Here is a 56,399-nt window from a genome sequence, read left to right as displayed (position 1 = left end):
CTGAAAGAAGATAGTTGGAGCGAATGGCCGTGGTGTTACGGCCGATATTTCCGGATCCGAGCCAGCCCTTTTCAACGACCGCGATATTGCGCATGCCGTGTTCCTTGGCCAGATAGTAGGCGGTAGCAAGCCCATGCCCGCCGCCGATGATCACCACGTCATAGGCTGGTTTCGGATCGGGCTTGCGCCAGGCGGGTTTCCAGTCCTTGTTACCGTTGAGAGCATTTTTCAAAAGGCTGAAAGCTGAATAGCGCATAGGTGTTCCTGGATTCGTTATATCGCGATCATGCTTGGATTCATCGGCTTAGCCAAGACGTTCCTTTGCAACGACCATGTGCGTAGTTCGACGGGGCTCATGAGAGATAGGTTTGATTGCAGGGAGCTAAGTTCTGCAATGTTGACGATTATCAATGCAGCCCACAAATCTCCCTCATGGTGAGCCCCGTCGAACCACGCACTATCGCAATGCGACAATTACAGGCCGCAGCCGGGATATTGCCGCATTGCGATCCGCACCCGCTTTCGCTATTGCGTCAGTGAACGCCGTTATGGCGGTATTGTTGGCGCGTAAAATCAACAGAATGGCGCTCAAAACCGTGAAGTTCCAGGAGCAGCACATGGCAGTGACGATCAATGGCAAGGAAATTGCCGAGGACGTGGTTTCGAAGGTCAAAGCTTCTGCCGCCGATCTGATCGAAACCAGCGGGATCACACCCGGCATCGCCGTTGTCATCGTTGGCGAGGACCCGGCCAGTCAGGTCTATGTTGCGTCAAAGGGCAGGAAGGCGCGTGAATGCGGCTTTCACTCCGTTCAATATACTTTGTCGGAGGATACTCCAGAGGACGAGCTCGTCGCGCTGGTTGAAAAACTCAATGCCGATCAGCTGATCCATGGCATCCTCGTCCAGCTTCCTTTGCCGAAACACATCGATTCCGGCCGTATCATCCAGACGATCTCGCCGGACAAGGATGTTGACGGCTTCCATTTCGTCAATGTCGGCAAGCTGGGCACCGGCGAAATCGAGACGGCTTTCGTACCCTGCACCCCAGCCGGGTCGATGCTGTTGATCGAGCGTATCCTGGGACGTGATCTTTCCGGCCTCAATGCGGTGGTCATCGGCCGTTCCAACATCGTCGGCAAGCCGATGTTCAACCTTTTGCTCGCCCACAATGCCACAGTTACCATTGCGCATAGCAAGACCAAGGATCTCGCCGCCCTTTGCCGGACAGCCGATATTCTGGTTGCTGCCGTCGGCAGGCCGCAAATGGTCAAGGCCGATTGGGTCAAGCCCGGCGCAACGGTTATCGATGTCGGTATCAACCGCATTCCAGCTCCCGAAAAGGGCGAGGGAAAGACCCGCCTCGTTGGTGACGTGGACTTCGCTGACGTGTCGACGGTCGCTGGTGCTGTTACGCCGGTTCCGGGTGGCGTTGGGCCCATGACCATCGCCATGTTGATGGCCAACACGCTTGTCGCCGCCTATCGCTCGGTCGGCGAAGTGCCACCGCGCTTCTGATCCATTTGCTCTTACAGGGAATCCGGTTAGAACAACGCATGCCAGAAGCCCTCAAAGTCACCAGAACCTTTGCCTTTCTGCTCGTCGACAGATTCCCGATGTTCAGCCTCGCGGCGGCTATCGATACCATGCGCACGGCCAACCGCATGTCGGAGGAGGCGTTCTATTCCTGGACTACCGTTTCCGCCAATGGCGCAGCGGTGACCGCTTCAAACGGGCTCGAAATCAACGTTCAATATGCGCTGGCGGATTTGCCCAGCGCCGACATCACCTTCATTTGCGCCGGGTTGACGACTGAATTTGACGACAAGGCCAAGGTCATCGCCACCCTGCGCACCCTGGGACGTCGCGGCGCCGTGCTCGGCGGACTGAATGTAGGCAGTTACATTCTGGCGGAGGCGGGGCAGTTGGAAGGTCATCGCTGCACCATACACTGGGAAAATCGCGCCGGCTTTCAGGAGCGGTTTCCGCAGATCGAGTGCACCGGCAATGTCTTCGAAATCGATCGAAAGCGCTATACCTGCGCCGGAGGTACGACTTCGATCGATTTGATGCTGGATATCATCAAGCAGGACTTCAGCCCGGCGCTTGCCAATGAAGTGGCGAACCAGTTCCATCATGAACGCATTCGCTCGCAGACCGACCGCCAGCGTGTCGGTCCCGAACGTGATCTCACCGGCAAGTCGGAAAAGCTGCGCAAGATCGTCGAGCTTATGGCGGACAATCTCGAACAACCGAAATCAGCTGTGCGTCTTGCCAAGGCCGTTGGCCTGTCGGTCCGGCAGGTGGAGCGGTTGTTCCTGCGCCATCTCAACATGACGCCGGGCCGTTATTACATGAGCCTCCGCCTGGAGCGGGCGCGTGAACTGTTGCGCCAGACCCATTCGCCCATTCTGGACGTGGCGCTCGCGACAGGCTTCACGTCGCATTCCTATTTTGCCCAGAGTTACCGTGCGCAATTCGGGCGCTCACCCTCGGACGAGCGCCGTACGACTTACTGATCAACCGAAAACTGAAGCGCCGTTTTCCGCCTTCCCAACAACATTGCGGAAGGCTGCGAAGAGTTCGCGCCCCATGCCGTAGCTGTTGTGGCTGATATCAACGTCCGGCGTCGGGCGCGCTGCGAGGACCTCAGGATCTTCAAGCACGTCGAGCGTGCCGATTTCGGCATCGAGTCGAACCACATCGCCATCCCGGATCTTGCCGATGATGCCGCCATCGAGCGCTTCCGGCGTCACATGAATAGCCGCCGGAACCTTGCCGGACGCGCCGGACATGCGCCCGTCCGTGACCAGGGCAACCATATGGCCGCGATCCTGCAGCACGCCTAGGGCAGGGGTGAGCTTGTGCAGTTCAGGCATGCCATTGGCGCGAGGCCCCTGGAACCGCACGATCGCGACGAAATCGCGGTCGAGCTTTCCGGCCTTGAACGCGTCCTGCAGCGCTGCCTGGCTGTCGAACACGATCGCGGGCGCCTCGATGATGTGCCGGTCGGCTTTCACGGCTGATGTCTTGATCACCGCCGTGCCGAGGTTGCCCTTGAGCATCTTGAGACCACCCGTAACCTGGAACGGCTGCTTGCAGGTAGACAGCACTTTTTTGTCGGCGCTTTCCGCAGCGACCGGTTCGCGCAACACCGTGCCGTTTTCACCGAGCTTCGGCTCGATCGTATAGGCGCGCAAACCCTCTGTTCCGCCCCAGACCGTCTTGACGTCTTCGTGCAAGAGGCCGCCGTCGAGCAACTCGCGTATAATATAACCCATGCCACCGGCGGCATGAAAATGGTTCACGTCGGCAAGACCATTGGGGTAAACGCGCGCCAGCAACGGCACGACGTCGGAGAGATCGGAAATGTCCTGCCAGGTCAGCTTGATGCCGGCGGCCGCCGCCATGGCGACGAGGTGCATCGTATGATTGGTCGAGCCACCCGTGGCGTGCAGGCCGACAACGCCATTGACGATACTGCGCTCATCGATCATTTCACCGACCGGCGTGTACTCATTGCCAAGCGCCGTAATCGCAAGCGCCCGCTTCGCCGCTTCACGCGTCAGCGCGTCGCGCAAGGGCGTGCCCGGATTGATGAACGACGAACCCGGCATGTGCAGACCCATGATCTCCATCAGCATCTGGTTGGAATTCGCCGTGCCATAGAAGGTGCAGGTGCCAGGCCCATGATAGGACTTGGATTCGGATTCGAGCAGTTCTTCGCGCCCGACCTTGCCTTCCGCATAGAGCTGGCGCGTCTTGGCCTTCTCGTCATTGGGAAGGCCGGTGGTCATTGGGCCTGCGGGAATGAACACTGCAGGGAGATGGCCGAAGGTAAGCGCGCCGATCACGAGGCCCGGTACGATCTTGTCGCAGACGCCGAGATAGACCGCCGCGTCAAACATGTCGTGCGACAGGCCGATGGCGGTCGCCATGGCAATAACGTCGCGCGAAAACAGCGAGAGCTCCATGCCGGGCTGGCCTTGCGTCACGCCATCACACATGGCGGGCACGCCGCCCGCGACCTGGGCCACACCGCCGGCCTCTTTGGCTGCTGCCTTGATCAGCTGCGGATAGGTCTCAAACGGCTGGTGTGCCGAGAGCATGTCATTGTAGGAGGTGATGATGCCGAGGTTCGGCACGACATCGCCAGCGAGCGCCGCCTTGTCGGAAGGGCTGCAGGCTGCAAACCCATGGGCGAGATTGGCGCAGGCGAGCGCCGAACGCTTTGGCTTGCGCGATGCCGCTTCGCGAAGATGATCGAGATAGACATCGCGTGTCGGCTTCGACTGTTCGCAGATGCGATGGGTAATGCTTTTCACCCGTTGCAGGACGGTCATTTCATGTCTCCTTATGGCGTTTGCCCGGAAGCTTGGGAGCCTTCCCGGCAATCACACGCTCCGAGCCTCAGGGAGCCCAGAAAATCTCGAGCTCAATCGGCTCGTATCGCAATATCGCGCGTATCGGCATGTCGGTTGTCGCGCCACGTCCAAGAGCCGCCTCAAGGGTCGTACGCTTGCCCGCGCCTTCAATATGCAGCGCCACGAAACGTGCATTGACGATTGCTGGCAGTGTCAGCGTCAGCCTTGGCTCGCCTGCGCCTTCTGCATGCATCGGCAGCACCAGCTCTGGCTGATCTGGCGATATCGCATCGCTCAATCGGTCTCCGCCGGGAAAGAACGACGCGGTATGACCATCGCCGCCCATGCCGAGAATGACGACATCGAATGGCTGTCCAATCCCCGCAATGGCTTGCCCTGCCATTTTAGCACCCTCTTCGACGTTCGGCGCGTGATTGTAGAGTCCTACAAACTTGGCCTTGATCGCGTGATTCTGCAGAAGCATTTCTGTCACGAGCTTCTGGTTTGAACGGTCGCTGGTCGGCGGTACGAAGCGCTCGTCCACCAGCGTGATCGTGATCTTGTCCCACGGCAAATCCTTGAGTGACAGCACCTTGAAAAACCGGGCAGGGGTTGTGCCGCCCGATACGGCCAGCACAGCCTTGCCGCGTGCCTCCACTGCGTCCGCCAGACGCGCCGCGACTGTCGAAGCGAGGGCTTCGGCAAGCGCATTGCCATCGGCAAAACTGTTCAGTCGCGGATCTGCTGTCATGGGATCAAATTTCACTCAGGTTCATGCCATGTGCGGTTGTCGCGTTCGATAAGCGCGATGGCCGCCGATGGACCCCACGTGCCGGCGGTATAGCCTGCCGGTGGCTGTTCGGTTTCGGCCCATGCCTTCAGGATCGGGTCCACCCATTGCCACGCTGCGACCACTTCATCGCGCCGCATGAACAGTGTCTGGTTGCCGCGTACTACATCCATGATCAACCGTTCATAGGCGTCGGGGCTACGCGCGGTGAAGGATTCGGCAAAGGTCATGTCCAGAGGAACGTGACGCAGGCGCATGCCGCCCGGACCCGGGTCCTTGATCATCATCCACTGCTTGACGCCCTCGTCCGGCTGCAGGCGGATGACGAGCTGGTTGGCGACAACGCGGCCGGCACTCTCACCGAAGATCGAATGCGGGATAGGCTTGAACGACACGACGATTTCGGAAGCACGTGATGCCAGGCGCTTGCCGGTACGCAGATAAAACGGCACCCCGGCCCAGCGCCAGTTGGCGATTTCGGCCTTGATGGCGACGAATGTTTCGGTGTTGCTGGGGTGTTCCAGCTCTTGTATGTAGCCCTTCACTGCGCCGCCTGAAGAAGCGCCAGCACGATATTGGCCGCGGACGGTAAGCTCGTCGGCGTTCTTCGACGTTATCGGGCTGAGCGAACGCAGCACCTTCAACTTTTCGTCGCGCACTGCATCCGCATCCATCGATGCCGGCGGCTCCATAGCCACGAGGCAGAGCAGCTGCATGATGTGATTTTGCACCATGTCGCGAAGTGCACCCGCCGTATCGTAATAGCCAGCACGATTTTCCAGCCCCACAGATTCAGCAACGGTAATCTGCACGTGGTCGATATGGGCCGAATTCCAAAGAGGTTCATACAGCGCATTGGCAAAGCGCAGCGCCATCAGGTTCTGCACAGTCTCCTTGCCAAGATAGTGATCGATGCGGAAAATCTGCTGCTCGTGAAAAACGTGGCCGATCGTATCATTGAGTGCGATGGCTGACTGAAGGTCGCGGCCAATCGGCTTCTCGACGATAATACGCGTATGGTCATGGACGAGCTTGTAGCTCTTCAGGCGGCTTGAGATATCGGCGAAGAGCGATGGGCTGACAGCAAGATAAAAGGCGCGGACGCGTTTGGTATCATTACCGATCTCGGTTTTCAGCTCCTCCCAGCCATTGTCGGAGGTGGCATCGACCGCGACATAGGACACACGCGCCAGAAACTGATCGACCTGCTTCTGGTCGAATTCGCTTGGCTTCACGAATTCCTTGATCGCGCTTTCCGCGAACTTGCGGTAATCGTCGTTTGAGATGGGCGAACGGGAGGCGCCGATAATGCGGGTCGGTTCTGAAAGCTGGCCATCGCGCTGGCGTTGATAAAGCGCCGGGATCAGCTTGCGCTCGGCAAGGTCGCCGGTACCTCCGAACACGATACAATCAAAGGGATCAACCGGGATAATCTGACTTGTCATGGGAGAGTCTCGCTATGCCTGACTTTGCGGGTTGTATAATCTAATCGATTTAAAATGACCAGTCCTGAAGCACAAACTGCGTCAAAATGCATTTCCAATTCGTATCCTTTCCAATAGGCTTGCAACGAATGGGATGTGATCATGGTACATAATCTATCCAGAGTTGTCGCACAGGATAAGCATTTCCTGAATATCATGAATGGCAGACCTGTTGCCGCATTAAGCCAGGAAACGATCACTGTTTTGTGTCCGTCCGATGGCTTGGCCTTTGCGACCATTCCGGCGTGCGATGCCGATGATGTGGATCGTGCCATACGCGCCGCGCGCGGGTCCTTCGATCATGGCTCTTGGTCAAGGATGCCAGCCTTCGAACGCGGTAGGCTGTTGACGCGGCTCGGGCACTTGATCGAACAGCATGGTGATGAACTTGCAGCGCTCGAATCGCGCGATACCGGTAAACCAATTCGCCAGGGCAAAGCCGACGTTGCTGCCGCCATGCGTTATTATGAATTCTACGGCGGTGCCGCCGACAAGATCCATGGCGATACGATCCCGTTTCTCGACGGCTATACGGCGCTGACCCTGCGCGAACCGCATGGCGTCGTTGCCGGGATCATTCCGTGGAATTACCCGATGCAGATTATGGCGCGCGTGGTTGGCGCGGCGCTTGCCATGGGCAACACGCTGGTCATCAAGCCAGCCGAAGATGCATCGCTCTCGACAATCCGTATCGGCGAACTTGCCATCGAGGCAGGTTTTCCGGAGGGCGTGCTCAATGTCATCACCGGCTATGGCCGCGAAGCAGGTGCAGCCCTTTCAGCGCATCCCGGCGTTGACTATGTGACATTCACTGGTTCTCCTGCAACCGGCACAGCCATCCAGCAGGCCGCCGCCGCGAATAATCGCGGCGTTACGATGGAACTTGGCGGCAAGTCACCGCAGATTATCTTTGCCGACGCGGATATTGAAAAGGCGCTCCCGGTTCTCGTCAATGCAATCATCCAGAACGGTGGGCAGACCTGCTCGGCCGGTAGCCGCATTCTCATCGAGCGCCGGATCTACGATGAGGTCGCAGCAGCGCTGGGCGAGCGTTTCGGCAAGCTCGTTGCCGGCCCACACGATGCCGATCTCGACCTTGGGGCGATGATCAATCCGACACAGAAACGCAAGGTTGAAAATTACGTCACGTCGGCTGCCGAAGCAGGCATTAATGTTATTGCGCAGGGTTCCATCGACGTCCACGCCCCGGCCACCGGCTACTATGTAGCACCAGTGCTGTTTGGCGCCGTCGATCCGACGGCCATTATCGCCCAGGAGGAGGTTTTCGGCCCTGTGCTCACGCTGTTCGCGTTTGACGACGAGCAGGAGGCAATAGGGCTCGCCAACCACACGGAATATGGCCTTGTAGCGGGTATCTGGACCAAAGACGGTGCGCGCCAGCATCGCGTTGCCAAGCGCGTGCGTGCGGGTCAGGTCTTCGTCAATGCCTACGGCGCGGGCGGTGGCGTCGAACTGCCATTTGGCGGCTTCAAGAAATCCGGTCATGGTCGCGAAAAGGGTTTCGAGGCCCTCTACGACATGTCCGCGACCAAGACGATCATCTTCCGTCACGAATGATCAAATCCACCTATGACAACCAGCATGTATGAGGAGAAGACATGAAGCGTTTGGCAGGCAAGACAGCAATCATCACCGGAGGCGCGTCGGGTTTTGGCGAGGCAATGGCCAAGCGCTTTGCGGGGGAAGGCGCCAATGTCGTTGTTGCTGATCTGAACCTTGTGGGCGCCGAGAAGGTCGCCGCGGATATTGGCAAGACCTCCGTTGCCGTTCATGCCGACGTTACGCGCAAGGAGGAAGTGGACGTTATGGTAAAGGCGGCAATGGACGCGTTTGGCCGGATCGACATCATGGTGAACAATGCCGGCTTCACCCACCGCAATGGCTCGATGCTCGGCGTTGACGAGGCGACGTTCGATCTCATCACCGGCGTCAACATGAAAGCGATTTACTATTCCGCGCTTGCCGTGGTGCCTATCATGGAAAGGCAGGGCGGTGGCTCGATCATTACGACCGCCTCGACGGCGGGCCTGCGCCCGCGGCCTGGTCTCACTTGGTACAATGCGTCGAAAGGTTGGGCGATCAGCGCCACCAAATCCATGGCGATCGAACTCGCACCTAAAAACATCCGGGTCAATTGCCTGTGCCCGGTCGCGGGCGAAACCCCGATGCTTGGCCTGTTCATGGGTGAAGACACGCCGGAAAAGCGTGCGCAGTTCAAGGCGACGGTTCCGCTTGGCCGCCTGTCCACACCACTCGACGTCGCCAATGCAGCATTGTGGCTCGCCTCGAGCGAGGCCGACTTTATTACCGGCGTTGCACTGGAAGTTGATGGCGGGCGCTGCATCTGATCGAACGATAAACCTTGAAACATGGGCTAGGTGGGCTACATTACCAGTGTAGCCAAATTTCCCCCTGTGCTGCCCTGGCCCCTTCGGACCCCCGTGGCGCTCCCATCTTTCAAGGACATAAACATGACATCGAAACCTGTCTGGTTCATCACTGGCTGTTCAACCGGCTTTGGCCGCGAACTTGCGCGCCATACGCTTGAGCTTGGTTGTCCGACCGTTGTCACCGCTCGCAACGTTTCACAGATCGAAGACATTGCCAAAGGCCATGAGGACAATGCGCTTTTGCTGAAGCTCGACGTGACCAAGCCTGAGGATATTGAAAACGCCGTAAAGGCGACATTGGAGCGTTTTGGCCGCATCGACGTGCTCGTCAACAATGCCGGCATCGGCTATTTCGCCTCCTTCGAGGAGAGCGAGATGGAAGAGGTGCGGCAGATGTTTGAAATCAACGTCTGGGGTCTCGCAAATATGACGCGTGCAGTCCTGCCAACCCTCCGGAAACAGCGCTCGGGCACCGTCGTGAATATCTCTTCACAGGGTGGTTTGGTGGCCAACCCTGCCGTCAGTTTCTACACCGCGACCAAATTCGCCGTTGAAGCGCTATCGGAAGCTCTTTCAAAGGAAATCGCGCCCCTCGGGCTCAAGGTGCTTATCGTCGAGCCAGGTCCATTCCGCACCGATTGGGCGGGCCGCTCCGCCAATGAAGCCAAGCACACGATTGAAGATTATCGCGCCACGTCCGGCCAGCGTGCTGAGATGATCCGTAATATCAGTGGCAATCAGCCGGGTGATCCGGTCCGTGCGGCCAAGGCGATCGTCCAGGCGGTCGAAGCCAAGGATCCGCCGTTGCGCCTGCTGCTCGGCAAACAGGCTTTCCAGAACGCCCATGCCAAGATTGCCGACCTTCAGAAGGATTTCGGCGCTTGGGAAAAGGTGACGTTGGGTGCGGATTACCCGGACGCCTAAGTCACGATCGGGTAGGCAGAAAAAGGCCGGCAAAGCCGGCCAATTTGTTCTAATGCCTGCTTCTAGATTAGATGCCGCAAGATCAGGAACAGCGTGAACGACAGTGCGATCGAGACCGGCAAGGTCAAGATCCACGCCATCGCGAGGTTTCGCACGGTTGACATCTGCAACCCTGAACCATTGGCGACCATCGTACCGGCAACGCCCGACGACAGGATGTGTGTTGTACTCACCGGCAAGCCCAGGCTATCGGCGGTAAAGATCGTCCCCATCGCCACAAGTTCTGCCGATGCGCCTTGCCCATAGGTCAGGTGGGTCTTGCCGATCTTTTCGCCGACGGTGACGACAATGCGCTTCCAGCCGACCATGGTGCCAAGACCGAGAGCTAGCGCCACGGCGACCTTCACCCAAGTCGGGATGAACTTCGTCGCGTTGTCGATGGCCTTGTGGTAGGACTTCACGGCTGTCATTTCTGCATCCTGCAGCGGCAGGGGCTTCTGTTTCTCGACCAGTTTCAGCGCCTCGCCGATCAGGTACATATCATTGCGCGTGTTGCTGACCATGCCGTTTGGCACGTTGGCGGCCGAACCGTAGGGCGAGATCGACGCGCTCGTATCATCGATGAAGCGCGGCAATGCGGCGGACATCTCGTCGCTCCATGTCTTGGTGCGAACCGCATTGTTGACCACCTCGCGGGCATCGGTGACTGCAACTTCCGGCTTGGCATACTTGTGCAACGCCGTGCTCGCCGCGGTCGAAGCGGCCTTGTAGGCCTCAAGATAATTGACGTCCGGCGTGCGGTTCAGGGCAAAAGCGGTCGGAACGACGCCGATCAGGATCAGCATGATCAGGCCCATGCCCTTCTGGCCGTCGTTCGAGCCATGGGCAAAGGAAACGCCTGTGCAGGTGAAGATGAGCAGAGCCCGGATCCACAAGGGCGGCGGGGTATTGCCCTTCGGCGCCTCATAAAGCGCCTTGCTCTTGACGAGGACCTTCATCACCAGCAGAAGCAGCGCGGCGACGCCAAAGCCAACGAGCGGCGAGATTAAAAGGGACATGCCGACTTCGGTCGCTTTGGACCAGTCGACGCCGCTCGTCACGGTGCCAGCCGGAGCCAGAAACTGGTTGGCAAGGCCCACACCGACGATCGATCCGACCAGCGTGTGCGAACTTGAAGAAGGAATGCCCAGATACCAGGTGCCGAGGTTCCACAGGATCGCAGCGATCAAAAGTGAGAACACCATCGCAAGACCGGCACTGGAGCCAACCTGCATGATCAGTTCCACCGGCAGCAGCGAAATGATACCGAAGGCAACAGCGCCGCTCGCCGTCATCACGCCGAGGAAATTGAAGAAACCGGACCAGATCACGGCAAGTTCGGCCGGCAGCGAATTGGTATAAATCACCGTCGCCACGGCGTTTGCCGTATCGTGGAAGCCGTTGACGAATTCGAAGCCGAGCGCGATGAGCAGCGCCAGGCCGAGAAGTATCCACGGCACCGCGACTGAGCTGGTCAACTCATTGGTGAGGGAATAACCGACATAAACAAACCCGGCGAGGAGGATGGCTACTACAGCATAATTCGGCCATTGACCGAGACTGCTTGGTTTGTCGAGTGGATGCTCAGCGCGCAGACTGGCATCAGTTGCGTTACTTACCGTCATGACCAGATCCCCAAATGGTTAATGCGGAAAGGCTATGACCCTCACGTGAACCCTTGATGACAAGACGAGGCTCAATTCGGACTACCTTAGGCTTAGAACACCTGCTTCTCCGTTATGACGAACCCCCACCTCTCCGTCATCCTCGGGCTTGACCCGAGGACCCACGGCAAAGGAGAACTACAGGTCCCCTGACGCGCTTGTTGCGCCGTGCCAATGGAAATCAGGGCACCTTAGTCATGGGTCCTCGGGTCAAGCCCGAGGATGACGGAGAGGGTAGTTCCTTATGAAGGAGTGAGTGACGCTCTACGATGGGAACCTCGTTGAAAATGCGGCCTCCGTCTTCAAACCAGACAGCACAACTTGCGCGAAACGCCCGGAAACACTATCGCTTTTCAAACACAAGATTTTGGAAGCGCCATGCATAAAGTCGTCATCAGCGGTACGGGCGTTTTCACGCCGGAACAGTCCATCAGCAATGCCGAACTGGTGGAGGCGTTCAACACCTATGCCACACGGCAGAACGAGCTCTACGCCGATGAAATCGCCGCCGGCACACGCGCGCCGATGACCATGTCGGCGGAGGATTTCATCGTCCGCGCGTCCGGTATTGAAAACCGCTATGTCCTCAACAAATCCGGCATCCTCGATCCGGAGATCATGCATCCGGTCCTGCCCGAGCGCGCAGACGAGGATTTGTCCGTCATGGCGCAGATGGCCGTGCATGCCGCCAGTCTTGCCCTCGCCAAAGCCGGGCGGGATGTGTCGGATGTCGATGCCGTGATTTGCGCCGCTTCCAATCACGAGCGCCCTTATCCGGCCATTGCCATCGAGGTGCAGCAGGCACTGGGCATCGAAGGCTTCGGCTTCGACATGAATGTCGCCTGCTCGTCGGCCACCTTCGGTATCCAGGCCGCTGCTGACATGATCCGCTCCGGCTCGGCCCGCGCGATCCTCATGGTCAATCCGGAGATTTGCTCGGCGCATCTCGAATGGCGCGATCGCGACTGTCATTTCATCTTCGGCGATGTCTGCACCGCCGTACTGCTCGAGCGCGATGATCTGGCCACGGCAAAAGACCGCTTCGAGATCGTCTCGACTCGCTGCCTGACACAGTTTTCCAACAATATCCGCAACAATAATGGCTTCCTGCGCCGCACGCGCGAAGGCCACATGGCTGACCGCCGCGACATGCTGTTCAAGCAGGAAGGCCGCAAGGTGTTCAAGCAAGTGGTGCCGATCGTCTCCGACCTGATCCTCACCCACCTCGCCGACGAGAACATCGCGCCCGCGCACCTGTCGCGGCTCTGGCTGCACCAGGCCAACAAGGGCATGAACGACCTGATCGGCGTCAAGGTGCTCGGCCGCGAGCCGGAACCCGGCGAACAACCGAACATCCTGCAGGACTATGCCAATACGTCATCCGCCGGCTCGATCATCGCCTTCTCGAAATATTCCGACGATCTGGCTCCCGGCAGCCTCGGTGTCATCTGCTCCTTCGGGGCAGGGTATTCGGTTGGAAGCGTGATTGTGCGGAAGGTTTAGGATAATTTGAGAAGAACTGACCAACCAGTGCCTTCGGGTCAGGGAATTGCCCGGAGGAGGGGATAGCGCATCGCCATAGTTCGAGAAAAACGGCAATGCTCTCGAGCGGTCGGAGCGCTTATATGAGCGGCGGTCGAAGCCGCCGCTCATATCCGCAAAAAATTGCAATTTTCAACACGTCATGCGTCGAACACCAACAGTCTGCTCAGCTGTTGTCCACTGACGGATGAATTAACAGTTAGATAGACAGTGCCGCCATGGTAATCTATCCGGAACGGTCCTCCCCCTGTTCCGCCGCCGCTGATATTGTCCATCGTAAAATCGTCAATTCGGGTCAGGTCGACTTTGTCGCCCTCGGCAAGGGAAAACCCATTGATTGTGTCTCCACTAATATCCGCCAGTTGTTCATAGAAGAACCTGTCTGTACCCGCGCCGCCATTCATTTCGTTGACTTGCGCGTTCCCCCAAATTGTATCGTTGAATTGGCTGCCGACGACGTTCTCGATAAATTGGTATGTATCGCCAACTGCCGCACCGCCTCCTTCTCCAGTTTTCAGATTAACTGTCGTGTCGCGGGCCGAGGCCGAATAGTCTACCGTATCTTTCCCCGCTCCTCCGTCCATCGCGTTGTTGCCCGAGCTGAAATAGAATGTATCGTTGCCGTCGTCCCCGAAAAGCTTGTCGTGGCCGGCCTCGCCATAAATCTGATCGTTGCCCTCACCACCGCGAATGTCGTCGACACCGTCACCGCCATACAGCACGTCATGCCGCCGCCGCCGAATATGTCGTCATCACCGCCCATACCCAAAATTTTGTTGGCGCCGGCATTGCCGGTCAGCACATCGTTGAACTCCGAGCCGACGAGATTTTCGAAGCCGCTGACCGCCGTATCGCCTTGAGCGTGGCCACCGGACGCCCTTTGAATTCCACCAAGCGGATTCAGAGTGACGCTTACGCCGAAGTTATTGGTCCCCACGGGGGAGTTGAGGTAGCCGAGCGTGTCATTCACGCCGAGACCGACATCGAGAAGTACGTCGGCTTCAGCGCCACCCTCAATATAGTCGTCGGCGAGCTGGCCGGTGATAATGTCATTGCCTCCCAGCCCCTCGTAATAATGATCGCTAGTAGGTGTACCTGGAAGTGGAAGTAGAAATGTTTCGGTGTTAGAACCGTTCGTTCTGGTCGTCCCCGTCACGCCGCCTACGCCAAGAATAACCTTATATGTTTCGGATAATGTTGCCATAATGAAAAACCCTCCCCGTGGTGAGAGGGCAAGCGCTGCCCTCTCGGGCTGCGGGGCGGTCAACCGTCATGGGGCCCTGAACCCCACAGTCGCAGTATAGCAGTATATACCTATATTTAGTTACATCCAAGTATAATCCGTAATATCTATCGCATAGTTCAGAATAACTACCGAAAACATATACTTAGACGCAAGAATTTGCGATTTTTTATTTATGGAAGTTTAGATTCTGTCCACCAGCGCATACCAGCTGAGCGCAAGGAATAACAGCGGCGCGCGGAACGTACGTCCGCCCGGAAATGCGGGCACTTTCAGCTCCTCCAGCAGTTTCAGCCGGTCACGGTTACCGGCGACGGTTTCTGCATAGAGCTTGCCGACGAAATTCGACAGCATCACCCCATGGCCGGAATAGCCCCCGGCCGAGATCACGTTCGGCATGACCTCGCGCACAAAGGGCTGGCGGGGCAGGGTGATGCCCACCGAACCGCCCCAGGCCTGGGTGATTTCGACATTGGCGAGCGCCGGGTAAATCTCGGCGATCTGGCGGCGAATATGGGTGCTGATGTCGAGCGGGTTGTCCGCCGTATAGGCCTCGCGCCCGCCAAACAGCAGCCGGCCATCCCTGGAGCGGCGGAAATAGCGTACGACAAAACGGGAATCGTCCACGCTCTCGCCGCCCGGCAGCACGGGACTATCGGTCCCGAGCGGCACTGTCGCCCCGATGAACGAGCGGATTGGCATCACATGCGAAGCGCTGATTGGTTCGAGATTTCCACCATAGGCATTGACCGCAATCAGGCACTTCGCCGCCGTCACATTGCCGAAAGGCGTCGTAACGGTCACGCGGCCGTTTTCGGATTTGATCCCCGTGACCTTGCTGTTCTCGTAGAGATGCGCGCCGGCCTGCGCCGCCGCCTTTGCTGTACCGACCACCAGCTTCATCGGCTGGATATGGCCGGTGCCCTTGTCATATGTTCCGCCGAGATAGCGCGTCGAACCAAGGCGTTCCGCGGTCTCCGCGGCGTCCATATAATGGATATGCGGATAGCCGAAACGTGTCGCCATCAGTTCCGCGTGCGCCCGATAGTCCTTCAGGTAGCGCTTCTTGTGCACGACGGACATTTGTCCCGGCACATATTCGATGTCGATCTTGTGCGTCTCGGCAAATTGCAAGAGATGGCTCTTGGCTTCCTCGGCGAGGTCGAACAACGCCTTGGCCCGCGTGAAACCATATTGCGCCTCGAGTTCTTCCGCCCAGGCGCGCTGACCGGTGCCAAGCTGGCCGCCATTGCGCCCCGATGCGCCGTCACCGAAGCGCCAGGCCTCGAGCAAGACCACGTCGACACCTGCCGACGCCAGGTGAACGGCAGCGGAGAGGCCGGTAAAGCCGCCGCCAATAATGACGACATCGGCGTTACGCGATCCATCCAGCGCCGGATATTCGGTACGGTCACTGATGGCTGACTCGTACCAGGAGATGCCAGGGGAAATGGGTGATTGATAGGGCATATTTGCAAACTTCTACATTGATCTGCTGCGCAACTGCTGTGCGTGGTTCGACAAGCTCACCATGAGGGAGGTGGTGCACTGCAAGCTCACCATGAGGGAGGTGGTGGACTGCAAGCAATCACCAACCTTCAGAACTTGGCCGCTTGCAATCAACTATCTCCCTCATGGTGAGCTTGTCGAACCACGCACAGCAGTTATGCCGCAAAAAGTATCCTCTTCCGGATCACACATTCAGCAGCAAAAACTCACGCTCCCACGGGCTGATGACCTCCATGAAGGTCTCGAACTCGGCGCGTTTGATTGCGGCGTAGGTGATTGCGAAGGATTCGCCGAGCATGGCCACCAGTTCCCTGTCCTGCTCGAACAGGATCGTCGCCTCGATCAACCCGCGCGGCAATTCGATCAGATTGTCGTTGACGGTCGTGGAGGCAGGCTCGTCCGGCTCGATCTTGTTGTTCATGCCGATCAGGCCGCAGGCGAGCGATGCCGCCAGTGCCAGATACGGGTTGGCATCGGAGGAGGGGATACGGTTTTCCACACGCCGCGCCGCAGGGTCCGAGCGCGGTACGCGAAATGCCGTGGTACGGTTGTCATAGCCCCATTTGACATTGACCGGTGCAGAGGCCGCCGGTGTCAGCCGCCGATACGAGTTCACATAGGGCGCAAACATCACCAGCGAGGCCGGGACATGCTTCTGCATGCCGCCGATAAAATGCCGGAACGCCGGGCTTTCCGTTCCATCCGGGTTGGAGAAAACATTGCGCCCGGTTTTCTTGTCGATGATCGACTGGTGGATATGCATCGCGGAACCCGGCTGGCCCTGTATAGGCTTCGCCATGAACGTCGCATACATGTCGTGCTTCAGCGCGGCTTCACGGATGGTGCGTTTGAACAAGAACACCTGATCGGCAAGCTCGATCGGATCGCCGTGCCGCAAATTGATTTCCAGCTGCGCGGCGCCTTCCTCATGGATCAGCGTGTCGATCTCGAGGCCCTGACTTTCGGAGAAATGATAGATGTCGTCGATGAGTTCGTCGAACTCGTTGACGCCGGCAATGGAATAACCTTGTCCGCCGCCGATCGCCCGGCCAGAGCGTCCGACAGGCGGGGTCAGGGGATAATCCGGATCGGGGTTTTTCTTGACGAGGTAGAATTCGATTTCCGGCGCGACGACCGCCTTCAGGCCCTTCCTCGCATAAGCGGCCATGACGCGCTTCAAGACATTGCGCGGGGTAAATTCCACGGCTTCCCCGTCTTTGTTGACGAGATCACAAATGACCTGCGCTGTCGGATCGCTTTCCCACGGCACTTCCGAAAGCGTGGAGAGATCCGGCATCAGTTTCAGATCGCCGTCGTCTTCGGGATAGGAGAAGCCATGCCCATCTTCCGGATAGGAACCGGAGATCGTCGCCATGAATACGGCGGAAGGCAGCGCCAGCGAGGTATTGGATGTGAATTTCTTCGACGGCATCATCTTGCCGCGCGCTACGCCCGCCTGATCCGGGGTTATGCATTCGATGTCCTCGATATCCCGCCAGGCCAGCCACTCGGAAGCTTCGCGCCAGTTCTTCACGCCGCGGGTTGCCTTGACATAGGCGGGCGTGCGCCGCCGGGTCCGTGCGGGTTTTTTCTCAGGAGTTTGGGAAGGCATCAATCACCAGAATAAGTTGCGATGGCAAAATGATAGAACAAAATATGACGGGATGGGAGGAGGGGGCGAGCAAATTGTCACGCCACTCGTTTCTATCAGGCATGAAAGGCTCTATCGGGCGAGATTTATCCCGAGAAGCCGCTTGTATTCGTTCTCGGCTACGCCGTAGAAACCATTGGCCTCGACCATGAGCCCGATACGATCGACAATGGTAATTTGTCCTCGCTTTGCCCGGATCAACCGTTTGTCTTCGAGGACATGCAAGGTTTCCGTCGCCCATGGCCGCCGCACTCCAAGCATGACCGACAGGAATTCGTGCGTCAGCATAATTTCTGGACCGTGGGTGCGGTCATGCACCATCAGGAGCCAGCGAGCCATTCTGGATGAGACGTCCGCCTGACTATTCGCCAATACGGTCGAGGCTGTCTGGATGATCATGGTTTGGACATAGAGGAGCAGGTAGTTGCGCAGTGGAGTGCTTGTTTCCATAGCGCGTTGAAGATGCACGGTAGCGATACTGTAACCGACACCAGCTACTTGGATGTAACTGTCGTGCGGCGATTGCATCCCGCCAAGAACGACTGAGAAACCCGTCATCCCGTCATTGCCGGACACGCCCACTTCGATGTCGCGGCCACTGGGCATTTTTGAGACGATCGAGGCAAGGCCCGTTTCAAGAAAGTACACCTCGGTGACGGGCGTTTGCGATTTCTCGATCACGTGCCTCAGCGGCAACTCCCTTGCTTCGAGATGAGGTGCCAGCAATTCAAAATCGCTCGCGTGCATATGCCTGAGAAGCTTGTTCTCAAACGCAAATTGTGAAGCTGACATTCTGTTCCCTTCCCGCGGGAACAGAGAATCCTGCGTGATGAAATGCTATAAGTATCTAAATAAAAAAATGACACAATACATTGTCCGCCAATGGACAATTGCAGAACTGCCCGTCATTATTTAACCGAATAGCCGGTTATATTTTCTCTGGATCGTATTGTGACACGGATCGCTAAATATAAAAAGGATTGCTTTATATTAGAGGATTCGAATCAATGCTTTGAATCAATTCTTTTGGCACAAGTGCGAGTTTTGATCGAAGACGAAGTTGTCGCATGTAATACATGTCCTGGTAAACGATTATTTGAGTTTTACGTGCGCAACGTTTCATCAATCTGATATATCACAAAAGTAAAGTTTTATTTCAAAAAACGTTTGTCCATTGACAGACAAAATTTGTAGTATTACATTGTTCCACAATCTGAAATAGCTATTGTATTGCCAAATTTGTTTAGTTCTTTCTGGAGGGGAAGACTTAAATGAATCATGTATACTATTTTTCGGGGGATAACATTCTACCCCTTTGCCAGAAGCGCTATGTCGGGCAATTAGGTTCGGATGTTGAGGAGCACAATCCAAAGTTTTGGTTTCTGTACTGACCAAAAAGACCCTTGTCGGAAAGTATGCTTTGCGTAAGGCTAAAAGACGTGAGCGCATGCATTTGAGGTTTCTGAGGTGCCACTAGACACTTGGGTGTCCGTCGCATTTCCCGAGAGCTCATGCACGGCATAAGGAGGAGACCATGCGTATCCACAAACCTATGCGTCCGACCGACTATCCAAGCCGGGGCTTCGATTGTCAGCTGGCCCTGGAAGCAGAGTTCCGGTGTGCGATCGAGATGCTTGCGAGCGAGGCAGGAGAAGCAGGATGGTTGGTGAATGAAACCACTCGAGCCATTGTCGGTCTTGCCCTTGCCTATGCGGCGGACCAGCATATGGATCGAACGCCTGCGGCGACCAAGAATATAAGACGTCTCTTCTTTAACTGAGCAGATGATTGGATGGTTTGAAGCGAATTTCCTTCGTTCGCTGCGGGGTCAGACAGCTCCAGTCATCGGTGCGTGGTTCGATGGCAAATCGAACCACGCACATTTGCGTCTTGACCCAAAAACCGCCCGCAATTGCTTGGGAGCGGTTCTGCGAGCCGTGGTGGCCCCAGACCGAAGCCAGAGAAGGCCACGGGCGAAATTACTGCCTTGTTACAACAACCGGGATAAGAAGATCGCCCCAGTTGCCGTCGCCGCCATGGTGACGGGCGGAACGGACCAGTTCCACGGACACGCCGGCGTCAACCGCCTTCATAACGGATTGGTTGAGGCGATGCAGGTCATTGGCGACCATGCGAATGACAGCCTGCTGGTCTGGATTCATGGCCGATGATTGCTCCTCGGCCCGTTCCTTGACGCGTGTCTGCGGTGCCATGATTTTTCTCCTTGGCGTTTTGTTATTTTACTCTGCAGCCGGGCGGAACTGTGCCGTCTCGGTGGATTCCTTCATCGCCGTCGTCGATGACTTGCCGCCGGTGATTGCCAGTGAAACCGCATCGAAATAGCCGGTGCCGACTTCGCGCTGGTGCTTGGTCGCCGTATAGCCATTGGTCTCGGCGGCAAACTCAGCTTCCTGCAGTTCCGAATACGCCGACATCTGCCGGTCCTTGTAACCGCGGGCGAGTTCGAACATGCCGAAGTTGAGCTGATGGAAGCCGGCCAGCGTAATGAACTGGAATTTGTAGCCCATCGCCCCGAGCTCGCGCTGGAACTTGGCGATCGTTGCCTCGTCCAGATGCTTCTTCCAATTGAAGGAAGGCGAGCAATTATAGGCGAGCAGCTTGTTCGGATGCTCCTTGCGCACACCTTCAGCGAAGCGCTTGGCCTGCTCAAGGTCCGGCTTCGAGGTCTCGCACCAGATCATGTCGCAGTGCGGCGCATAGGCGATGGCCCGGGCGATGCAAGGCTCCAGTCCGTTCTTGACCTGATAGAAGCCTTCGGTCGTCCGTCCGGCATCGTAATCGACAAACGGCTGATCGCGTTCATCGATGTCCGACGTCAAGAGCTTGGCAGCCTCCGCGTCGGTGCGGGCGATGACGAGTGTCGGCGTTCCCATGACGTCGGCGGCGAGCCGCGCGGCGTTGAGATTGCGAATGTGCGCAGCCGTGGGGATCAGAACCTTGCCGCCAAGATGGCCGCACTTCTTTTCCGAAGCGAGCTGGTCTTCGTAATGAACACCGGCAGCGCCAGCTTCGATAAAAGCTTTCATGATCTCGAAGGCATTCAGCGGTCCGCCAAATCCTGCTTCCGCATCGGCAACGATGGGTGCAAACCAGGTCTCGACCGAAAGGCCCTTGCCCTCCGCAGTCTCGATCTGGTCAGCGCGCTGCAGCGTCTTGTTTATGCGCTTGGCCAGTTCCGGCGCGGCATTTGCCGGGTAGAGCGATTGGTCAGGATACATGGCTGAAGCTGTGTTTGCATCTGCAGCCACCTGCCATCCGGAAAGATAGATTGCCTTGAGGCCTGCGCGAACCATCTGCATAGCCTGGTTGCCCGAGAGAGCGCCCAGCGCATTGACGAAACCTTCTTCGTGGATGAGCTTCCAGAGCCGGTTGGCACCGTTTTCAGCGAGAGTATGCTTGATCTGAACCGAGCCTCTGAGGCGCTGGACATCGTCAGGTGTATAGGGGCGTTCGATACCGTCATAGCGGCCCTCCGGTGCGTTTAGTACGAGGTTGTAAAAATCAGTCATTACTATCTCCACAAAGAATTTTATCCCGCCGTGGTCTGTCTGATAGGGAGGTTTGACGACCGCGTTGATATGACTAAATTTACATTGCATCGCGATATGATCCAGAAATATCGCGTATTTCGATGATTCTATCGAGTTATGCTGTTGCGTGTTTGACAAATCCGCTTTGTAAATTTGTAAAATTTGTAATATTCTGCGACGCTGACAAATTGTGTAAATCTTGTCATAACCGGCCTGCATTACTGCTGTGCGTGGTTCGACAAGCTCACCATGAGGGATGTGGATTGATGGCGAGGCCAATCGGAAACCTTGCAGAATGTGGCTTCTTGCAATCAGCCCAAGTCCCTCATGGTGAGCTCGTCGAACCACGCACAGCAGCGATGCAGGCAATAGTGAGGCTCCATGGCTGAAGGCAAGATATTCGCTGGACCGCGCATCAGGCGCATTCGCAACGAGCGCGGCCTGACACAAACCTCGATGGCCGAGGCGCTCGGTATTTCGCCGTCCTATCTCAATCTCATCGAGCGCAACCAGCGACCGCTCACGGTTCAGCTCCTGCTCAAGCTCTCCTCAACCTACAAGATTGAGCTCGACACGCTGCAAATGGAGACTGGCTCCTCCATGGCGGTGCTCAAGGAAGTGTTTTCCGATCCGCTGCTTAATGGCGAATTGCCGGGCGATCAGGAGCTGATCGAAATCAGCGATGCGGCGCCCAATGCAGCCACCGGCATCATCAAGCTTTATCGCGCGTACCGGGAATCCCTCGAGCGTCTTTCTGATCTATCGCAACTTCTGGCGAAAGACGGCCGGGCGCCATCTCTTGTCGCCACGCGCATGCCGCTGAATGAGGTGCGCGAGGCGTTGGAGCGCCGCGCCAATCATTTCCCCCGCATTGAGGGGGAGGTCGATAGCTTTACCAGCCTGCTGAAACCCGGCGATGATCTGCTTGGCGCGCTTAAGGCCTGGCTTAAGGCTGAACACGGCATGACGGTACGCATCTTGCCCGTAGCAACTATGCCGAACTGGCGCCGGCGTTATGATCGTCATTCGCAGCGGCTGTTCATATCCGAGCGGCTGTCACCCTTCGACCAGTTGCGCGAAGTGGCGATGGAAGCTGCGCTCATGCGCATGCAGGTGGTCATCGCCGCCGAAATACAGGATCTGAAACTCTCCTCGGACGAGGCGCGGCGCATTGCCCGTTTCGAGTTCGGGCGCTATGCCGCCCATGCGCTGATGATGCCCCATCAAGCTTTTCAGAGTGCCGCTGTTCGCGCTCGCTATGACATTGACGTCCTCCGTTCGCGCTTCCATGTCTCCTTCGAACAGGCCGCCAACCGCCTGACGACGCTTACCGGCAGACAAGACATTCCGTTCTTCATGCTGGAGGTCGACCACGCCGGCAACCGCTTTCGCCGCGCCGGGGCGCAAGGGTTTCCGCAATCGCGTTTCGGCGGCGAGTGCCCGAAGCTGCCTGTCTATGCCGCTTTTGCCCAACCCGGCCAGATCCTCGTCGAGGCGGTTGAAATGCCGGATGGTGCCGAGTTCATGACGATCGCGCGCACGCTGGAAGGGCCGCAAGGCGCCTTCAACGAACGCCCGCGCCGCACTGCGATCCTGCTTGGCTGCGACATCGAATTTGCTGACCAGATCGTCTATGGCAGCGCCATCGGCAACCACAGCATCAGCGCCCCGCCACTTGGCAAATTCGTCGGCTCAACGCCCGTCGGCCCGGCCTGCCGCCTGTGCGAACGCTCGGCGTGCCTCTCCCGGGCCGAACCACCCGTGACGCGGCCAGTGGGACTGGACGAGATGGTGACGGGGCTTAGCGCGTTCGACTTTCAGTAGGGCGAGTTTCGCCATCCAAGAAACGGGAACCGACTCTGAATAAGTTGCGTAGGGTGTGTGGAGATTTGCGTCAGGACGCGACGAAAATGGTGGTTTTCGAGCAACGGAGCGCAGCGTACTTTAGGGTACGTGAGCACCGGAGCGCAGAAAGACGCCATTTGCAGGCCGTCATGGCGTGAAGATCAACGCACTCTAGCCTGGAGGGCCGGTATACCCGACCGCGTTCGGCCCGCCGTTCATCTCTCGAAGCTTGACGATGTATTGTTGCGGACGCAGCAAGTGGCCGGGTGCTTTATATCCCATGGACCGCGCGATCTCGCCCACGAAGGCATTGCAGTTGAACGTCGTTGCTTGCCAAAAGCGCGATCTGGCTTGCAGTTTGCGTATATAGGCAACTACTTTATTGTACTCGGCTTCGTTCAAGGTGACGCGCCAGGTTGCCGACCTGTACTTGTCGTCCGTATCTCCGTCGCTCTCGCCGGTCTCGGCTGGAACGGGTATGTAATGGCCAAGAATATAGGGAACCACGCTGTTCGTAGCCGGGTGGAGGCCGGCGACTTCGCGATCGACTATGTTACCAGCCTTGTCCAGGCGCCCGAACATCACATAGGTATGGCCGTAAGTAAGGGCATAGCGCGAGCGAAACTCGATATAATAGCGTCCGTTTTTTTGCGCGGGCTGGGCTGCTGTCGCCGAGGTCACCTGAACGGCCGCAGCGCCATCACTGGCACCGGACACAGAACCCAGCTTGCTCTCGTCGCTCGTTTGGCATCCCGCCACTGCGAGCCCAAGCGCGATCACAGATAACAGACGAACACTCATGAGCGTCATCCCATCCCAGAATTCATCAAAACGCAATCCTCAAGCCCGGCCATACCCGCTATAAATCATCGGGGGCCGCACAGCCGCCTGTAGAGCCGGCATTTTTTGCGAATCACATGATGCTGGAAGGGTCGGGCGACCCTTCCATTTTTTTGACGAAACTACTTATTTATAAACTGGTGCTGCTGCGGGCTCTTCAGCGACTGGCGGCGGGGCTTTCCCCTTACCCATCGTCCCACACGCGCTTAGGCTGGCAACGGTTAAAGTGCAAACTACAGCGAATAGAATCCTGCTCATCAGATTTCCTTTCCCTCAAAGGCGAGTAGGTGACCGACGGTAGAGTACTACCAATGGTAGAGTAGCACAAATAGTAGTGATGACTAGAGCTTGGTAAGGTAAACGCACAACAAGTGTGTCCCGTTTGCAACAGGGCAGCCCAGCCGGATATTCAGATGATCAACACCGGCGTTCCCAAGGGCGTGGTGTCGTAGAGATAAAGGATGTCCTCATTCGTCAAGCGGATGCACCCGTTCGACACAGCTTGTCCTATCAGCCACGGCTCGTTTGTACCGTGCAGCCGGAACAAGGTGTCGCGGCCGCCGCGGTAGAGATAAAGCGCCCGCGCACCAAGCGGGTTATTTGGTCCGCCGGGCACCCCGCCTGCGTATTGGGCAAGTCGCGGCTTGCGCTTGATCATGCTTGCAGTGGGCATCCACGATGGCCATTCCTCTTTGCGCTCGATCGTCGCTCTGCCCTTGAGCGTCAGCCCCTCCTCACCGACGGCGATACCATAGCGCGTGGCCGACCCGCCATCCTGGACTGCATAGAGGAAACGCTCATAGGTATTGACGACGAGCGTTCCGGGCGCCTCGCTCCCTTGATACGCCACCTCCTGCCGCCGCAAACGGGGATCCATGCCGCGTGGTACGGCAAAAGCAGATGAAATGGGCGACAACGCCTCGCGCACCCCGGAACCGCATCCAGAGGTCATCATTGCCAGACCGCCAAGCATCAGCCCCCGGCGCGTAACTTTTCCATTGATCATTTGTTGCCCCAACCAGTCGACACATTCGCGGCCACCCTAACATCGCAGCAGTTGATGGCCAAGTCTTGCGCGTCGCGGCGATCGACTATGAACAATTACCTGGAATTCCCCGCGGCTCAGGTGTTGTTGAAAAAGCCGACGCTGAAAAGGCACTATTAGAGCTGAACACCTGTGCCGGTGCCGTTAAACCGACAATCAACAGTCGTTTTCCAGACTTAACCTTTGCCGCAAGCTTGGCATTGTCGCGTGCATGAGTATCTCCGCCGTGCCCCTGCCGCCCGTCGCCGGGCCTGACCCTGTCAAGACCACCTCGGAGGCCGCGATAGGCTGTTTGCTGGTGGCGGGTGCCGCGATCGCGTGGAGCACCGGCGGCGCGCTCACGCGCTTCGTCGAAGCCAATGACAACTGGACGATCGTCTTCTGGCGCTCGGTCTTCGCTGCGCTGTTTCTCCTGTGCTTCATGCTGGTGCGCGATGGGCCGCGCGGCACATGGCGGCTGTTTCAGCATATGGGGCTGGCGGGCCTCGGCGTCGCCATTTGCTTCGCCATCGCCTCATCCTGCTTCATTATCGCGTTGTCCTACACGACGGTCGCCAATGTGCTCCTGCTGCAGGCGGGCGTTCCGCTCTTTGCTGCTTTGATCTCGTGGATATTGTTCCGCGAGCGCATCAGTTCCGCCACATGGATTGCCATTGCCGTGGTTATCGCCGGCGTTGCCATCATGGTGTCGGATTCACTTGACGGGGAGGTTTCGCCTATCGGCGATATGCTGGCGCTGTTGATCGCCATCTCGTTCGCCATCGCCACCGTCATCACCCGCCGCAAGGCGCATCTGCGTATGACGCCGGCGGTTTTTCTCGGCGTGGTCATTGCCGCCTGCGTGGCCTCGACGATGGCCGGCCAGTTCAGCACGAGCGCGCGCGATTTCGTGCTGCTCTTTGCGCTTGGCGCGGTCAATCTCGGCCTCGGCCTCGCGTTCTTCGTCAGCGGCGCACGGCTCATTCCCTCGGCCCTGGCCGCGCTGATCAGCACGCTCGAACCTGTGCTCGGCCCGGTCTGGGTCTGGCTCCTGCACAACGAGGTGCCGGCCCCACGCACGATCATCGGCGGTGCCATCATCCTGTGCGCACTGCTCCTGCATCTCGGCTGGGAATATCGGCGTCAAAAGCGCGTGGCGGCGGTCGCCCGTTAGGCGCAATTTTCCGCACAACAACTGCGCCGCATCATTGAAAATTTCGCACTTGCGCAATTTTCAATGAAAGTGTTGCCTGAAGCCAGTTGACGAACCCTTCGCAATCTAAAAAGGTAGGGCTAATCACGGGAACCCCGGCACAATCAAAGTATTAGTGCCAGCATCATGGAGATATAAATGGGAATAAAAGCTGCTCTGTTGACGGCCACTCTCGCGCTCGGAATTACCAGTTCCGCTTGGGCGGCGGACCGCGTCGTCAATGTCTATAACTGGTCGGATTATATCGACCCGACGACTTTGGAGGATTTCACCAAGGAAACCGGCATCAAAGTCGTCTATGACACCTTCGATTCCAACGAGATTCTCGAGACCAAGCTTCTCGCAGGCGGTACTGGCTACGATGTCGTGGTTCCAACGGCCTCTTTCCTTCAGCGCCAGATTGCGGCTGGTGTCTTTCAGAAGTTAGATAAATCCAAATTGCCCAATCTCTCCAATATGTGGGATGTCATCAGCCAGCGTATCGAGAAATACGATCCCGGCAATGAATATTCCGTCGATTGGATGTGGGGCACAACTGGGCTGGGCTACAATGTCGACAAGGCCAAAGCGATCCTTGGTACAGACGAGCCGCCAACATGGGATGCCTTGTTCAAGCCAGAAATTGCTGCGAAGTTCAAGGATTGCGGCATCTATGTTCTCGATTCTGCAACCGATGTCATGCCGTCGGTGCTGGCCTATCTCGGACTTGATCCTGATAGCAAAAATCCCGACGATCTGGCTAAAGCTGGTGCACTGCTCGAAACGGTTCGCCCATATATCCGCAAGTTCCATTCCTCCGAATATATCAACGCACTGGCGAATGGAGATATCTGCCTTGCGCTCGGCTATTCCGGAGATGTCTTCCAGGCGCGTGACCGAGCCGCCGAAGCAAAGGCGGGTGTGACCGTTGGCTATTCCATTCCGGGAGCCGCCCAGATGTGGTTCGACGTGCTTGCTATCCCCGCCGATGCGCCGCATGTGGCAGAGGCGCATGAACTCATCAATTACTTGATGAGGCCGGATGTCGTCGCCAAAGCGTCCAACGTTGTGTTCTATGCCAACGGCAACAAGGCTTCGCAATCATCCATCGCCAAGGAAATCCTGGACGATCCGGCTATCTATCCAACACCGGAGGTGCTGGCCAAGCTCTTTACGGTCACGCCCTATGACACAAAAACCCAGCGCGTCGTCACGCGCTTGTGGACGAAAGTGGTCACAGGCCAATAAATTAAAGAGACCCCGGCAGCCAATGCCGGGGTCTTTTGAAATCAAGAACAGAAAAGACCGGGGCAAATCATGAAATCATTGGGAAGTTTTCGCCGCACATTCGCTCCTTGGAACGATCCGCAGGCGAAGCCCTTTATCGCGATCGAAAATGTCACCAAGAAGTTCGGTGATTTCGCGGCAGTCAATGATTTGTCCCTCAACATCTATAATCGCGAATTCTTTGCGCTGCTGGGTGCTTCGGGCTGCGGCAAGTCGACTCTCCTGCGCATGCTTGCCGGCTTCGAAGAGCCGACCGCCGGGCGCATTCTCATCGATGGTCAGGATATGCGCGGCATTCCGCCCTACAAGCGCCCGGTCAACATGATGTTCCAGTCCTATGCGCTTTTTCCGCACATGACGGTCGAAGGTAATATCGCTTTTGGCCTGAAGCAGGAGGGCATGGCCAAGAGCGATATCGAGGCGCGCGTCGCCGAAATGCTCAAGCTTGTGAAGCTCGAGCAGTTCGCCAAGCGCAAGCCACACCAGCTCTCCGGCGGTCAACGCCAGCGCGTGGCGCTAGCGCGTTGCGTTGCCAAACGTCCGAAGGTTTTGCTGCTCGACGAGCCGCTCGGTGCGCTCGACAAGAAACTGCGCGAGGAAACCCAGTTTGAACTCATGGACCTGCAGATGAAGCTCGGCCTGACATTCGTGGTGGTGACCCACGATCAGGAAGAGGCGATGACCATGGCCGACCGTATCGCGGTCATGGACAAGGGCAAGGTCATGCAGGTGGCAACGCCGGCGGAAGTCTATGAAGCCCCAAACTCGAAGTTCGTCGCCGACTTCATCGGCAATGTGAACATGTTCGAAGGTACCGCTGCCGCAGTCGCCAATGGCAAGATCGACATTGCCGTCGCTCCTGAAAACCTGACGATCCGCACCGATGCCGCCTCGAGAAGCTGCACTGTCGGCCAGCCGGTCGGCTTTGCCATAAGGCCGGAGAAAATCCGGGTTAGCCGCAAGCAGCCCGCCGATCCGTCAATCAACTCTGCGCATGGGGAGCTTTATGACATCGCCTATTTCGGTGACATGACAGTTTTCCATGTGAAGCTTGAAAGCGGCCGGATCATCAAGGCTGCGAGCCTCAACGCTGTGCGCACGGTCGAAGACCCGCTCGGCTATGACGATACGGTCTGGGTCAACTTCGATACCGACGCCGGTATCGTGTTGACCGCGTGAGGGGGATGATGTCATGCAGAAATTGATATCTTCCGTTGCTGGCCGGCTGGTGATCGCCGTTCCCTACCTGTGGCTGCTGATCTTCTTCCTCATTCCCTTTGTCATCGTCTTCAAGATATCGCTTTCGGAAGTCGCGATGGCGATCCCGCCCTATACGCCGGCGTTCAACCTGTCGGCTGGCTGGCAAGCGTTTGCCGATAATTTCTCCCAACTCTCGTGGGACAACTATATCTGGCTGTTGGAGGACCCGCTTTATTACAAAGCCTATATCTCCAGCGTGATCATCGCTGGGGTCTCGACAGTACTGACACTGATCGTCGGCTACCCGATCGCATACGGTATGGCGCGCGCGCCGGCGACGGTGCGGCCAACACTGCTGATGCTGGTCATCCTGCCGTTCTGGACCAGTTTCCTGATTCGCGTCTATGCGTGGATAGGCATTTTGAAGCCAGAGGGTCTGCTCAACCAGTTCCTGATGTGGGCGCACGTGATCGACACGCCATTGAACATCCTCAACACCAATACAGCCGTCTTTATCGGTATCGTCTATTCCTACCTGCCATTTCTGATTCTGCCGATCTATTCGGCGCTGGAAAAGATGGACTACTCCCTGGTCGAAGCAGCTGAAGATCTCGGCTGTCCGCCCATACTCGCCTTCTGGAAAATCACCTTTCGCCTGTCGATGCCGGGCGTCATAGCCGGGTGTTTCCTGGTTTTCATTCCTGCGGTTGGTGAATTCGTCATTCCTGACCTCCTCGGCGGATCGCAGACCCTGATGATTGGTAAGACGCTGTGGAACGAGTTCTTCTCCAACCGCGATTGGCCGGTTTCCTCCGCCGTCGCTGTTATCCTTCTGCTGTTGCTGGTCGTGCCGATCGTTCTGTTCCAGCGTGCGGAAGCACGGGCGCAGGAAAGCGAGAAATAAAATGAACACCACCTGGTCCCGCTTCAACATTGCCTCCCTGGTTTTCGGTTTCGCCTTCCTTTATTTGCCGATCGTCCTTCTGGTCGTCTTTTCGTTCAACGAATCCCGGCTCGTCACCGTGTGGGCGGGGTTTTCGACAAAATGGTACGTCTCTCTGTTCCACAACCAGAGCTTTATCGATGCGGCTTGGGTAACCATCCGCGTCGGGCTGGTCTCTGCCACAGTTGCGACAATTCTCGGAACACTCGGTGCCTTGGCTATGACCCGCTATACGCGCTTTCGCGGGCGCTTGCTGTTTTCAGCAATGATCTACGCGCCGCTGGTCATGCCGGAAGTCATCACTGGATTGTCGATGCTTCTGCTCTTCGTTGCCATCGGCTTCGACCGCGGCCTGTGGACCATGATCCTCGCACATATCACCTTCTCCATGTGCTTTGTCGCCGTCGTCGTGCAGTCGCGACTGGTGACATTTGACCGCTCGCTGGAAGAAGCGGCGATGGACCTTGGGGCAACGCCGGTCACGACGTTCTTCAAGGTAACACTGCCGGTGATCCTGCCGGCAGTGGTCTCTGGCTGGATGCTTGCCTTCACCCTTTCGCTGGACGATCTGGTCATTTCCAGCTTCACCTCAGGGCCGGGCGCGACCACGCTGCCCATGCGTATTTACTCGCAGGTCCGACTCGGCGTGACGCCGGAAATCAACGCCGCCTGTACCATCCTGATTGCCATCGTAGCAGTCGGCGTGATCATTGCGTCGATCGCCAACAAGCGCCGCGAGGTCCAGAAGGCACGCGACGAACAGGCCGCTGCACGGAACTAGCCGACGTTTCTTTACACACCTTTACACAACAAATATTTGAGCATATTAATTGAGACTAGGCAGTTGAATGTCGCCAAAACGCAGTCCTATGACGCCACGCGAAGTTGTCAAACATTTGCGTTCCGACGGATGGGAGATCAAGCGGAAGGGACCTGGAGACCACGTTCAGTATGTTCATCCTTCCAAGCCGGGTAAAGTTACCGTCGATATGGGTGTTACGGAATTTCCAATAAAGACACTTAGGTCCATCTTCATACAGGCTGGCTGGGATTGGTAAGCCGGCCATAGTCGCACAGGAGGCCAAAATGCCATTTACCTATGCTATTCTACATGAAGGCGATAAAGGCTTTGGTATATCGTTTCCAGATTTTCCGGGTTGCGTTTCTGGTGGACAAACTGAAGAGGATGCGATCCGCAGGGGAGAGGAAACACTCAACTTTCATGTGGCTGGCATGGTCGAAGACGGAGACCAACTTCCCTTTGTTCGTACCCTCTCGGAACTTAGATCCGACCCATTATTTGCCGATAGTCTTGGTGACGGTTTTTTGACGATTGTGCTGTTTGATTTGCCTGGGAAATCTGTGCGCATCAATGTGTCGATGGATGAAAACTTATTAGACGCCATCGATAGAGCCGCCCAGGCAAAAGGGCAGTCACGGTCGGCTTATTTGGCCGATGCGGCTCGCGCGCGTATTCGCAGTGCGGCTTGAGCCCGTCTACTGCGCAATGATTGGCGAGATAAACGGATTGTCCCAGGAACCGCCTATGAAAAAGCGTGTGTGATTGACCGTCGGTTCCGGCTTGGGTGCGTCCGGTGCAGCGCCTGCCGCCGGGGCCGCAGCGGGAACCGGGGCCGCGAAGTCACCTGTGAGCGCGAGGCTCTTGCCGATCAGCGTCACGATGCCGGCAAAACTCAGCGTACCGGACTTGGTCTGGATTTGCGCCGTCTCCAGTGCCGCCACGCCATCCATGATATTCGCCTTGGCCTCGAATTTGTCGAAGGCCAGCCAGGCATCCGTCTTTTCGTTGAGGCTGAAGAAACGGTCCGTCTTGGCTTTGCTCAGGAGCCCGTTGAAGTCCAGGCTGCGGATCTGTCCGCTAGCGAAGCGCATGGACAGTGTTCCCTTGGCGTTGCCGAGCGCTGTTGACCAACGTGATATCGGACCCTTCAAGACAAGGGACATCGTTCCCTTGCCCAATTGGAAGCGATCGCCAAATCCAAGCAGGGAGGCGATCGAAGCACTGTTCACATCTGTGCCGTTGAGGCGCAATTCACCGGTCGTTGCGCCATCCCCCTCATCCGCAAGCTGGAAACTTGCGGCAACCGAACCACCGAACGCCGAGGCCTCGCCGATATCGAACATGGCGCGCCCATTGCGGATTTGTGCCGTTGCCGCGACCTTCGAGAGATCGATCGTCCCGATGGTCGCTTTCTGTGTGGAGACGCGCAGATCAAGATTGAGCAGCTTCAGGAAACCACTGTCGATAACCGCGTCAGCGTTCGTGGTACCATCCGGCAAGGGCATGAAACCTGAGAACACCGAATGAATGTCGAGCGTTTCGAAGGCAAGCGTACCGGTAACGCTGGGTGTTCCCTGATTAAGCACGACCTCGATCACGCCCTTCGCGGGATTGTCGTTCAGTGTTGCCGTCAGCCCGTCCAGTTTCATGCGCGTAGCGGATCCGGAGACGGATGCATCCAGTGCGAAACTGCCGATCGGCGCGCCAGGAATTGTCGCCATTCTCGACCATTCAAGCGTGCGTCTTAGAGATGGCGAGGTCAGTGAAAGCGTGCCTTCGTAAAACTGGCCCTTGGAGACATTGGCCGATCCATTGAATGACAGTGTGAGAGGTGTCGAGCTAAGATTGACCTGCAGAGGACTGGTGCCGCCAGCCAGAAGCAACAACGCCCGCGTCGCAGAACTGTCAATTTCCGTTTCTTCGCCGTGCCAGATGGCCTTGCCCTGGAAACTGGCAACACCCGAAGTCTGCGGCCAGTCGAAAACGCCGCTGATGCTCGAAATCTGTTCTTCGGCGCCGTTGATTGGCCGCTTGAAGGTGACCGTCGCGTCTTCGAGCCGCACACGCCCGAACGGTTGCGACGATACACTGCTCATATCCGGCTTGGCGGGATTGGCTTCAACAGCAACGCGCGCTTCCCGGACGACATCGCCGATCCGGCCGTCACTCTTGGCAAGGGCTTCACCGATCTCTGACAGGCTTTTGATCGGTTCGTCGATGACAAATTTCGGCCGTACGATTTTGGTTTCGGTGAATTCGATATTGCCCATCAGCGCGGAAAGTAACGACAGGTCGACTTCGATGCGCTCCGCCTGCATGAATGGTGCGCCTTCACTCTGCCATGGATTGCGGATTGTCACATCGCCCAGCGAGGCGGCGAATACGGGGAAAAACGATATCTGCGGCGACTGGCGCGACTCGACGCTATAGCCGGTCCAGTTGCTGATTTCCTGGATGAGCCTCGCCCGGATCAGATCCGTGCTGACGAGGTAGGGCAGGGCCGCCAGAACTCCCACGGCGATGAGAGCCAACATCACGATCGTGGCGAGAAGGTTCCTTGGCCTGTACCAGGACATGAGCGTTTCCGATTTCAGTCCCTTCAGCTGCATGCTGTAAGGATTTTTGCATTGCCTTCCACGGTTTAGCGATCATGCGGGGCAATTCAAGCCGGTATAGACCTTTTACGATCGATTTGTTGGAAATGACCCGTTTGTGAATTGGCCGTCTATTCAGCAAGAACACGCGTGGACGGAAATGTTATCTCGACCATTGTTCCGCGACCGGGATTGGAGTCGATCGTGAAATTGGCGCGGTTGGCTTCGGCCATCGCCTTGGTCAACGGCAGGCCAAGACCGGTACCATCGCTTCGAGAATGCTTCGGCGTGGTGATCTGCTTGTAGGGCCGCAGGGCCTGTTCGACCTCCTGTCGCGTCATGCCGATGCCCGTGTCCCGCACGCGCAAAAGCACATCGCCGCTCGCCTCATAGCTCGTGGAGACAATGACCTGGCCGCCGGGCCCGGTGAACCGGATGGCATTGGACAAGAGATTGAGCGCGATCTGGGTGATCGAACGATGGTCTGCGACAATGTCGGGCAGCCGCGATGTCAGGCTCGAACGAATGATAACCCGCTCGCGGTTCGCTTGCGGCTGCATGATGGCGACGGCTTCCGTCAGCGCTTCGTTGAGCGAAACCGCCTCGAAATCCATCTCGACGGCTCCGGCCTCGATCTTCGAAATATCGAGAAGATCGTTGACCAGCGACAGGACATGATTGCCGGAGCGGCTGATATCGTTCAGATAGTCGCGGTAGCGTTCGCTGCCGATAGGGCCGAACTTCTCGTCCGCCATCAATTCGGAAAAGCCGATGATGGCATTGAGCGGTGTGCGGATTTCATGGCTGATGCGTGCCAGAAATTCGCTCTTTTGGGCAGATGTACGTTCCGCCTCTCGCCGGGCGCTGACCAGCTCTTCTTCAGCCCGCTTCCAATGTGTGATGTCACGCAGGACAACACAGTAGCCCTTGGAGGCATCAAGCTTGCCGATGGTCATGAACAGGGGGATGAAGCGGCCTTGGGCTTCACGGCCGATCACCTCGCGCCCGTCATTGAGCAGACTGGCGACGCCATTTTCCGAAAGACTGTTCAGATAATCCATCGCCGCGCGCTGACTTTCGATGGCGAAGAGCATGGAGAAGGCTTTACCGGTCAACTCCTCCGGCTCGTAGCCGAAGAGCGCAGCGGCGGAATGGTTGACGGAGCGGATCGAGCCGGCTGAATCGAGCAGGATCACGCCGTCGGTCGCCGTATCGAGAATGGCGCTGAGCTCATCGATGCGCGTCTGCAGGAGCTGGCGTTCGCTCATCTCGAAATGATCGGCAGTCGGGGCTTGCGGCGACAATGCGAGCAGCAGCGCGCGCTCGCCATTCTCGGTTGCTTCGTCCCAGCGGACCGCCTGCAGATGCGCCTGCACCCGCATCACCGAGCCATCGCTGCGCCGCAGGTTCATGCCGGCTTCGTCGTCCTCTCTGCCATCGTCATTTTCATCGGCGAAGAGGATGCTCAAGCCGCCCGCATCGTTTATCGCTTCGGCAGACGCATACAATATGCTCTCCAGCAGCGCGGGATTTGCATAAAGTATCTGGCCCTGGCGGTGAATCAGGACCGGCAAGGGCAGGGCGGCGAGAAGGGACGTGTCGACGCCCTGCCGAGCCTGTTCGCGGATGTTGACCGCAAAATCCTCAGGCCGGGCGAGTTCGTCCTTGTTATCGCGTTCCGCAACGGCATAGCCCGGACCGACCACTTCCGCATCCGGAACCTCGGGCTTCATCTTCGAAGCCGGAGGTGCAGCAGGCGCAGGTTCTGCGTCGCGACCGCTCTTCGGGCCGTCGCCCAGCACTTCGCGGCGCAGCCTTTCGGCAATTTCGCGAAATGCATTGCGTTCGGCATCGTTCAGCCGCCCGTCGTCGCGTGAGGGCCGCTGCGTCTTGAGCGGAATGATGTTGTCCGTTGTATCTGGCGTGATCTCTAGAGCGGGTTTTTCCCCGTTGAACATGTCTACGGTGGCACTCAGCACGTCCGTTTGTCCGTCCTTCAATGTCTTGCCGGCGGCTTTCGGATCGGCTGTGACATCACCCATGCGGGCCACGCCAAACCCCCGGAAACCCAGGAATGCCCGGTCACGCGAATAGATCGGCAGTGCCGCAAGCTCGATCGGCACGCGCAGGTCCGTGCCTTGGATTGGCCATAGCACCGTCCGTCCCGACCATGTGTCGCGGCGCTCGAGAAGCGCGGCGATTTCCTCATTTTCGTCGAACCCATGGCTCGCAGCCACGGCCCGGAAAGATCTGCCGATGATCGACGCCGATTGCGGTCCGACAGCGGCCGAGAATTCTGGTGATATCTCGCTGAAATTCGCCTGCGCGTCGACCTTCCAGACAAAGCGCACCGGCGCCTCGGATGGTACGTACTGGAAAACGCCCGAAGGTGTTTCCGTGTCTTCGAATGATGGCTCGAGCGCAAAGGATGTTTGAGGCGCTGCCGCTGCATGATCTACCTGCGCATCGGCAATGGGCGCCTCGGGCACAACGGCAAGTTCTGGCTGCGCCGCAATCTCGCTTGTCTGCCCGTCCACAATCTCCGGCTCGATCGCAAACAACAGATGCATTGCGGGGCTGTCGGTCAGTCTTGCAATGCCGGTAGGTATAGTGCCCTTCGCTGTCTGTACTGGGCGCTTGACCAAACGGTCGCGCTCGAGCCGCACCTCCCGCACGAGATCGCCGAGGATCTTGTCGTTGAATGCGAGCCTGGCAAACTGCTGCGATGCGGCGATCACGCCGCCATTGGCGTCGATCATCGCCGCATGCGTTGTCCGGTCGCCAAAGCCCTTGATTGCCAATGCTGCGATCTGCTTTCCGGAGCTTGCCCGATCAGCATTGGCGATGGAGAGAAGAATGGCCTGTTCGCCGCGCGGCAGTTTCAGATCGCTCGCCTGGAATGTCAGGATGCGGCTGGAAAGCCCGAAGGCAATGCGTAACGAGACAGTGCGTCCGTGCCCGATGGCAGGAAAACCATCCAGCGCCATCAGCTGCCGCCGTGCCTGTATGCCGAGCACCGCTCCGCCACCCAGTATCTCGTCGATCGACGCATAGCCAAGCATCGACGCCCCTTGGCCATTGGCCCAGATGACGTTCTGCAGATCCTGCGATATCACGACGAGCGCATCGCCATTGGCAAAGTGCTCGCGGATCTCGTCGAGGACGGCGATGTCGATGAATGGATAAGTTCCAGACGCCATATGTTGACCAGCATGCTCCGATCGAATAGTCGCATCCTCGCGATGTTCTTAAGACTTTGTTAATAATGATCCAGCCGTCACTCGTCCACTCGCAGCCCTCTATCTTACATGTCTTTCTCTTGGTTTAGTTAACTTCCGTCGCGGCAATACAACCGTCCACATAATAATTTCGATTTAGAAAGAGGCGCTCGATTGTGCACTGCAAAATAAATGTTGCAACGCACCATATTCTGGATTATATAGGGGTCATGAAATCAGCTGCAGAGGCGAATGACCATCTGCACCAAGGAAGGAACCTGTTATGAGCAAGACCACCAAACAGACTGCCGATGCGTTCTCGATCCCTACTTTCGATGCAACCGCTGTAACCGACCAGGTTCGCGAATTCACCGAAAAGGGCGTTGCTCAGTCCAAGGAAGCTTATGCCAAGATCAAGGATCAGGCCGAAGCTGCCCAGAAGACGCTTGAAACCACTTTTGAAACTGCTCAGTCGAATGGCGCCGCTCTTTCGCTCAAGGCATTGGCTGCATTCCGCGCCAACACCGAAGCCGGCTTCGCTCACATCGAAGCGCTGATCGGCGTGAAGTCCTTTGGTGAAGTGATCGAACTGCAGAGCGCATTCGTTCGCAAGCAGGCTGAAGCCATCTCCGGTCAGGCCAAGGAATTCCAGGCTGTTGCTTCGAAGGCCGTTGAAGAAATCTCCGCACCGGTCAAGTCGGCTGTCGAGAAGGCAATCAAGGACGTCAAGGTCGCCTAATTGGTGATTGGACGCAAGAAATACCCCGACGGCACTCCTCCTCCCGGCCGTAGGGGAAGCAAGACTTCATGGCTCCTCCCGCCTGGTCTTGCGCTGATGGAAAAAGGCCGGATCCTCCCCCGGCCTTTTTCTTTTTTCGGTTTGTGCTTGTCTTTGTTGCATCGAACACTTGCAAAAAGCGTCAATCCTTCGTATGTGACGCCTGTCAAAAATATGACGGTACGCGGTCGTAGCTCAGTTGGTTAGAGCGCAGGATTGTGGCTCCTGAGGTCGGTGGTTCGAGCCCACCCGTCCGTACCATTTCTTCACGAAACTCCTTAAATCCAAAATGGTCTTAAACTCCTGTTCGCTTTGCGATGAAGCGGGCAATGGCGGGGCCCGTCAAAAGTACGATGATGAAACGCGATGTTTGCATTGCCATGACGAATGCCACGTCGACATCGCTGGACGCCGCAATGATCGCAACGGAATCGGCGCCGCCGGGACTGGTCGCCAGATAAGCCGTCAGCGGGTCCACGTCGGCTACCCATACGAGGATGGCGGCGATTCCTCCGCAAATCGCGATCAAGGTCAGGATGGAGGCGACGACACGGGGCAGAGCACGCGCTGCATGAACAAGAATGGGTCGTGTGAAGCGCGAGCCGATATTCCAGCCGACGAACGCGTAGCCCGCGGCAAGCAGCCAGGGCGGCAATACGATCTCCATCATACCCGTATTCTGCAGGACCACACCCACGACAAGCGGCACCAGAAGCGGCCCAGCAGGGATGCGCAGTCGCACGGCGAGCGAATTTCCAAGCACTATGAGTATCAAGGTTTGTGCAAGACCAAGCCAGGGAACGGACGGGAACCAGACGATTTCCGGCACCCGAGCCGCTGGAGCTGTGACCCATATACTCGACACGACCGAGGCGACGATTGCCACAAAGACCACGCGTAGATATTGCATGAATGCTACCAGGCGGATGTCTGCACCAAAAGCCTCGGCCATCAGCGTCATCGCCGAAGCTGCGCCGGGAGATGAGCCCCAGATGGCGGTCGTACCGGGCAAGACCTGCCAGCGTGTCAGCAACCAGCCGAGCGCGTTGCTTGCCATAAGAACAGACCCAATGACCACCAGGAAGAGGGGCCAGTCGTGCAGAATCTCGGCAAGCGCTGCGGGCCGAATACTGAGCGCGATCAGGCAGCCGATCACCCCTTGAGCGACAATGAAGGGATGCATCGGAAGGCGGATCGAACCGCCCGCTGCAGCCACCACAATGGCCGCGGCCATCGGCCCAAGTAGAAGCGCTGCCGGCAGATGAGTCGCGTGCAGAAGCAAGAAGAACAGGATCGATAATCCGAGCAAAATCGCCCATTGCAACCCAATGCCGCGACTGCTCAATCCGCCGCCAAGGATGCCGCCGATCCATTCAGGAACATTCATTGGGAACCGTTGGAGAGCCGGGAGAGGCGCTGCGTAATGAGACGACGTTGCCGAAGCGGCATACATGAGCGGAGCTTTTCGCCTTTGTGGAAGCCATTTGGAAAAGCATCACTAACTATCATCGCCCCAATGTCCCACCAGCCTCAACAAAGTTGGCCGCAGGATAATCTTCTGTTGCGCGCCGTCCACCTCTGTTTGGAGCATTTGAATCTTGGAAAATTTCGCAGAACTGCTATGTTCAATCTTGGAGCGGGGACGAACTTTCGTCCGCCCCCATTCCTCATTTCATAAAATGGACCCGGATGGTGAGTTGCCAGCTCGTCCGGGTTCTTTTTATGATGAGGGTAATGCTACATGGTTTGAACCACATCGCGTTACCTCCAAGTTGGAAGCAAGGCCGTTGCCGCGGTCGAAGTGGCCAATCGCCTTCGATGCACCGGCTGGCTCGGTGCAGACTGCTTCTGCCTCCAAACTGAATTCACATCGATTCATCGCTTGCTTCATGAGCCAAGGCAACGAACGCCGGGTTGAAACGCTTTGCAAACAATCGGTTGCACAGTTGTCCTTCAGCGTTCAACAAAAGAGCCAGAAACACAGGGCATTTTGAAACTTGGAAAAATCCGCAGAACTGCTATGTTCAATCTTGGAGCGGGGACGAACTTTCGTCCGCCCCCATTCCTCATTTCATAAAGTGAACCCGGAAAGACATTGACCAGCCTGTCCGGGTTCTTTTTATGATGAGGGTAACGCTACATGGTGTGAACCACATCGCTTTACCTCCAAGTTGGAAGCAAGGCCTTTGCCGCGGTGGAAGTGGCCAATCGCCTTCGATGCACCGGCTGGCTCGGCGCAGACTGCTTCTGCCTCCAAACTGAATGCTCTCAATTCATCGCTTGGTTGAGGCATCGACGCCACGAACGCCGGTTGAAACGCTTCGCTATAGTCGGTTGCGCGGTTGCATGAGCGGCTGGCTCTGTGCCTTTTTTACTGTTTGCGGCCCTTGATGTTTCATGCGAATGAAACGCCATGCGCATATTGCTCGTAGAAGACACGCATGATGTGGGAGAGGCAATCGCCAGGCGTTTCGAGGCGACAGGGCATGCCGTGGACTGGGAAACCAATGGGCGGGATGCAGCCGAAATCATCGATTTCACCGAATATGCGCTGATCATTCTCGATGTCATGTTGCCGGGCATGGATGGCTTTGAGATCCTCAAACGCATCCGCAAATCGGGCAATGCGGTTCCCGTCCTTATTCTGACCGCGCGTTCTGAAATCGACGACCGGGTTGGAGCGCTTGATCTTGGGGCGGACGATTATCTGGTAAAGCCGTTTGACTTCCGCGAATTGGAGGCGAGGGCGCGCGTCCTGATGCGCCGCCACACGGGAGGCGAGGCAACCAACCTCATCAAATGCGGCGATATCGCCGTCGATCGCGGAACGCGATCCGTGCACGTCGGCAAGCGCGAAGTACAGTTGAAACGGCGTGAGCTGACCCTGTTGGAAGTTCTCGTTGGCCGGCCGGGTCGCGTCTTCAGCAAGGATGAACTGCTCGATCAGATTTTTGGTTTCGACGAAGCGGCGAACGCCAATGCGATCGAACTTTATATAGGCCGTTTGCGCAAGAAGCTGGAGGGCGCCAAGGCGCACATCGTCACCGTGCGTGGGCTCGGTTATCAGCTGGTACCTGGCGATGCGCCCTGAAGCTCTGCAACACGGGCCTTCTTTATTCGGGCGTCTCGCCCGGCGCATTTCATTTGTCCTTTTCATTGGCGCCGCCCTGCTCGTTAGTGCCGCCTGGTATTATGCCGAGACTGCCGCGAACAAGGCCTATGATCGCCTGCTCGTTGGCGCGGCGTTGCAGATGGCGGAAAGTCTTTCGGTGGAGGATGGAATACTGACTGCACGTCTGCCGACCTCTGCGTTCGAATTGCTCGGCCTCGCGGATCGCGACCGGATTTTCTACCGCGTCATCGATACGCATGGCCAGACCCTGACCGGGTACGACGATCTCAAGACCCCGACGCCACTGGAGCGCGCGCAAGATCCTCTGAGCGTGGAAGAGGGCGTCTACAAGGGTGAGCCCGTGCGCATCGCCCATGCGACGCGGATCCTCGCCGATCCTGCAGTCTCGGGTCGTGCCTATGTCATCGTAGCCCAGACGAATGAGGCGCGATTGGCTTTGACCCGCGAGCTCACGCTGCGCGCGACGATCCTCGTCTTCATCATGAGTCTGTTGGCTTTCGCAGGTGCCATGCTGGCGATCCGCTATGCGCTGCAGCCGGTAGAACAGTTGGGGACGGAAGTCCGTGGCCGCGATCCGCATGATCTGACGCCGGTTACAGTCGACGTGCCGCGTGAGCTTGATCCCTTTGTCAGCTCGATCAACCATTTCATGGGAAGGCTCAACGAACGCGTCGATCTGTTGCAGCGTTTCATTGCCGATGCCGCACATCAGATACGCACGCCATTGACTGCGCTGACGGCACAGATCGATCTTCTGGGGACCGGCAAACTCGACAAGGCGGGCCGCCAGCATTTTAATCGGGTCAAGGAAAGAACAAGCGAACTCTCCCGGTTGACCAACCAGCTGCTCAGCCATGCGATGGTGATTCATCGCGCCGATTCCGTTCAGCTGGAGCCGATCAGCCTTGTCGATGTGGCGAGGCGCGCCTATCGGGTCGCTATTCCGGTCACGGTCGATCCGGATATCGTCATTTCTTTCGAAGCGCCGGATGACCGGCCCTTGGTTCTCGGCGACGCAGTCAGCCTGCGCGAAGCTATTGTCAACGTCATCGACAACGCTTTGCGGCATGGCACGGATCAGCGGCTGGAGGTGCGGGTACGCGCCAGCGGCACGCAAGCCTTTGTCGAGGTCGAGGATGATGGTCCCGGCATCCCACCTGAAAGCTGGGAGAAGGCGACACAGCGCTTTGCCACGTCGAAATCGCGTGAAGGCAGCTCTGGTCTTGGCTTCGCCATTGCCCAGGAAGTGGCAAATGCCCATGGCGGCACCTTGAGCTTTCGGGCGCGCGACGAAAGAGGCTTTACCGTGGTTCTGAGCCTGCCGCTGTATAGGGGAGTGGCAAAATGATCCGGATCTGTTTCGCGCTCTTGGTGGCTGGTTTCACCGCAGCACAAGCGTTGGCCGCTGAAAGCAACAAAACGCTGTTTCCAGCTGTACAACCGGACGCAGGCACGCTGACGATCTACTCGACGACAGATCTGGTCGCGATAAAACCGCTGATCGAGGATTTTCAGAAATCGTCGCCGGATGTGTCGATTGACTATAATGAATATCTGACCAACGAACTGAATGCCCTGGCCAGCGAGGCCTGCCGCAAACAGGAACCGCTCGGCGATCTGCTCTTGTCGTCATCGGTCGACCAACTGCTCAAGCTCGCCAATGACGGCTGCGCCGCGGCGCACACGTCGCCCGAAACCCTTCGCGTCGCAGAGTGGGCCAATTGGCGCGACGAGGTCTTCGGCTTTACCTATGAGCCCGCGGTTTTCGTTTACAACAGGAGCAAGGTTCCGCCAGCTGAGGTTCCCCGTACCCATGTCGAACTCGCCGATCTTCTGCGCGAGCGGCTCGACTATTATCGCGGCCGTGTCGGCACCTATGATATTCGCCTGTCCGGGATCGGTTATCTTCTAGCTTTCAATGATGCGCGGCAAACGACGACCGTCTTCGGCCGCCTGCTGGAGAGCATGGCGCGTGCCTCCGCGGTGGCTCGTTGCTGCACGGGCGAGATACTGGAGGAGGTCGCCAAGGGCAATCTCTACATCGGCTACAATATGCTCGGTTCCTATGCCTACGACGCCGCCCAGCGTCACCCGGAATTAGGCGTGGTAGTGCCGCGTGATTATACGCTCGTCTTGAGCCGTGGTGCGCTTATCCCGAAAGGTGCACAGCGAGCAGATCTCGGCGCACGGTTCCTCGATTATCTCCTGTCAGAGCGGGGTCAATCCGTGGCGCGAACCAATGCGTTCTATTTCACGGAAAGTGGTGAACTGCCGCCTGGCGTCGACGGTCCGCAAAATTTGAAAGAGTCCGGCGTTGCCCAGCCGATCCGCATCGGCCCGGCTCTGCTCGCGGTGCAGGACAGAGCGCAACGTCAGCGTTTCATCGAAGACTGGTCACAATCTCTGATTGAATTGAACAGTCCCGCCTGGACGCGAGAATAGCAAACCCGATTTTGAACGGCGGATCGCAACACCGGGACAATTTCTCTGCAAGAATATTCGATTCACACACAAGAAGTCCCGATTCTCACACATGAATCATCGAATCTGGAACGAATTTTTCAACTCTGGCGAGAAAAATGGTTGTGGCGACGCGAATAATTAAAAGAGCGAGCCTTGCGAGCCAGCCGGAACAGGGGGCTTTTTGGCTGGGGCGGGACGCTCTGTTTTCGGCTGCGATCGACGTTCTTCACCATCTTTTGCGACAGCTTGTACGTCACCGTCCTGGAACTTGAGAGTGAGCTCATCGCCGCTGGCAACAGCTCCCGCTCGCTTGATCGGCGTGCCTGAGGGGTCGAGGACAACGGCGAAGCCACGTTCCAGAACCCCTTGATATGACAGGGTTTTGAGCAGGCGCTCGAGTTCGCCACTGCGCCGTTTCGCGCCGTCGATCAGCAGATTGACGGCTTGGACCTGACGCCGGTCCAGCTGTTGAAGATGTTGCCGGTCTCTCTGTGCCAGCCGCGCGGCAGGTTCAATCGAAAGCCGTGCGGCTTGCCGGTCGAAAACTGCGCGTCTTTTGTGCAGAAATGCTGCAAGACAACGCGGCAGCTGGCTGTCCAAGCGCTTGATTTCAATCTTCTTTTCGCGAATTTTCTGCTGAAGAAGCCGCGGCGATAACTGCCTTGCGCAGCCATCGAACTCGCCGCGTTTCTTCTGCGTATTCGCCTGTAAGGCACGGCCCAAACGGCCTGCGGTTTCGTCGAAATGCCGGCGTGGGAGTGCAAGCAACTGATCCGCTGAGGGCAGGGCGCGGGCAAGCGCCCGCTGCGCCTGACGGCGGCGATCGAGATAGCGCGACATGCCCGAGGCAAGCCGGGCGCCCAGCGTTGCGACCTGTGCCCGGAGATCTGCCTTGACCGGCACAGCCATCTCTGCGGCGCCAGTTGGCGTTGGTGCGCGAACGTCCGCGGCAAGGTCGATCAGCGTCCAGTCGGTCTCGTGACCGACGGCAGAAATGATGGGAATTTGTGATGCGGCGACCGCGCGCACGACGGCTTCATCGTTGAATCCCCAAAGGTCTTCAAGGCTGCCACCACCACGCGCTACGATCAGGACATCGGGACGAGGAAGAACGCCACCCCGTTCTAACCCGTTGAAACCATTGATCGCATTGGCAACCTCAGCGCCACAAGTCTCGCCCTGCACTCGTACCGGCCAGACCAGAACATGCAGCGGGAAACGGTCGGTGATGCGGTGGATGATGTCGCGGATGACAGCGCCGGTCGGCGATGTGACAACGCCGATAATGCGCGGCATGAAGGGCAGTCGTCGCTTGGCCGCGGGATCGAACAACCCCTCTGCACCAAGCTTGCGCTTGCGCTCCTCCAAGAGTGCCATCAGTGCGCCGGCGCCGGCCGGTTCCATTTGCTCGATGACGATCTGGTATTTGGACGAGCCGGGATAAGTCGTCAGCTTGCCCGTGGCGATGACTTCCATGCCTTCTTCCGGCTGGAAACGCAGCCGGCTCATGGAACCGCGCCAGATAACCGCCTCGATACGTGCCTTGTCGTCTTTCAGCGAGAAGTAGGCATGGCCGGACGAATGCGGGCCGCGATACCCGGAAATCTCGCCGCGAACCCTTACGTGCCCGAAAGTGTCCTCGACCGTGCGCTTCAACGCGCCGGATATTTCAGAGACGGTATATTCGGCAACATTCGATGCAGATTCGGGCTTTTCGCTCATGCGCTATTCCTAGTCCCCCTGCCGTCAGGGTCAAGCCTCGGCAATCCTTGATTGCACCATTGCAAGCTTCAAGAATATCGCCTATCCGCAAGAGTCGGAAAAAGGGGAAATCCACATGCCAACAGATATTGCCGCCAGTTCTAAAGGTTTGAAATTACGTCATTATCTGCTGATAGGAGCGCTCATGATTGCTGCCGCTGCAGCGATCTTGCTCTGGATGGGCCGCAACCCGATATGTACCTGTGGAACAATAAAGCTGTGGGTTGGCGAGACGAATTCGTCCGATAATTCACAGCATATCACCGATTGGTACACGCTCTCGCATATTATCCACGGCTTCCTGTTCTACGGTATTTTCTGGCTTGTCGCCCGTAGATTGCCGATCGGTCAGCGCCTGCTGATGGCTATCGTTGTCGAGGCCGCATGGGAGATTTTTGAAAACACCGACATGGTCATCAATCGCTACCGCGAAGCCACGATCGCGCTGGGCTATACCGGCGACAGTGTTCTGAATTCCGTCAGCGACATATTATTCATGGTACTAGGCTTCTTCTTTGCCGCCAGAACCCCTCTCTGGTTGACGATCGTGCTGGCGATCTTCTTCGAGCTCCTGGCTGGCTGGGTCATACGCGATAATCTCAGCCTCAACATACTTATGCTGCTCTATCCCCTGGACGCAGTGAAGACATGGCAAGGGGGAATGTGATCACCAGCCAGGAACGAGCTCCGCTGCACGGACTTGCCGCAAACGCTGATTTGCCATGAGCGGCGCCGAAGCTTGGCTCACGCTCACGGGAGAGGGCATCGACAAATTGTCGAGACTTTCGACAATGTGCTGTGCCAGCGCATCGACGATCGCGGAAGGCTTGGTGTGGCCGCGCATGATGCCGATGCCGAATTCCGGCAAGCGGCCAAAACCGTCGGCCTCCGTCAGAACGCGCATTCCCGGGCGCAAAGCACACTCGGGCAGGATCGAGACAGCAAGGCCCGCCAGCACTGCCGCTGCCAAGACGGTAGCCGACCAGCTTGTGAAGAGAATGCGGTAGTCATGGTGCATGCTGTCCAGAACATCCACCGCGGCAGCGCGCCAGATACAGGTCGGGCGACCGACTGCCAGCGGAAGTACTTGTTCTTCATGCACATTATGGTGGGCTGAGGTAACCCAAAGCAGCTGTTCGCTGCGCACGACTTCCGATCGCCGCTGCTCGTCGCACTGGGTTACGAGCGCAATATCGAGTTGCCCCTTGCGGATCATCTCGTCGAGATTGACGGTGGGCTCGCAGACAACCGATAGCTCGACGCGGGGATTGGAACGGGAAAATCGCGCCATGATTTCCGGCAGAAACCGGTCGGCATAATCGTCTGGTGTGCCGATGCGTATGTGTCCCTGCAGTTGCGTATCATCAAAAGCTGCGATGGTTTCGTTGTTGAGTTGCAGCATCCGCCGTGCATAGGCCAGCAGGCGTTCGCCATCTTCCGTCAGTCGATTGGTGCGGCCGTCGCGCTCAAAAAGCGATTTTGAAACGCGCTCTTCCAGCCGGCGCATCTGCATCGAAACGGCGGATTGCGTCTTGTTCACCTTGTCGGCGGCCCTTGTAAAACTACCTAGGTCGGCAATAGCCGTGAATGTTTGCAACTGGTCGAGATCAAGCGGTGCGTTCATGGCAATGTTCCCGGAATGGTTGATCCATCATTATTATTGAACGTTTACATTAAAAACATTCGTTTGAATAATCAATTATTATGGATCATCCTGCAAATGTTCAGGAAGCGTCGGTGTCCTAAGAGTGGTTCAAGGGATAACGCGGCGTGGTGCGCGGAAAATGGTTTTCGCGCGGTTTAACTTTCTTGATCGCCCTTCAAAAGGAGTAACGGCGATGACGACGACAACGAGAATGATTGAAGTAACTGGTTTCACCCGCTCGATCGCAGCATTTGCGTCGCAGGCTGCCAACTTTGTCAGGCAAGTAATCGTCGCACGTCGTAATCGTAAAACGATTATGAGCCTCGGCGAGTGGAATGACGAAATGCTGCATGATATCGGCGTCACCCGTGCCGATCTTCATTCGGCAATTGGCACCTCGCTTCTCGATGACCCGAGCGAAAGACTGGGCGCATTGGCCGATGTACGGTCGCGCGTTCGCGCTGCCCGCTCGATCATTTAAAGCTGACGATTTGACTGTTTAGCAGGCGCCCATTCACGCCGGAATCCCCTCCCGGCGTCCCGCCTGCCTCCTGCCCGGCCCACATTGCTCATGCACGTGGCCGGGCTTTTTCTTGTCTATTTTACCGTCCGACGCTCTAGCGGTACCGATCCATACCGCGCTTATATTGGTCGAAGATTGATTCCAGACCTTTCTGATACTGATCGTTCGTCTGTTTACCCGTATCAAACATCTGGCCGAGTATGTCTTTCAGAGGATTATCCGAAGGGGCGGAAGGCGCCGTTCTTTGCTGAGCTTGCGGCTGTGGTTGAGGTGATTGCGGTGCTGGACGCTGCTGCGCACCGCCACCGAATATTTCTCCGAAAATCTGACCCAAGGGGTTGTCGCCAAACGGATTTTGCCCCTGAGCCGTCTCTTGAGGTGCACTGTCCTGAGGCATGCCACGCGGCGTTGGTGTTTGCGGCGCAGCGGACCCACCAGCGCCTTTCATCATTTCCTCGAATATTTTCCCCAGCGGATTATCACCGAACGGGTTTTGTCCCTGGGCCGTATCCTGAGGTGCTGCGTCTTGGGGTGCTCTGCCACGCGGGGCCGGGGCTTGCTGCGCTGCGCCGCCAGCACCCTTCATCATCTCTTCGAATATTTTGCCGAGCGGATTGTTTCCCATCGGATTGCCCTGGCCTTGCGGTTGTGGCTGCCCTGCTGCACCTCCGCCGAGCATGCTTTCCAATATCTGTCCCCATGGGTTGCCGCCTGCGCCGGGTGCACTTTGCTGCGGGGCGGACGATTGACTGCCGCTCTGGCGCATCATTTGCTCGATGAGGTCGCCGATAACATTGCCACCGCCAAGCCCGGCCGCAGCAAACTGGCCGGTCGATTTCTTGTACAGACCACCCATCATCATGGAGGCGACCACCGGCAGCATCTGTTTTAGTGTATCCGCGCCGACCCCGGAGACAGCCGCAGCATGATCGGCGACGGCTCGCGACAGGTCTTTCGACCCGAAAAGCTGATCGAGAACATTCTTGCCATTGGCGACGCCCATGGGGTCGAAAGCTGCTTGCGGGTTATCAAAATAATTGACCTGTCGGCCCGAAGACAGCGATTGGACGAAGCCGCCAAAGCCCATTGGATCGGCTGCATTTCTCTGCAAACCTTGGGAGAATGCGGGCATCAATGCCTCGAGGGCGGCAACGGTCTGCTGCTGGGAGAGATTGAACTGGTTTGAAAGGGCATCGACTGCTTGTCCGCCCTGTGCCTTCAAAAACATGTCTACGAGATTCATGGCGCCGATCCTCCTCCGGGCTGATGCGCGAAGGAAGATTAGCGCCGTAGTAATGCGGACTTCAATACTTTTCTCTCGTTAGAAATATTTCGCCAGATTGTTGCGAATACGCTGCAGCGGATCGACTGCCGGATCACCGGCTTCAAATTTCCGGTCGGTGATCTTCTCGTAGGCCTGAATATAGACCTGCGTCGTTGCGTCTATCACGTCTTCCGGTATCTCAGGGATATCGTCCTTGTAGGGATCGCAACGTTCCACGACCCAGTTGCGCACGAAATCCTTGTCGAAACTGACTGGCCGCTTGCCGGGTGCGTAGCTGTCGGCAAACCAATAGCGGCTGGAATCCGGTGTATGGATTTCATCGGCCAGCACGATGTTACCTTCATCGTCAGTGCCGAATTCATATTTCGTGTCAGCAAGGATCAAACCACGGCTTGCGGCGATCTCCTGACCCCGCGCGAAAAGCTTCAGCGCGTAGCCAGTAATCGTTTCCCACTGCCCTTTGGTGAGAAGTCGTTTCAGGATATCCTCAGCGGTCAGCGGTTCGTCGTGGCCGCCATCGAAGGCCTTTGAGGTCGGTGTGATGATCGGCGCTGGCAGCTTCTCATTGTCCTGCATCCCATCGGGAAGGGTGAAGCCGTACATTTCACGTTTACCTGCCTTATAGAGCGTCAGTATCGACGTTCCGGTTGTTCCGGCAAGATAACCGCGCACGACAATTTCAACCGGCAGGATGGTCAGCTTGCGGCAAACCAATACGTTGGGATCTGGATACTCGATGACATGATTGGGGCAAATATCCTGCGTCTGTTCAAACTGAAAACGTGCCGTTTGCGTCAGCACCTGACCCTTCAGTGGTATGGACGCAAGGATGCGGTCAAACGCGCTGATGCGGTCTGTGGCGATGATGATGCGCCTACCATCCGGCAGATCGTAATTCTCCCGAACCTTGCCTTTGTAGTAGTTCGGCAATTCTGGAATATAGGCTTCGGACAGCGCTTTGTATTTCGGCATGGTTCAGAAATCCGCATGAATGATATAGTTCCCGCATAACACAGATAACGGGCGGCGGGAGTCACAATTGTAATGCTTGGCTCAACGTCCGCCAGTTACGTCAAGGATGGCCCCGGTCACATAGGATGACTCGTCACTCAAGAGCCACACAATGGATTGGCCGACTTCATCGGCAGTACCAGCACGACCGAGTGGTGCGGTAACACCAAGACGCTGCGCCCGGTCCGGTTGGCCGCCGCTGGCATGAATATCGGTCTCGATCAGTCCGGGCCGGACGGCGTTCACACGAATACCTTCCGCTCCGACCTCCTTTGACAGGCCGATCGTCAGCGTATCCATGGCACCTTTCGATCCGGCATAATCGACATATTCGCCCGGTCCGCCGAGCCGTGCGGCCGCAGAGGACAAAAGAACGATCGAACCGCCATTGCCACCCCGTGAGCGGGCGAGATGGCGTACGCCCTCGCGTGCGCAGACATAGGCGCCAAGCACGTTCACGTCGAAGATGCGGCGCATACGGTCAATGTCCATATCCATCAGTCGCGAGCCAGGAGCAACAATACCTGCATTCACCACGACACCGTCGAGAGTGCCGAGTTCGGCGGTCTGTTCGAACATGGAGATGACATCGGTTTCGACAGCGACATCGCCTTGAATGGCTTTTGCCTTGCCGCCCGCTGCAATAATGGCCTCAACCACTTCGTCGGCAGCAGCTTTATTGCCCACATAATTGACGCCGACCGACCAGCCCCTCTGACCTGCTAGAATTGCGGACGATCGGCCGATGCCGCGGCTGGCGCCGGTAATCAGAATGGTTTTGGTCATGGTCGATCCTCGCGTTGACTAGTAGGCGTATTCCAGAAATGCCGGCTCAACGGAACTGCCCCAAGCAGTATTATACTGCGACAGCATCTGTTCGGCCGATGTTGTTCCACGCGCAACAACTTCCTCCAGCGACGAGAGATAGTGCGTCTCGTCGAAGCCTTCGCTGTTGAGCTTTGCCCGATTCTTCAGGCCGAGCCGCGAAATCGCCAGCACGTCACGTGATATTTCATGCACAGACCGATTGCGCAGCGTGGCGCCCAGGCCTTGCGCCGGAACCTCGTCGCGCAGCGCCTGTACTTCCGGGTAGGTCCAGTCATAGGTCATGGCTTCTGCTGCATCCAATGCCTCTGCATCGTAGAGCAGCCCAACCCAGAAAGCCGGGAGCGCGCAAATGCGCCGCCACGGTCCGCCATCGGCGCCACGCATTTCGAGGAAGCGCTTCAGCCGCACTTCCGGAAACAGGGTCGACAAATGATTGGTCCAGTCGCCCATGTTCGGCGTACCTTCCGGGATGGAATCCTTCAGAGCGCCGTTCATGAATTGACGGAATGTCACGTGGGTACAATCATGATAGCGGCCGTGACGCATGACGAAATACATGGGTACGTCGAGTGCCCACTCGACGTAGTCGGCAAAGCCGAAATTCTCGTTGAAGATGAATGGCAGAACGCCCGAGCGATTGTTGTCAGTGTCGCGCCAGATGTTGGAGCGCCAAGACAGAAGCCCATTCGGCCTGCCCTCGGTGAAAGGCGACATGGCGAACAGGGCCGTCGCGATGGATTGTAACTTGACCGAAACCTGCATCTTGCGGCGCATATCCGTTTCGGACGAGAAGTCGAGATTTACCTGGATCGTGCAGGTGCGGTACATCATGTTCAGGCCGTCCTTGCCGACTTTCGGCATGTAGTTGGACATGATGTTGTAGCGCGATTTCGGCATGCGCGGCGTTTCGGCGAGCGTCCATTTGGGACTGCCGCCAAGACCAAGAAAACGAATACCTAGCGGCTCCGCGATTTCGCGCACCTGAGCCAGATGTGCGTTGGACTCGCGGCAGGTCTGATGAATGGTGAGAAGCGGTGCACCGGAAAGCTCGAACTGTCCACCCGGTTCAAGCGAGATTGCACCCTGACCAGTAGGCTCGAGTAGGCCAATGATATTGCCTTCGTCGATGATCGGCTCCCAGCCAAGCTTGGACTTCATGCCTTCCAGGATCGCACGAATTCCGCGCGGTCCTTCATAAGGAACCGGGCTATTGTCTTCCGTGTAAAACGGAAACTTTTCGTGCTCGGTGCCGATGCGCCAGTCGGACTCCGGCCTCGATCCCTGAGCAAGATAGGTAGCCAGTTCTTCAGTGCCGGTGATCGGTGTTTCGTCTGTCGTATCGCGCGCCATGGATGGTGCTTTCCGAGATGATGAGATCGTCGCGCGTGATTGACCGTTTTCGTGCAGGAGCGCAAGCAAATTTCGCTTATGGTCTCATCAAGAGTATTTGTAACTCACCAATCGCCTATCGTCGCCTGAATCAAGGCGAGGGCCGCAACGGCGGCTGTATCTGCGCGCAGGATGCGCGGACCCAGTGGAATAGCGGTGACAAAGGGCAGCTTTCGCAAGGTTTCGCGTTCCTGGTCGGAAAAGCCTCCTTCCGGACCGATGAGCACGCCAAGCGGGCCGCGCGGGAGCGATTGCAGCAGCGGCAGCGGATTGTGTGTGCCATGTCCCTCATCACAGAAAATGAGGCGACGCTGATTGTCCCAGCCCTCAAGCAGCTTTTCAAGCTTTGCAGGCTCACGCGTTTGCGGGATCGCCAGCACGCCGCATTGTTCCGCTGCTTCGATCACGTTGGCCTCGATCCGCTCGATCCCGATGCGGGAAACTTGCGTATGCTGGGTGATCACCGGCTGCAGAACGCCTGCGCCCATCTCCACCGCCTTCTGGACCAGATAGTCGAGCCGGCCCTGTTTCAACAGTGCGAAGCAATAGAGGAGATCGGGCGCGGCGGGCTGTTGGCGAGTCTGTTCCAGCGGTTCAAGGGACAGCTTTTTCCTGCTTTCAAATCGCAACGCCGCACGCCATTCCCCATCACGTCCGTTGAAAACGAGAATTTCATCGCCGTCCTTCATACGCAATACATTGGACAGATAGTTGACGGCCTCCGGACCCGTCTCCGCGCGCTTCCCGGCGGCAAGACTGTCGGTGACGTAGAGCCGCTGCATTTTGTAATTTGCGCGCATTGAATAACCGAAGGTTGGATTTAGCTGAGCGGCGGCAGGCGGCGTTTGACCGGCGACGACTTGACTATAGAAGTGTTTGTCTCGGCCCTTTCCGATAGACGGTCGAGTATCGTGTCGAGTTGTTCCATCGTCCGGAATTGTAATTTACCAACGAAGCAATCGTCACCTGTGACTTTGTCGCATTCAGTTATTTCCGGCGTTTCCTGGATCAACTTTTCGACGATGTGCAGCATGCCGGGCAATGGCCTGACGCGTACAATGGCTGAGAGGCTGTAGCCGAGAGCGACGGGATCGATGTCGATCGTAAAAGAGCGGATCACTTTTTTCTCTTCAAGGCGGCGCAATCGCTCGGAAACGCTGGGCGAAGACAGGCCCACCTGATTGCTAAGCTCCTTTAGCGATATACGCGCATCATGCACAAGAATCTCGATGATAGTTCGGTCAAGATCATCAAGCATAATTTCCTCCTAAGGCCACTCATTTGTTTCGCCTCAAATAAGAAGGTAAAGCGGGAGTTTTGCCTTTCGTGACATATATCAAATTCGCCCCTTGGCGCATACCCTTGGCAAATCAACAAAAGGTGTTCGCCATGGAAAAAGATGTGTTCAGGGGCAGCGTCGAAATGACTGCCGCCATGCTCATTTCAGGGACAATCGGCTGGTTTGTATTGATGTCAGGCCAACCGGTCCTGTCCGTGGTGTTCTGGCGCTGCGCCATTGGTGCTGTGACGTTGCTCGCTGTCTGCGGGGCACTCGGGCTGCTGCGACGTGATGCCATTTCGCTGAAACTCTTCGGACTCGCCGTTGTTGGCGGAATAGCAATCGTGTTGAACTGGGTTCTGCTCTTTGCCGCTTACTCGCGCGCATCCATTGCCATCGCCACCACGGTGTATAACGTCCAGCCGTTCATGCTGGTTGGTCTGGGCGCGTTGATTTTCAAGGAAAAACTCACCGCTACCAAGCTTTTCTGGCTGGGTTTCGCCTTTGCGGGAATGCTGTTGATCGTCCAGGCGAAACCTGGAGGCGCTTATAACGGCTCCGACTATATGGAAGGCATTGCCCTGTCGCTCGGTGCAGCCTTTCTCTATGCAATCGCCGCCATAGTGGCCAAACGCCTGAAAGGCATTCCATCACACCTTATCGCCCTCATTCAAGTCTGCGTTGGCGTCCTGATGCTTGCACCATTCGCCGACTTCGCTCGACTTCCGCAAAGCACGGGCGAATGGAGCAGTCTCGTAACGATTGGCGTGATTCACACCGGGCTGATGTATATCCTGCTCTATAGCGCAATTCAGAAACTGCCGACGCACATTACGGGCTCGCTTTCCTTCATCTATCCGATAGCCGCAATTCTGGTAGATTACATCGCCTTCGGACACGCCTTGCAGCCAAGCCAGCTGATCGGATCCGCCGCTATTCTAATCGCTGCCGCAGGTACAAGCCTCGGCTGGACATTCCGCAGGTCGGTTCCGGTGAGTGTCAAGGTATTATACCCAAGCGAATGAGCGGGTCATAGCCCGCCCTCAATGCCAGGACGGTTGAAGGCGGGGTGAGGAGCATAACATCGCGGCTGGGCGGATCAGATGGTGTGTACCCCTGCCAAGACCAAAGATACGTCACGCCTTCTTTGACAGTGTATGCTTCATCGCCACTGGCAATCATCGTTCCATCCGGTAGATTCTTTATTTGACCTTCAATGGGATGCCGCTGTTTGCCACCCTTGGCATCCAGCCGTTCCCTGCGCAGGGCCGCGTCCATTGCAGGCGCAGGCTGAATCGATGTTTTATTCCCGTCAGCCCACGCCGCCTGAAAGGCTTTCGCCCGTTGCCGCTGGCAATAGAAACATGGCCTGTGTCCCGCTGCGAGCGCAGTCGCTTCGTCTAAAAAGAACAGTTCGGTCCAGCTTCGCCGCGCCATGACCTCGCGTCGTACGTCTTTGAATTCGCAGACGCAGATGATCCAGGCCCGTATCGCCCATCGACGCTTGAGCAAAGTACGCGTCGCGGGATCATGGATGATGCCGCGATTTCCCATCAGCGCGCCACGATATGGCGCAGCGACAATATCGCCAAAAGGTGTGACACGGTTTTGCAGGGTCATTTGACGGCTTTCGACTCTGGAGAGCACATGCTATCCGAGAACTCCCATTATTGCGACCATCAGGCAGGCTCCATGCGCGTTCTCGTCGTTCAGAATTATCAGAATACAGGCCTTGGCCAAGTCGGACGCGCATTGGAGGAAGCAGGCGCCGAAATCGATCTGCGTCAGCCCTATCTTGATCAAATCTTGCCAGACGACGATTTGGATCATGATGCGCTGGTCGTACTCGGTGGTGACCAGAGCGCGCTCGATGATGACGCCTATCCCTATCTTCCCGAACTGGCACGGCTCATTAAACGTTTCGGTGATGCCGACAAGGCGGTTCTTGGAATTTGCCTAGGCAGTCAGCTCGTTGCGCGTGGCTATGGTGGAGAGAACCTTCTGGGACGTTCGGCCGAATTCGGTTGGCGCGAGGTGACCGGAACTGTTGCAGCGAAATCTGATCCCGTTCTTTCGGCTGTTCCGCAAAAGTTTCCAATCTTTCACTGGCACAGCGACACCTTTACGCTTCCTGAAGGTGCGGTACACCTCGCTTCAAGTCAGATGACCCGGAACCAGGCATTTCGTATCGGTCGTGCTGTCTATGGCATCCAGTTTCATTTCGAGGCCGATACCAAGCTCGTTGACGAGTGGAAACGGGTTTTTCATGACCAGATCGAAAATATCGATCCTCATTGGCTCGTCAATTACCGCACCTATCTGGAGCGTGACGGGGCTGAAGCAGATGCGGCCGGCCTGGCGCTCGCTCGCGCTTGGGTGGCACTGATTTAGGCCTGCATCGAGATTTCGTTGCAACTTGGCAACAGCCTAATTCCGAATCCGATTGGATGTCGGGATTCAGGTGAAGCGTGTCTCCAATTCACTAGTTGGTAATAATTGCGTCCTTTATTGGCCACACTGGTTAACTGGCATGAAGCCAGACCGATAGAAACCGATGGAAACGCCCGAAATGACCACCAAGAGTGCTGCACTTTTAACTGCCGTGATGCTCTCAGCCATCCTCTTCATGGGCGCAGGTCTGTTCTCGGTAGATGCCGGTAGCCATACCGTTTCCAGCGACGGTTACGGCGTGAGCACCTCTTCCCGCTGATAGCCAGAGTCTTTCACAGGGCCTCCAGTAAAAACTTGTTCTCGGCGTCGATTGCGATCGCGCTGAGACGACCGCTGAACACCGCCCCGGTATCGAGGTTGACGCGGTTTGGCCTGATTTCCACGTCAGTGACGGGCGTATGGCCATGGATGATGACTTTCGGATAGAGCCGCGGCTCCCCAAGGAATTGCTCCCTGATCCACACGAGATCTTCCGGATCCTGACGATCTAGATCGACGCTCGGATGTATCCCGGCATGGCAAAAGAAAAAGTCTCCAAAAATCATCGAGCGCTTCAGGCCGCGAAGAAATTCTATGTGCCCCGGGGGAACCGCGTCTAGCAGCGCGTTCCGTCCTGCCGCTACAGATCCAAGATCGTTGAAATCGATGGAAACGCCATAGGAAAGCGCGGTCTGGCGACCGCCATTGTGTGCGAACATTCCATTGGGGGCGCCAGTCGCCAGAAACTCCAGAAAGCCGATATCGTGATTTCCTGTGATAGCCAGCATCCGGTGCGTCTTCTTCTGTGCACTGACCAAAAGATCAAGCACACCTTTTGAATCGGGCCCGCGATCGACGTAGTCGCCAAGATGAACAATCACCCAATCGAAAGGTGGTGATTTCTCGTTCTCCGCCTGAATGCGCCGATGCATTTCCTGCAAAAGATCGAGCCGGCCATGCACATCGCCAATGGCATAGACTCGCAGCCTGTCGGGTCCCCGTGCATGTTTGAAATCAACTGTTTTCATTGTGCAATTGTCTTTCGCGTCGTAGTTGTGCGATATCTCGTCCAAGCGGATAATGTCATAGCGAGACATGCTGGAATAGCTGTAACAAGGGAAAGTTCATGTCCGGACTACTGATGCCGAAAGCCGACGACGCAACCATGTCGCGCCGTTCGGACATCGTGACGGCGCTGCGGGCAATAGTTCCGGGCGAGGGCGTCGTCGATGCCACCAATGCGATGCGGGTATTTGAGTCGGATGCTCTGACCGCCTATCGCCAACTGCCGCTGGTGGTGGTCCTGCCGCAAACCGTGGCACAGGTTTCGCGCGTCCTCAAATATTGCTACGAGAACAATGTAAAGGTCGTGCCGCGGGGCTCTGGAACGTCACTGTCTGGTGGCGCTCTGCCGCTCGAAGACGCGGTATTGCTGGTCATGTCGCGCTTCAATCAGATATTGGAAATCGACTATCCCAATCGCGTCGCCGTCGTACAGCCCGGTGTAACCAATCTCGGCATCACCAAGGCGGTCGAACACGAGGGCTTCTATTATGCGCCCGATCCGTCTTCGCAAATTGCCTGTTCGATCGGCGGCAATGTTGCCGAGAACTCAGGTGGAGTGCACTGCCTGAAATACGGGCTTACCGCGAACAACGTCCTCGGCCTCGAAATGGTGCTGATCACCGGCGAAGTGGTCCGGCTTGGCGGCAAGCATCTCGATACGGAAGGCTATGATCTTCTTGGTTTGATGACCGG

52 protein-coding genes, 1 tRNA gene and 2 pseudogenes (1 of these 55 running past the window's edge) are annotated in these 56,399 nt (G+C 57.1%); 27 read left to right on the top strand and 28 right to left on the bottom strand.

Features of this window, described 5'->3' with window-relative positions:
- A protein-coding gene (locus tag FHS21_RS20565) for a sarcosine oxidase subunit beta family protein (RefSeq protein ID WP_112551442.1) crosses the window boundary here: on the bottom strand, positions 1-256 show its 5' portion. The gene continues 998 nt to the left of window position 1, outside the view; 256 of the gene's 1,254 nt are visible here — the first part of the coding sequence; the start codon lies at positions 254-256; its stop codon lies beyond the left edge, outside the window.
- A gap of 361 nt (positions 257-617) precedes the next feature.
- Between FHS21_RS20565 and folD the strand changes: the two genes are divergently transcribed.
- Both folD and FHS21_RS20555 read left to right on the top strand, forming a co-directional pair.
- Positions 618-1,517, top strand: a complete 900-nt coding sequence (gene folD, locus FHS21_RS20560) for a bifunctional methylenetetrahydrofolate dehydrogenase/methenyltetrahydrofolate cyclohydrolase FolD (RefSeq protein WP_112526109.1) — start codon at positions 618-620, stop codon at positions 1,515-1,517.
- A 38-nt stretch (positions 1,518-1,555) separates the two neighbouring features.
- Complete coding sequence (locus tag FHS21_RS20555) at positions 1,556-2,518, top strand: GlxA family transcriptional regulator (RefSeq protein ID WP_183663823.1); 963 nt, start codon at positions 1,556-1,558, stop codon at positions 2,516-2,518.
- On the opposite strand, the gene edd is transcribed toward FHS21_RS20555, so the two are convergent.
- From edd to zwf, 3 genes are all read right to left on the bottom strand, one after another.
- Entirely contained in the window at positions 2,519-4,342 is a 1,824-nt protein-coding gene (gene edd / locus FHS21_RS20550; RefSeq protein WP_112526105.1) for a phosphogluconate dehydratase, read from the bottom strand.
- A 67-nt stretch (positions 4,343-4,409) separates the two neighbouring features.
- The gene (gene pgl, locus FHS21_RS20545) at positions 4,410-5,114 is read right to left on the bottom strand and encodes a 6-phosphogluconolactonase (protein WP_112551444.1); all 705 of its coding nucleotides are present in this window, start codon (positions 5,112-5,114) and stop codon (positions 4,410-4,412) included.
- Between the two features lie 11 nt (positions 5,115-5,125).
- Entirely contained in the window at positions 5,126-6,598 is a 1,473-nt protein-coding gene (gene zwf, locus FHS21_RS20540) for a glucose-6-phosphate dehydrogenase (protein ID WP_112551445.1), read from the bottom strand.
- Between the two features lie 141 nt (positions 6,599-6,739).
- Between zwf and FHS21_RS20535 the strand changes: the two genes are divergently transcribed.
- From FHS21_RS20535 to FHS21_RS20525, 3 genes are all read left to right on the top strand, one after another.
- Positions 6,740-8,215, top strand: coding sequence for an aldehyde dehydrogenase family protein (locus FHS21_RS20535; RefSeq protein WP_183663821.1), 1,476 nt, complete (start codon positions 6,740-6,742; stop codon positions 8,213-8,215).
- 41 nt (positions 8,216-8,256) lie between these two features.
- Positions 8,257-9,006, top strand: a complete 750-nt coding sequence (locus FHS21_RS20530) for an SDR family oxidoreductase (protein WP_112526097.1) — start codon at positions 8,257-8,259, stop codon at positions 9,004-9,006.
- A 123-nt stretch (positions 9,007-9,129) separates the two neighbouring features.
- Positions 9,130-9,972: an oxidoreductase gene (locus FHS21_RS20525; protein WP_112551447.1), complete on the top strand. Its 843-nt coding sequence runs from the start codon at positions 9,130-9,132 to the stop codon at positions 9,970-9,972.
- Positions 9,973-10,034: 62 nt separating this feature from the next.
- On the opposite strand, the gene FHS21_RS20520 is transcribed toward FHS21_RS20525, so the two are convergent.
- Complete coding sequence (locus tag FHS21_RS20520) at positions 10,035-11,636, bottom strand: inorganic phosphate transporter (protein WP_112551448.1); 1,602 nt, start codon at positions 11,634-11,636, stop codon at positions 10,035-10,037.
- Positions 11,637-12,053: 417 nt separating this feature from the next.
- On the opposite strand from FHS21_RS20520, the gene FHS21_RS20515 reads away from it, so the two are divergent.
- The gene (locus FHS21_RS20515) at positions 12,054-13,178 is read left to right on the top strand and encodes a beta-ketoacyl-ACP synthase III (RefSeq protein WP_112526355.1); all 1,125 of its coding nucleotides are present in this window, start codon (positions 12,054-12,056) and stop codon (positions 13,176-13,178) included.
- 179 nt (positions 13,179-13,357) lie between these two features.
- Here the strand turns inward: FHS21_RS20515 and FHS21_RS20510 are convergent, their stop codons facing one another.
- The 6 genes and pseudogenes from FHS21_RS20510 to FHS21_RS20490 all read right to left on the bottom strand — a co-directional run bounded on the left by FHS21_RS20510 (position 13,358) and on the right by FHS21_RS20490 (position 18,412).
- Positions 13,358-13,801, bottom strand: a complete 444-nt coding sequence (locus FHS21_RS20510; RefSeq protein ID WP_183663837.1) for a M10 family metallopeptidase C-terminal domain-containing protein — start codon at positions 13,799-13,801, stop codon at positions 13,358-13,360.
- Positions 13,802-13,876: 75 nt separating this feature from the next.
- Positions 13,877-13,939 (bottom strand): annotated as a pseudogene (locus tag FHS21_RS31575) (hypothetical protein); the annotation flags it as partial.
- 17 nt (positions 13,940-13,956) lie between these two features.
- Positions 13,957-14,421 (bottom strand): annotated as a pseudogene (locus FHS21_RS20505) (hypothetical protein); the annotation flags it as partial.
- Between the two features lie 222 nt (positions 14,422-14,643).
- A complete protein-coding gene (locus FHS21_RS20500) occupies positions 14,644-15,930 on the bottom strand; it encodes an NAD(P)/FAD-dependent oxidoreductase (protein ID WP_183663819.1) in 1,287 nt (428 codons plus the stop codon).
- 223 nt (positions 15,931-16,153) lie between these two features.
- Positions 16,154-17,581, bottom strand: coding sequence for a glutamine synthetase family protein (locus FHS21_RS20495; RefSeq protein WP_112551452.1), 1,428 nt, complete (start codon positions 17,579-17,581; stop codon positions 16,154-16,156).
- Positions 17,582-17,692: 111 nt separating this feature from the next.
- On the bottom strand, positions 17,693-18,412 hold the full coding sequence (locus FHS21_RS20490; RefSeq protein ID WP_246411123.1) for a Crp/Fnr family transcriptional regulator: 720 nt from the start codon (positions 18,410-18,412) through the stop codon (positions 17,693-17,695).
- A 742-nt stretch (positions 18,413-19,154) separates the two neighbouring features.
- Here FHS21_RS20490 and FHS21_RS20485 point away from each other — a divergent pair.
- A complete protein-coding gene (locus tag FHS21_RS20485) occupies positions 19,155-19,400 on the top strand; it encodes a hypothetical protein (protein WP_112526081.1) in 246 nt (81 codons plus the stop codon).
- Between the two features lie 199 nt (positions 19,401-19,599).
- On the opposite strand, the gene FHS21_RS20480 is transcribed toward FHS21_RS20485, so the two are convergent.
- The gene (locus FHS21_RS20480; RefSeq protein WP_112551453.1) at positions 19,600-19,833 is read right to left on the bottom strand and encodes an SMc00767 family acetate metabolism repressor; all 234 of its coding nucleotides are present in this window, start codon (positions 19,831-19,833) and stop codon (positions 19,600-19,602) included.
- A gap of 27 nt (positions 19,834-19,860) precedes the next feature.
- Positions 19,861-21,150, bottom strand: a complete 1,290-nt coding sequence (aceA, locus tag FHS21_RS20475) for an isocitrate lyase (protein ID WP_112551454.1) — start codon at positions 21,148-21,150, stop codon at positions 19,861-19,863.
- Positions 21,151-21,552: 402 nt separating this feature from the next.
- Here aceA and FHS21_RS20470 point away from each other — a divergent pair, with 402 nt between their 5' ends.
- Complete coding sequence (locus FHS21_RS20470) at positions 21,553-22,995, top strand: helix-turn-helix domain-containing protein (protein ID WP_112551455.1); 1,443 nt, start codon at positions 21,553-21,555, stop codon at positions 22,993-22,995.
- Positions 22,996-23,187: 192 nt separating this feature from the next.
- Here FHS21_RS20470 and FHS21_RS20465 read toward each other — a convergent pair whose 3' ends face one another.
- Positions 23,188-23,826: a hypothetical protein gene (locus FHS21_RS20465; protein WP_112526075.1), complete on the bottom strand. Its 639-nt coding sequence runs from the start codon at positions 23,824-23,826 to the stop codon at positions 23,188-23,190.
- A gap of 439 nt (positions 23,827-24,265) precedes the next feature.
- Entirely contained in the window at positions 24,266-24,862 is a 597-nt protein-coding gene (locus FHS21_RS20460) for a L,D-transpeptidase (protein WP_112526071.1), read from the bottom strand.
- 65 nt (positions 24,863-24,927) lie between these two features.
- Between FHS21_RS20460 and FHS21_RS20455 the strand changes: the two genes are divergently transcribed.
- The 8 genes from FHS21_RS20455 (at position 24,928) to FHS21_RS20420 (ending at position 30,993) form a co-directional block, all read left to right on the top strand.
- Entirely contained in the window at positions 24,928-25,116 is a 189-nt protein-coding gene (locus tag FHS21_RS20455) for a hypothetical protein (RefSeq protein WP_158482244.1), read from the top strand.
- Positions 25,113-26,054, top strand: coding sequence for a DMT family transporter (locus FHS21_RS20450; RefSeq protein ID WP_112551456.1), 942 nt, complete (start codon positions 25,113-25,115; stop codon positions 26,052-26,054). Before FHS21_RS20455 ends, FHS21_RS20450 begins: the two co-directional genes overlap by 4 nt.
- Positions 26,055-26,231: 177 nt before the next feature.
- Positions 26,232-27,320: a polyamine ABC transporter substrate-binding protein gene (locus FHS21_RS20445; RefSeq protein WP_112551457.1), complete on the top strand. Its 1,089-nt coding sequence runs from the start codon at positions 26,232-26,234 to the stop codon at positions 27,318-27,320.
- 69 nt (positions 27,321-27,389) lie between these two features.
- Positions 27,390-28,538 carry an ABC transporter ATP-binding protein gene (locus FHS21_RS20440; RefSeq protein ID WP_112551458.1) on the top strand — a complete coding sequence of 383 codons (1,149 nt, stop codon included), beginning with the start codon at positions 27,390-27,392 and terminating at the stop codon, positions 28,536-28,538.
- 13 nt (positions 28,539-28,551) lie between these two features.
- Positions 28,552-29,463: an ABC transporter permease subunit gene (locus FHS21_RS20435; protein WP_112551459.1), complete on the top strand. Its 912-nt coding sequence runs from the start codon at positions 28,552-28,554 to the stop codon at positions 29,461-29,463.
- A 1-nt stretch (position 29,464) separates the two neighbouring features.
- Positions 29,465-30,283 carry an ABC transporter permease gene (locus FHS21_RS20430; protein ID WP_112526061.1) on the top strand — a complete coding sequence of 273 codons (819 nt, stop codon included), beginning with the start codon at positions 29,465-29,467 and terminating at the stop codon, positions 30,281-30,283.
- 67 nt (positions 30,284-30,350) lie between these two features.
- Complete coding sequence (locus tag FHS21_RS20425) at positions 30,351-30,560, top strand: type II toxin-antitoxin system HicA family toxin (RefSeq protein ID WP_112526059.1); 210 nt, start codon at positions 30,351-30,353, stop codon at positions 30,558-30,560.
- A 28-nt stretch (positions 30,561-30,588) separates the two neighbouring features.
- A complete protein-coding gene (locus FHS21_RS20420) occupies positions 30,589-30,993 on the top strand; it encodes a type II toxin-antitoxin system HicB family antitoxin (RefSeq protein WP_112551460.1) in 405 nt (134 codons plus the stop codon).
- Between the two features lie 6 nt (positions 30,994-30,999).
- On the opposite strand, the gene FHS21_RS20415 is transcribed toward FHS21_RS20420, so the two are convergent.
- The gene (locus FHS21_RS20415; RefSeq protein WP_183663817.1) at positions 31,000-32,880 is read right to left on the bottom strand and encodes an AsmA family protein; all 1,881 of its coding nucleotides are present in this window, start codon (positions 32,878-32,880) and stop codon (positions 31,000-31,002) included.
- Between the two features lie 149 nt (positions 32,881-33,029).
- Positions 33,030-36,098, bottom strand: coding sequence for a PAS domain S-box protein (locus FHS21_RS20410; protein ID WP_112551462.1), 3,069 nt, complete (start codon positions 36,096-36,098; stop codon positions 33,030-33,032).
- Between the two features lie 301 nt (positions 36,099-36,399).
- Here FHS21_RS20410 and FHS21_RS20405 point away from each other — a divergent pair, with 301 nt between their 5' ends.
- Positions 36,400-36,855: a phasin gene (locus tag FHS21_RS20405; RefSeq protein WP_112526051.1), complete on the top strand. Its 456-nt coding sequence runs from the start codon at positions 36,400-36,402 to the stop codon at positions 36,853-36,855.
- 223 nt (positions 36,856-37,078) lie between these two features.
- Positions 37,079-37,155 (top strand) — tRNA-His (locus FHS21_RS20400).
- A gap of 34 nt (positions 37,156-37,189) precedes the next feature.
- Here the strand turns inward: FHS21_RS20400 and FHS21_RS20395 are convergent.
- The gene (locus FHS21_RS20395) at positions 37,190-38,281 is read right to left on the bottom strand and encodes an AbrB family protein (RefSeq protein ID WP_183663815.1); all 1,092 of its coding nucleotides are present in this window, start codon (positions 38,279-38,281) and stop codon (positions 37,190-37,192) included.
- A gap of 1,026 nt (positions 38,282-39,307) precedes the next feature.
- Here FHS21_RS20395 and FHS21_RS20390 point away from each other — a divergent pair.
- Genes FHS21_RS20390 through FHS21_RS20380 form a run of 3 tightly spaced genes read left to right on the top strand, consistent with a single transcriptional unit; the run spans position 39,308 to position 42,469 of the window.
- Complete coding sequence (locus FHS21_RS20390; RefSeq protein WP_112551464.1) at positions 39,308-39,985, top strand: response regulator transcription factor; 678 nt, start codon at positions 39,308-39,310, stop codon at positions 39,983-39,985.
- Positions 39,975-41,375: a sensor histidine kinase gene (locus tag FHS21_RS20385; RefSeq protein WP_112551465.1), complete on the top strand. Its 1,401-nt coding sequence runs from the start codon at positions 39,975-39,977 to the stop codon at positions 41,373-41,375. The genes FHS21_RS20390 and FHS21_RS20385 overlap by 11 nt, the downstream gene beginning before the upstream one ends.
- Positions 41,372-42,469, top strand: a complete 1,098-nt coding sequence (locus FHS21_RS20380; protein ID WP_112526043.1) for an ABC transporter substrate-binding protein — start codon at positions 41,372-41,374, stop codon at positions 42,467-42,469. The genes FHS21_RS20385 and FHS21_RS20380 overlap by 4 nt, the downstream gene beginning before the upstream one ends.
- 159 nt (positions 42,470-42,628) lie before the next feature.
- On the opposite strand, the gene xseA is transcribed toward FHS21_RS20380, so the two are convergent.
- Entirely contained in the window at positions 42,629-44,212 is a 1,584-nt protein-coding gene (xseA, locus tag FHS21_RS20375) for an exodeoxyribonuclease VII large subunit (RefSeq protein WP_112526041.1), read from the bottom strand.
- Positions 44,213-44,327: 115 nt separating this feature from the next.
- Here xseA and FHS21_RS20370 point away from each other — a divergent pair, with 115 nt between their 5' ends.
- The gene (locus FHS21_RS20370) at positions 44,328-44,918 is read left to right on the top strand and encodes a DUF2585 domain-containing protein (protein WP_183663813.1); all 591 of its coding nucleotides are present in this window, start codon (positions 44,328-44,330) and stop codon (positions 44,916-44,918) included.
- Here FHS21_RS20370 and FHS21_RS20365 read toward each other — a convergent pair whose 3' ends face one another.
- The gene (locus FHS21_RS20365; RefSeq protein WP_112551467.1) at positions 44,919-45,875 is read right to left on the bottom strand and encodes a LysR substrate-binding domain-containing protein; all 957 of its coding nucleotides are present in this window, start codon (positions 45,873-45,875) and stop codon (positions 44,919-44,921) included.
- 214 nt (positions 45,876-46,089) lie between these two features.
- Here FHS21_RS20365 and FHS21_RS20360 point away from each other — a divergent pair, with 214 nt between their 5' ends.
- Positions 46,090-46,377: a DUF1127 domain-containing protein gene (locus tag FHS21_RS20360; RefSeq protein WP_162701814.1), complete on the top strand. Its 288-nt coding sequence runs from the start codon at positions 46,090-46,092 to the stop codon at positions 46,375-46,377.
- Positions 46,378-46,513: 136 nt separating this feature from the next.
- Here the strand turns inward: FHS21_RS20360 and FHS21_RS20355 are convergent, their stop codons facing one another.
- From FHS21_RS20355 to FHS21_RS20330, 6 genes are all read right to left on the bottom strand, one after another.
- Positions 46,514-47,662 carry a DUF937 domain-containing protein gene (locus tag FHS21_RS20355; protein ID WP_112551468.1) on the bottom strand — a complete coding sequence of 383 codons (1,149 nt, stop codon included), beginning with the start codon at positions 47,660-47,662 and terminating at the stop codon, positions 46,514-46,516.
- A gap of 78 nt (positions 47,663-47,740) precedes the next feature.
- Positions 47,741-48,676 carry a phosphoribosylaminoimidazolesuccinocarboxamide synthase gene (locus FHS21_RS20350; RefSeq protein WP_112551469.1) on the bottom strand — a complete coding sequence of 312 codons (936 nt, stop codon included), beginning with the start codon at positions 48,674-48,676 and terminating at the stop codon, positions 47,741-47,743.
- An 81-nt stretch (positions 48,677-48,757) separates the two neighbouring features.
- Positions 48,758-49,501 (bottom strand): SDR family oxidoreductase, encoded by a 744-nt coding sequence (locus tag FHS21_RS20345; protein ID WP_112526029.1) that lies wholly within the window; start codon positions 49,499-49,501, stop codon positions 48,758-48,760.
- A gap of 18 nt (positions 49,502-49,519) precedes the next feature.
- On the bottom strand, positions 49,520-50,893 hold the full coding sequence (locus tag FHS21_RS20340) for a glutamate--cysteine ligase (protein WP_112551470.1): 1,374 nt from the start codon (positions 50,891-50,893) through the stop codon (positions 49,520-49,522).
- A gap of 104 nt (positions 50,894-50,997) precedes the next feature.
- Positions 50,998-51,732, bottom strand: a complete 735-nt coding sequence (locus FHS21_RS20335) for a 16S rRNA (uracil(1498)-N(3))-methyltransferase (RefSeq protein ID WP_112551471.1) — start codon at positions 51,730-51,732, stop codon at positions 50,998-51,000.
- Between the two features lie 20 nt (positions 51,733-51,752).
- Positions 51,753-52,190, bottom strand: a complete 438-nt coding sequence (locus FHS21_RS20330) for an Lrp/AsnC family transcriptional regulator (RefSeq protein WP_112526022.1) — start codon at positions 52,188-52,190, stop codon at positions 51,753-51,755.
- 131 nt (positions 52,191-52,321) lie between these two features.
- Between FHS21_RS20330 and FHS21_RS20325 the strand changes: the two genes are divergently transcribed.
- Positions 52,322-53,236: a DMT family transporter gene (locus FHS21_RS20325; RefSeq protein ID WP_112551493.1), complete on the top strand. Its 915-nt coding sequence runs from the start codon at positions 52,322-52,324 to the stop codon at positions 53,234-53,236.
- On the opposite strand, the gene FHS21_RS20320 is transcribed toward FHS21_RS20325, so the two are convergent.
- Entirely contained in the window at positions 53,211-53,831 is a 621-nt protein-coding gene (locus FHS21_RS20320) for a hypothetical protein (protein ID WP_112551472.1), read from the bottom strand. The genes FHS21_RS20325 and FHS21_RS20320 overlap by 26 nt on opposite strands.
- A gap of 72 nt (positions 53,832-53,903) precedes the next feature.
- Between FHS21_RS20320 and FHS21_RS20315 the strand changes: the two genes are divergently transcribed.
- Positions 53,904-54,602 (top strand): type 1 glutamine amidotransferase, encoded by a 699-nt coding sequence (locus FHS21_RS20315; RefSeq protein ID WP_112526347.1) that lies wholly within the window; start codon positions 53,904-53,906, stop codon positions 54,600-54,602.
- A 178-nt stretch (positions 54,603-54,780) separates the two neighbouring features.
- A complete protein-coding gene (locus FHS21_RS20310) occupies positions 54,781-54,921 on the top strand; it encodes a hypothetical protein (RefSeq protein ID WP_183663811.1) in 141 nt (46 codons plus the stop codon).
- A gap of 13 nt (positions 54,922-54,934) precedes the next feature.
- Here FHS21_RS20310 and FHS21_RS20305 read toward each other — a convergent pair whose 3' ends face one another.
- Positions 54,935-55,669, bottom strand: coding sequence for a metallophosphoesterase (locus FHS21_RS20305; RefSeq protein ID WP_112551494.1), 735 nt, complete (start codon positions 55,667-55,669; stop codon positions 54,935-54,937).
- A gap of 98 nt (positions 55,670-55,767) precedes the next feature.
- Here FHS21_RS20305 and FHS21_RS20300 point away from each other — a divergent pair.
- Positions 55,768-56,399, top strand: a 632-nt coding sequence (locus FHS21_RS20300) for an FAD-binding protein (protein WP_183663809.1), incomplete at its 3' end; no start/stop codon positions are given.

Source organism: Phyllobacterium trifolii, assembly GCF_014192095.1.
Lineage (GTDB): Bacteria > Pseudomonadota > Alphaproteobacteria > Rhizobiales > Rhizobiaceae > Phyllobacterium > Phyllobacterium trifolii.
The sequence above is the reverse complement of the archived record's forward strand: the minus strand, read 5'-3'. Positions and strand labels throughout refer to the sequence as shown.

What these genes read in the sequence shown, in the direction of transcription:
- FHS21_RS20380 (WP_112526043.1), top strand. Translation starts at nt 41,372, where the DNA reads ATGATCCGGATCTGTTTCGCGCTCTTGGTGGCTGGTTTCACCGCAGCA.
- FHS21_RS20305 (WP_112551494.1), bottom strand. Translation starts at nt 55,669, where the DNA reads ATGAAAACAGTTGATTTCAAACATGCACGGGGACCCGACAGGCTGCGA.
- FHS21_RS20480 (WP_112551453.1), bottom strand. Translation starts at nt 19,833, where the DNA reads ATGGCACCGCAGACACGCGTCAAGGAACGGGCCGAGGAGCAATCATCG.
- FHS21_RS20310 (WP_183663811.1), top strand. Translation starts at nt 54,781, where the DNA reads ATGACCACCAAGAGTGCTGCACTTTTAACTGCCGTGATGCTCTCAGCC.
- FHS21_RS20370 (WP_183663813.1), top strand. Translation starts at nt 44,328, where the DNA reads ATGCCAACAGATATTGCCGCCAGTTCTAAAGGTTTGAAATTACGTCAT.
- FHS21_RS20390 (WP_112551464.1), top strand. Translation starts at nt 39,308, where the DNA reads ATGCGCATATTGCTCGTAGAAGACACGCATGATGTGGGAGAGGCAATC.
- FHS21_RS20460 (WP_112526071.1), bottom strand. Translation starts at nt 24,862, where the DNA reads ATGATCAATGGAAAAGTTACGCGCCGGGGGCTGATGCTTGGCGGTCTG.
- zwf (WP_112551445.1), bottom strand. Translation starts at nt 6,598, where the DNA reads ATGACAAGTCAGATTATCCCGGTTGATCCCTTTGATTGTATCGTGTTC.
- FHS21_RS20415 (WP_183663817.1), bottom strand. Translation starts at nt 32,880, where the DNA reads ATGTCCTGGTACAGGCCAAGGAACCTTCTCGCCACGATCGTGATGTTG.
- FHS21_RS20490 (WP_246411123.1), bottom strand. Translation starts at nt 18,412, where the DNA reads ATGTCAGCTTCACAATTTGCGTTTGAGAACAAGCTTCTCAGGCATATG.
- FHS21_RS20485 (WP_112526081.1), top strand. Translation starts at nt 19,155, where the DNA reads ATGCGTATCCACAAACCTATGCGTCCGACCGACTATCCAAGCCGGGGC.
- FHS21_RS20315 (WP_112526347.1), top strand. Translation starts at nt 53,904, where the DNA reads ATGCGCGTTCTCGTCGTTCAGAATTATCAGAATACAGGCCTTGGCCAA.
- edd (WP_112526105.1), bottom strand. Translation starts at nt 4,342, where the DNA reads ATGACCGTCCTGCAACGGGTGAAAAGCATTACCCATCGCATCTGCGAA.
- FHS21_RS20440 (WP_112551458.1), top strand. Translation starts at nt 27,390, where the DNA reads ATGAAATCATTGGGAAGTTTTCGCCGCACATTCGCTCCTTGGAACGAT.
- FHS21_RS20410 (WP_112551462.1), bottom strand. Translation starts at nt 36,098, where the DNA reads ATGGCGTCTGGAACTTATCCATTCATCGACATCGCCGTCCTCGACGAG.
- FHS21_RS20430 (WP_112526061.1), top strand. Translation starts at nt 29,465, where the DNA reads ATGAACACCACCTGGTCCCGCTTCAACATTGCCTCCCTGGTTTTCGGT.
- FHS21_RS20420 (WP_112551460.1), top strand. Translation starts at nt 30,589, where the DNA reads ATGCCATTTACCTATGCTATTCTACATGAAGGCGATAAAGGCTTTGGT.
- FHS21_RS20335 (WP_112551471.1), bottom strand. Translation starts at nt 51,732, where the DNA reads ATGCGCGCAAATTACAAAATGCAGCGGCTCTACGTCACCGACAGTCTT.
- pgl (WP_112551444.1), bottom strand. Translation starts at nt 5,114, where the DNA reads ATGACAGCAGATCCGCGACTGAACAGTTTTGCCGATGGCAATGCGCTT.
- FHS21_RS20500 (WP_183663819.1), bottom strand. Translation starts at nt 15,930, where the DNA reads ATGCCCTATCAATCACCCATTTCCCCTGGCATCTCCTGGTACGAGTCA.
- FHS21_RS20520 (WP_112551448.1), bottom strand. Translation starts at nt 11,636, where the DNA reads ATGACGGTAAGTAACGCAACTGATGCCAGTCTGCGCGCTGAGCATCCA.
- FHS21_RS20395 (WP_183663815.1), bottom strand. Translation starts at nt 38,281, where the DNA reads ATGAATGTTCCTGAATGGATCGGCGGCATCCTTGGCGGCGGATTGAGC.
- FHS21_RS20320 (WP_112551472.1), bottom strand. Translation starts at nt 53,831, where the DNA reads ATGACCCTGCAAAACCGTGTCACACCTTTTGGCGATATTGTCGCTGCG.
- FHS21_RS20405 (WP_112526051.1), top strand. Translation starts at nt 36,400, where the DNA reads ATGAGCAAGACCACCAAACAGACTGCCGATGCGTTCTCGATCCCTACT.
- FHS21_RS20325 (WP_112551493.1), top strand. Translation starts at nt 52,322, where the DNA reads ATGGAAAAAGATGTGTTCAGGGGCAGCGTCGAAATGACTGCCGCCATG.
- FHS21_RS20450 (WP_112551456.1), top strand. Translation starts at nt 25,113, where the DNA reads ATGAGTATCTCCGCCGTGCCCCTGCCGCCCGTCGCCGGGCCTGACCCT.
- FHS21_RS20385 (WP_112551465.1), top strand. Translation starts at nt 39,975, where the DNA reads ATGCGCCCTGAAGCTCTGCAACACGGGCCTTCTTTATTCGGGCGTCTC.
- FHS21_RS20365 (WP_112551467.1), bottom strand. Translation starts at nt 45,875, where the DNA reads ATGAACGCACCGCTTGATCTCGACCAGTTGCAAACATTCACGGCTATT.
- FHS21_RS20525 (WP_112551447.1), top strand. Translation starts at nt 9,130, where the DNA reads ATGACATCGAAACCTGTCTGGTTCATCACTGGCTGTTCAACCGGCTTT.
- FHS21_RS20340 (WP_112551470.1), bottom strand. Translation starts at nt 50,893, where the DNA reads ATGGCGCGCGATACGACAGACGAAACACCGATCACCGGCACTGAAGAA.
- FHS21_RS20510 (WP_183663837.1), bottom strand. Translation starts at nt 13,801, where the DNA reads ATGGACGGAGGAGCGGGGAAAGATACGGTAGACTATTCGGCCTCGGCC.
- folD (WP_112526109.1), top strand. Translation starts at nt 618, where the DNA reads ATGGCAGTGACGATCAATGGCAAGGAAATTGCCGAGGACGTGGTTTCG.
- FHS21_RS20465 (WP_112526075.1), bottom strand. Translation starts at nt 23,826, where the DNA reads ATGACGCTCATGAGTGTTCGTCTGTTATCTGTGATCGCGCTTGGGCTC.
- FHS21_RS20555 (WP_183663823.1), top strand. Translation starts at nt 1,556, where the DNA reads ATGCCAGAAGCCCTCAAAGTCACCAGAACCTTTGCCTTTCTGCTCGTC.
- FHS21_RS20470 (WP_112551455.1), top strand. Translation starts at nt 21,553, where the DNA reads ATGGCTGAAGGCAAGATATTCGCTGGACCGCGCATCAGGCGCATTCGC.
- FHS21_RS20345 (WP_112526029.1), bottom strand. Translation starts at nt 49,501, where the DNA reads ATGACCAAAACCATTCTGATTACCGGCGCCAGCCGCGGCATCGGCCGA.
- FHS21_RS20445 (WP_112551457.1), top strand. Translation starts at nt 26,232, where the DNA reads ATGGGAATAAAAGCTGCTCTGTTGACGGCCACTCTCGCGCTCGGAATT.
- FHS21_RS20355 (WP_112551468.1), bottom strand. Translation starts at nt 47,662, where the DNA reads ATGAATCTCGTAGACATGTTTTTGAAGGCACAGGGCGGACAAGCAGTC.
- FHS21_RS20530 (WP_112526097.1), top strand. Translation starts at nt 8,257, where the DNA reads ATGAAGCGTTTGGCAGGCAAGACAGCAATCATCACCGGAGGCGCGTCG.
- xseA (WP_112526041.1), bottom strand. Translation starts at nt 44,212, where the DNA reads ATGAGCGAAAAGCCCGAATCTGCATCGAATGTTGCCGAATATACCGTC.
- FHS21_RS20425 (WP_112526059.1), top strand. Translation starts at nt 30,351, where the DNA reads ATGTCGCCAAAACGCAGTCCTATGACGCCACGCGAAGTTGTCAAACAT.
- FHS21_RS20350 (WP_112551469.1), bottom strand. Translation starts at nt 48,676, where the DNA reads ATGCCGAAATACAAAGCGCTGTCCGAAGCCTATATTCCAGAATTGCCG.
- FHS21_RS20515 (WP_112526355.1), top strand. Translation starts at nt 12,054, where the DNA reads ATGCATAAAGTCGTCATCAGCGGTACGGGCGTTTTCACGCCGGAACAG.
- FHS21_RS20360 (WP_162701814.1), top strand. Translation starts at nt 46,090, where the DNA reads ATGACGACGACAACGAGAATGATTGAAGTAACTGGTTTCACCCGCTCG.
- FHS21_RS20495 (WP_112551452.1), bottom strand. Translation starts at nt 17,581, where the DNA reads ATGCCTTCCCAAACTCCTGAGAAAAAACCCGCACGGACCCGGCGGCGC.
- FHS21_RS20535 (WP_183663821.1), top strand. Translation starts at nt 6,740, where the DNA reads ATGGTACATAATCTATCCAGAGTTGTCGCACAGGATAAGCATTTCCTG.
- FHS21_RS20330 (WP_112526022.1), bottom strand. Translation starts at nt 52,190, where the DNA reads ATGCTTGATGATCTTGACCGAACTATCATCGAGATTCTTGTGCATGAT.
- aceA (WP_112551454.1), bottom strand. Translation starts at nt 21,150, where the DNA reads ATGACTGATTTTTACAACCTCGTACTAAACGCACCGGAGGGCCGCTAT.
- FHS21_RS20435 (WP_112551459.1), top strand. Translation starts at nt 28,552, where the DNA reads ATGCAGAAATTGATATCTTCCGTTGCTGGCCGGCTGGTGATCGCCGTT.